Source organism: Streptomyces melanosporofaciens, assembly GCF_900105695.1.
GTDB lineage: Bacteria > Actinomycetota > Actinomycetes > Streptomycetales > Streptomycetaceae > Streptomyces > Streptomyces antimycoticus.
This window is the reverse complement of sequence record NZ_FNST01000002.1, coordinates 2,747,665-2,804,074: the sequence shown is the minus strand read 5'-3', so window position 1 is coordinate 2,804,074 and position 56,410 is coordinate 2,747,665. Positions and strand designations below refer to the sequence as shown.

Genomic DNA, 56,410 nt, shown 5'->3' with positions numbered 1-56,410 from the left:
CAAGGAGCGGGCGATACGGGAGCGGCTGGGCATCTCCCCGACCCGCTACTACCAGCTGCTGAACGCGCTGTTGGACGACCCCAGGGCCCTGGAGCACGACCCGGTGACCGTCAACCGGCTGCGGCGGGTCAGGGACGAGCGCCGCGAACGGCGCTGAGGCGATACCTCCCCGGGCCGGTCACCGGTGGGACGCCCGAGCCGTTCACCGGTGGGGCGCGCCCGAGCCGTTCACCGGTGGGACGCCCGGGGGAGGCCCGTGGTGCCGCCGGGGCCGGTAGGGTCACCGCCATGGGCAGCGCTATGGGCAGTCACCCCCTCCCCGTACCTACCACCGCCGCCGGTCGCGAGGGCCTCGCCGCCCTCCTCGAACGGCCCGGCCGCGCCGTTGTCGGACTGGACTTCGACGGCACCCTCGCCGAGATCGTCCCCGACCCCGACCAGGCCCGCGCCCACCCCGGCGCCGTCCCCGCGCTCTCCCGGCTGGCCCCGCGGCTGCGCTCCGTCGCGGTGGTCACCGGCCGTCCGGCCGAGGTCGCCGTCCGGTACGGCGGCTTCGCCGGGGCCGAGGGGCTGGACGGGCTCGTCGTCCTCGGCCTCTACGGCGCCGAGCGCTGGGACGCGGTGAGCGGCGCCGTCCAGGCACCCGAACCGCACCCCGGCGTCGCCGCCGTCCAGGCCGATCTCCCCGCCGTCCTCGAGGAGTACGGCGCCGCGCAGGGCACCTGGATCGAGGACAAGGGCCGCGCCGTCGCCGTCCACACCCGCCGTGCCGAGGACCCGCAGGCCACGTTCGAGCTGCTGCGCGCGCCGCTGCACGCCCTGGCCGAGCGCCAGGGGCTGATCGTCGAGCCGGGCCGGCTGGTGCTGGAGCTGCGGCCGCCGGGCATGGACAAGGGTGTCGCGCTCACGGAGTACGCACGGCGCACGGGCGCGGAAGCCGTGCTCTACGCGGGCGACGACCTGGGCGACCTGGCCGCGTTCGCGGCGGTGGAGCGGCTGCGCGAGGAGGGGGTGCCGGGGGTACTGGTGTGCAGCGGCAGCACGGAGGTGACCGAACTCGCCCAGCGGGCCGACCTGGTGGTCGACGGTCCGGCGGGGGTGGTGGGGCTGCTGTCGTCCCTGGCCGACGCGGTCGGCGGCGCCCACGCCTCGTAGCGCCCTACAGCGCCCGCAACTGCGCCAGGAACCATGCCTGGGGCGGCAGCGCGGTCGCGGCGGCGGCGAGTCGCTTCGTACGGTCCGCGCGCTCGCCGTCGCTCATGCGCAGCGCCTCGTCCAGCGCCCGGGCCGTGGCCTCCACGTCGTACGGGTTCACCACCAGCGCGTCGTCGCCCAGCTCGGCGTGGGCCCCCGCCTCCCGCGACAGCACCAGCGCACATCCCCGCTCGGAGACCACCGGGACCTCCTTGGCCACCAGGTTCATCCCGTCCCGGATGGGGTTGACCAGCGCCACGTCCGCCAGTCGGTAGGCCGCGAGCGACCGTGCGAAGTCGTCCTTCACATGCAGGGCGACCGGGGTCCAGCCCTCCGTGCCGTATTCGGCGTTGATCTCGTCCGCGATCCGCCGCACCCGCTCGGTGTAGTCGCGGTAGACCGCGAGGTCCTGGCGCGAGGGGTAGGCGAAGGCCACGTGCACCACGCGCTCCCGCCACTCGGGGTGGGTCTCCAGCAGCCGCCGGTAGGCCAGCAGCCCGCGCACGATGTTCTTGGACAGCTCGGTGCGGTCCACCCGGACGATCGACTTCCGGTCCGGCCCGATCTGGGCCCGCAGACTGGTCAGCCGTTCGTCCACATCCGCCTGCCGCGACCGCTGCCGCAGGAAGTCCGCGTCCGCGCCCAGGCCATGGACGCCCAGCCGGGTCTCCCGCCCCTCGAAGCGCACGGCCGTGGCCGCGCCGTCGCCGTCCCGGACGATCTCCGCGCCCAGCACGGCCGCGCAGCAGTCGGCGAAGGCCCCGGCCCAGCGCTCGGTGAGGAACGCGGCGCGGTCGCCGCCGAGGATGCCGCGCAGCACACCCGCCGCCACGTCGTCCGGAAGCAGCCGGTAGTAGTCCGGCGGGGCCCAGGGGGTGTGCGAGAAGTGACCGATCCGCAGATCGGGGCGGCGCTCGCGGAGCATCGCGGGCACCAGCGCCAGGTGGTAGTCCTGCACCAGGACGACGGCCTCGTCCACCGCCTCCTCGGCGAGCGCGTCCGCGAAGGCCGCGTTATAGGCCTCGTAGGCCGCCCACTGGTCGGCGAACTCCGCGTCGAAGACCGGCTCGACCGGGGTCTGGTAGAGCAGATGGTGGATGAACCACAGCACCGAATTGGCGATGCCGTTGTACGCGGCGGCGAAGACATCCGGTGCGATGTCGAGCATCCGCACCTGCTGGCCGCCGGTGTCACCGGGGTTCAGATGGCTGTCCCCGGCGCGCCGGGCGGCCTCGCGGTCACCCTCCCCGAGCGCCGCGCAAACCCACACCGCGTTGGCGTCGGGGCCGATGGCGCTGAGGCCGGAGACCAGCCCGCCACCGCCGCGCCGGGCGGTGAGCGAGCCGTCCTCGCCCAGGGTGTACGAGACCGGACCGCGGTTGGACGCGACCAGGATCGGAGCGGTGCGCGGAACTGCCATGTCGCGAGCCTAGCCAGCCGGGACCCCGCGCAAACGTACGTACGGTTTCTTGCCCCGTAGGCGGTATGGGGCGGCCTGTTTCCGCCCGTAGGGGCTATCGCGTGCTACCCCCGGGTGTCACGCCGCGCGCCGCTCCGCGTACTCCGGTATCTCGATCATCGGCGGCCGCTCCTCGGTGTCCACGTCCGTGGTGCGCGGCTCGAAGCCGGTCTCGCCCCGGTCGAACTGGGTCAGCCGCGGCCGCACCAAATGGCCCCGGGCCAGCCGCAGCTGCGCGGTGCGGTAGATCGCGGCCGCCATCCGGCCGAGCGCCAGCCCGTCCTGGTGACGGTGTTTGCGCACCCCGATGTCCACCTGGCCGAGCGCGTCGAGGCCCACCGTGTGCAGCGCGTCGACCAGCAGCCCCAGCTCGACCCCGTAGCCGACCGGGAAGGGCAGCCGCTCCAGCAGCGTGCGGCGGGCCGCGTACTCACCGCCCAGCGGCTGGACGAATCCGGCCAGCTGGGGCCAGTGCAGATTCAGCAGCGGGCGGGCGACCAGCTCGGTGACCCGGCCGCCCTGGCCCGCCACGTCACCGAGCGGGCGGTCGTACATGCCCTTCACCAGCTGCAGCGCGGGGTCGGTCAGCAGCGGACCGACGATCCCCGAGACAAAGCGCGGATCGAATTCCCGCAGGTCGGCGTCGATGAAGCAGATGATGTCGCCGCGCGTGGCCAGCAGGGACCGCCACAGCACCTCGCCCTTGCCGGGCAGCGCGGGCAGCCGGGGCAGCAGTGAGTCGCGGGGGACGACGGTGGCGCCCGCCGCCGCGGCGACCTCGGCGGTGCGGTCCGTCGAGCCGGAGTCCAGCACCACCAGCTCGTCCACCAGCGGCGCCGCCTCGCTCATCAGCTCCCGGCGGATCGTCGCGGCGATCTCGCCGACCGTGGCCTCCTCGTTCAGGGCGGGCAGGACCACGCTCAGGGTCGTCGCCGCGCCCCGCTTCGCGTCCAGCAGGCGGTCCAGCGGCCGGTCGTCGGCCGACCAGGAGCGGTGCTTCAGCCAGCGCTCCACCTCTTCCAGCACCTGTGTCTCTCCCTGCCGTGGTCGCTGTGATCCATCTCGCGCTTCGGACGGCTAGCTCAACCGTCCGGGCCTTCGGTTACAGTCTTGAACAACGCACGTGACCGTCGTATGTCGGGGTCGACCTCGGTGTTTACCGAGGAGGCCCGCGATGATGCCGTGCTGACAAACGCCCGGGTCCGCCCGGCGCCATACCGCTCATCCAGAGGGGCAGAGGGAACGGCCCGTTGAAGCCCCGGCAACCCTCCAGCTGATCTCGCATTCCGCAGCGAGGCTCCCAGCTCGGGAAGGTGCCAATTCCGTCTCGTGGCGAAATGCGTCGCGAGGAAGATGAGGAGAAAGGGCCTCGCCATCCATGGCTGTGCAGTCAGTAGAAAGCTCAACCACCTCCTCCGCCCCCGACGCCTCCGGTGCCTTCGGTCCCGCCATCGCATTGTCCTGCCGGGAGTGCGGTGAGCGGTTCGATCTGGGCCCGGTCTTCGCGTGTGAGGTCTGTTTCGGGCCGCTCGAGGTCGCGTACGAGCTGCCGGCCGGCGACCCGGAGGAGCTGCGCCGGCGGATCGAGTCCGGTCCGAACAGCATCTGGCGCTATGCCCCGCTGCTGCCCGTCCCCGCGGACGTGGCGGACCTGCCCAGCCTGCACCCGGGTTTCACCCAGCTGGTCAAGGCCGACAACCTCGCCCGTGAGCTCGGCGTCACCGGTGAGCTGCACATCAAGGACGACTCCGGCAACCCCACCCACTCCTTCAAGGACCGGGTCGTCGCCATCGCCGTCCAGGCCGCCCGCACCTTCGGCTTCACCACCCTCTCCTGCTCCTCCACCGGCAACCTCGCCGGCGCGGTCGGCGCCGCGGCCGCCCGTGCGGGCTTCCGCTCCTGCGTCTTCATCCCGCACGACCTGGAGGCCGGCAAGGTCGTCATGGCCGCGGTCTACGGCGGTGAGCTGGTCGGCATCGAGGGCACCTACGACGACGTCAACCGCTTCTGCAGCGAGCTGATCGGCGACCCGGTCGGCGAGGGCTGGGGCTTCGTCAACGTCAATCTGCGGCCGTACTACGGCGAGGGCTCCAAGACCCTGGCCTACGAGATCTGCGAGCAGCTCGGCTGGCGGCTGCCGGACCAGATCGTCATCCCGATCGCCTCCGGCTCCCAGCTCACCAAGATCGACAAGGGGCTGAAGGAGCTGATCGCGATCGGTCTGGTCGAGGACAAGCCCTACAAGATCTTCGGCGCCCAGGCCGAGGGCTGCTCCCCGGTCTCCGCCGCCTTCAAGGCCGGCCATGACGTCGTCCGGCCGCAGAAGCCGCAGACCATCGCCAAGTCGCTGGCCATCGGCAACCCCGCGGACGGCCCGTACGTCCTGGACATCGCCCGCCGTACGGGCGGCGCGGTGGAGGACGTGAACGACGAGCAGATCGTCGACGCGATCAAGCTGCTCGCCCGCACCGAGGGGATCTTCGCGGAGACCGCGGGCGGGGTGACCGTCGGCGTGACCAAGAAGCTGATCGAGGACGGTCTGCTCGACCCGTCCCTGACGACCGTCGTGCTCAACACCGGCGACGGCCTCAAGACCCTCGACGCGGTGGCCCCCACCACGGGTCCCTCCGCCATCATCCGCCCCACCCTTGACTCGTTCCGAGAGGCTGGTCTCGCATGAGCGTCAACGTCCGAATCCCGACCATCCTGCGCACATACACCGCCGGGCAGGCCGAGGTCCCCGCCGAGGGCGCGACCCTCGCCGAGGTCCTGGCGGACCTGGAGAAGAACCACCAGGGCATCGCGGCCCGCGTCCTGGACGACACCGGCAAGCTCCGCCGCTTCGTCAACGTCTACGTCAACGACGACGACGTCCGCTTCGCCGACGGCCTGGCCACGGCGACCCCGGACGGTGCCGGGATCTCGATCATCCCGGCGGTCGCGGGCGGCTGCTGACCCCGCGTCCACCCTCCTCACCTTTGGCATCGCCCCGTCCGGGGACAACCGGACGGGGCGATTCCGTGTGTGGAATCGCGATACAGTTGCCCGGATTCCCCGATGGCCCCCGGGCCGGAACCACATATGAGAACTCGTCAAGTTGTGCGTAAAGTGTGAGCACGAATTGTCGGGTTGGTTCCCTATGTCCCGCCCGGCTTGCCCGAACTTCACATAATTTCTCACTTTTAACCGTTCGGTCGTGCCCAGAATTCTCGTCCGATTGACCTGTTGCAGAGGGCGTTGGGACGGATACATTCAGCGGCGGTCGACGCGTTCCGGCGCACACCCCCCACATCCGGGGGGTGAGGTCTGACCCGGGTCCGCGGAGTGCGGTCCTGCGCAAGGGCCAGCAATAGGGGAGTTAGGAATGGCTCAGGGCACCGTCAAGTGGTTCAACGCGGAGAAGGGGTACGGCTTCATCGCGGTCGACGGTGGTGCGGACGTGTTCGTCCACTACAGCGCGATCCAGATGGACGGGTACCGCACCCTCGAGGAAGGCCAGCGGGTCGAGTTCGAGATCTCGCAGGGTCAGAAGGGCCCGCAGGCCGACATGGTCCGCGTGGCCGTAGGCTGACGCGCCGACGCGACGCAGCTGAACAGTACAGTCCGAAGGGTCCGTGTCCCGGCCAGGGTGCGGACCCTTCGGCGTGTCCGCGCTGATCATTACGGGGGCTGGTGCAGGGGTGGATGCCCTTCGGGCGCTTGCGCCCACCCGTCACCCGGCCGCCACCCCTCGAGGATGCCCTTCGGGCGCTTGCGCCCACCCGTCACCCGGCCGCCACCCCTCGAGGATGCCCTTCGGGCGCTTGCGCCCACCCGTCACCCGGCCGCCACCCCTCGAGGATGCCCTTCGGGCGCTTGCGCCCACCCGTCACCCGGCCGCCACCCCTCAAGGATGCCCTTCGGGCGCTTGCACTCTATAGGCCCGAGTGCTAATCATTGGCGTTAGCACTCTGACGTTGAGAGTGACAGAAGGACCGGGTCGGTGAGGCCCGCCAGGCCATGCGGGGCAAGGAACCGTACGGCAGGCAGGCCGTCCGTCGCGGGCGCCAGCGCGGTCCGGAGCAATCCACCCCGTCTTGGGAGGACCACTTCACATGGCCAAGATCATCGCGTTCGACGAGGAGGCGCGGCGCGGCCTCGAGCGCGGGATGAACCAGCTCGCCGACGCCGTCAAGGTCACCCTCGGCCCCAAGGGCCGCAACGTCGTCCTCGAGAAGAAGTGGGGCGCCCCCACGATCACCAACGATGGTGTTTCCATCGCCAAGGAGATCGAGCTCGAGGACGCGTACGAGAAGATCGGCGCCGAGCTGGTCAAGGAGGTCGCGAAGAAGACGGACGACGTCGCCGGTGACGGCACGACGACCGCGACCGTCCTCGCCCAGGCGCTGGTCAAGGAGGGCCTGCGCAACGTCGCCGCCGGTGCCAACCCGATGGCGCTCAAGCGGGGTATCGAGAAGGCCGTCGAGGCCGTCTCCGCCCAGCTCCTCGAGCAGGCCAAGGACGTGGAGACCAAGGAGCAGATCGCCTCCACCGCCTCCATCTCCGCCGCCGACACCCAGATCGGTGAGCTCATCGCCGAGGCGATGGACAAGGTCGGCAAGGAAGGTGTCATCACCGTCGAGGAGTCGCAGACCTTCGGGCTCGAGCTCGAGCTCACCGAGGGCATGCGCTTCGACAAGGGTTACATCTCCCCGTACTTCGCGACGGACATGGAGCGTATGGAGTCGTCGCTCGACGACCCGTACATCCTGATCGTCAACTCCAAGATCAGCAGCGTGAAGGACCTCCTCCCGCTGCTCGAGAAGGTCATGCAGTCGGGCAAGCCGCTGCTGATCATCGCCGAGGACGTCGAGGGCGAGGCCCTGGCCACCCTGGTCGTCAACAAGATCCGTGGCACCTTCAAGTCCGTCGCCGTCAAGGCCCCGGGCTTCGGTGACCGCCGTAAGGCCATGCTCGGTGACATCGCCATCCTTACCGGTGGCACCGTCATCTCCGAGGAGGTCGGCCTCAAGCTCGAGAACGCCGGTCTCGATCTGCTCGGCCGCGCCCGCAAGGTCACCGTCACCAAGGACGAGACCACCATCGTGGACGGCGCCGGCGACACCGACCAGGTGCAGGGCCGCGTCAACCAGATCCGCGCCGAGATCGAGTCCTCGGACTCGGACTACGACCGCGAGAAGCTGCAGGAGCGCCTGGCGAAGCTGGCCGGCGGCGTGGCCGTCATCAAGGCCGGTGCCGCCACCGAGGTCGAGCTCAAGGAGCGCAAGCACCGCATCGAGGACGCGGTGCGCAACGCCAAGGCGGCCGTCGAGGAGGGCATCGTCGCCGGTGGTGGCGTGGCCCTGCTGCAGACCGTCTCGGTCTTCGAGAAGCTGGAGCTCGAGGGCGACGAGGCCACCGGTGCCCAGGCCGTGCGCCTGGCCCTGGAGGCCCCGCTGAAGCAGATCGCGGTCAACGCCGGTCTCGAGGGCGGCGTCGTGGTCGAGAAGGTGCGCAACCTGACCCCGGGCCACGGCCTCAACGCCGCGACCGGTGAGTACGTCGACCTGATCGCCGAGGGCATCATCGACCCGGCCAAGGTCACGCGCTCCGCGCTGCAGAACGCCGCGTCGATCGCCGCGCTGTTCCTCACCACCGAGGCCGTCATCGCCGACAAGCCGGAGAAGGCCGCCCCGGCGGGCGCTCCGGGCGGCATGCCGGGCGGTGACATGGACTTCTGATCGACTCGGCGCTTCGTTCGCCGGTCGGTCGTACCGTCCAGGACGTCGGGGCGGCACCCTCTCCCAGGGGTGCCGCCCCGACGGCGTTTTGGGGGCCGGGCCCCGGCTGCGGGAGCAGGCGTATCCGGGGCTTACCGCTTGGCCGCATCGAGGGCGGCGCGCAGATGGCCGTGTGCCTCGGCGAGCAGCTTCTCGGCGGTCGTGGCGTCCACCTCGCCCAGGATGGTGAGGATCGCGTTCTTCACCTCGCCGTCCGTGGCCGCCAGCGCGCTTTCGATCCGCTGGTCGGAGGCGCCGGTCGCCAGGAAGACGATCCTCCGCGAGCGGGCGCGCAGCTTGTCGTTGGAGGCGCGCACATCGACCATCAGATTTCCGAAGGTCTTGCCCAGCCGGATCATGGTGATGGTCGAGATCATGTTGAGCACCAGCTTCTGGGCCGTGCCCGCCTTCAGCCGGGTCGAGCCGGTGAGCAGCTCCGGCCCCACGACGATCTCGATGCCGTGGTCGGCCGCGGCGGCGAGCGCCGAGTCGGCGTTGCAGGACAGTCCGACGGTGAGCGCGCCGAGCCGTCGGCCGTGTTCGACCGCGCCCACGGCGTACGGGGTGCGGCCGGAGGCCGAGACGCCGACCACCGTGTCCTCGGGGCCGACCCCGAGCAGGTCGAGGTCCCGGGCGGCCAGCTCCGCGCTGTCCTCCGCACCCTCGACCGAGGTCACCACGGCGTCCGGGCCGCCCGCGATCACCCCGACGACCTGCTCGGGCCGGGTGTTGAAGGTGGGCGGGCATTCGCTCGCGTCGAGCACCCCGAGCCGTCCGGCGGTGCCCGCACCCGTATAGAGGAGACGGCCGCCACGGGACATCCGCACGGCGATGGCGTCGATGGCGGCGGCGATGCGGGGGAGCTGGAGGGCGACGGCGGCGGGCACGCCGGCGTCCTCCGCGTTCATGATCCGGGCGATCTCGAGGGTGTCGAGCCGGTCGATCTCGGCGAGTTCGGGGCGGAACGCCTCGGTAGTCAGGGTGTCGAGCTGGGCGCGGAGCCGTGTGGAGTCCTGGTCGGCCGCGGAGTCGGTGGGGTCGGCTGCGAAGTCGGCGGAAGTCATGGTGAAGCGGCTCTTTCCGGTACGTCAGGGCGAGGGTGGGGGTGACGGTGACGGGTGGGCGGTCACCGGGCGAAGCGCTGATCGGTGCCCGGCTCAGCGATGCCCGGGGCGCGGGTCGTGGCGGTGCGCGAGGGCCTCGTACGACGCGGAGAGGGCGGGCGCGGCCGATTCGTAGGTCCGCTGGGCGACCCCTATGAACAGGCAGTCCACCACCAGAAGCTGGCTGGTGCGGCTGGACATGGCCGCCGGGCGCAGCTCGCTCTCCCGGGCGGTGGAGGTGGTGAGCACCAGGTCCGCGTACTGCGCGACCTCGCCGTCCGGCCGTCCGGTGATCGCGACGGTGGTGGCGCCGCGCTCGAAGGCCACCCGCAGCGGCTCGATGACGTCCGTCGTACGCCCGGAATGGGTGATCGCGATGGCGACGTCGCCGGAGTGGAGCTGGACCGCGTTGGTGACCGCGAGATGCGGATCGGCGTGAGCATGGGCTATCAGCCCGATACGCAGCAGCTTCTGGACCAGGTCCTGGCCGACGAGGCTGGACGCCCCCACCCCGTACACATCGATCCGGCGGGCCGTGGCCAGCGCCGAGACGGCCGCCTCGACCTGGCTGGTGTCCAGGACGGCCGCGGTGTCGGCCAGACACTGCTGCTCCTCCCGCGCCAGCTTGGTGACCACATCGGCGATCGGATCGTCGACCGCGATGTCCGCGGTGACGGCCGGGGCCCGCCCGGCGGCCTGGTGTGCGGCGAGCGCGGCGAGCGCGATGCGCAGATCGCGGTATCCGGGGTAGCCGAGCAGTCGGGAGGTGCGGACGACGGTGGCCTCGCTGGTGCCGGTCCGCTCGGCGAGCCCGGTGACGGTGAGCGCCGCGCATCCGGCCGGATCCCCCGCCACGGCCTCGGCCACGCGCTGCATGGAGCGGGTCATGGAGGGGCCTAACGTGCGGACCTTCGCGGCGAGGGCGGCCGGAGCGGGCGGGGTGGGATCGGATTGCGGAGGTGGCATGAAAGTTTCCTTCAGGTCGCTGCTCATCCGCGAAAACTATTTCCGGCCATGGGGTCCGTCAACCCTCCGCGCGGTGGTGCGGCGGTGCGGCGGGGCGAGAAGTCCGAGGATGAAGCAAACAGGCGCCAGGAGGAAGCAAAGGTGACAATGGGACCCATGAAGCTCGAACACGCACTGCACGCGGCCCGTGCTCTCGTCCTGGCCGACCTCGCGGCGGGCGAGGTCGCCCGGGCCGATATCGTCTCGCTGGTCGAAGACGCGATCGCGCACCGTCGGTGGTGGGTCGAGCAGTGGCCGGAAGGCATCGCCTACGTGGCAGGTCTGGTCGCCCAGGACGTCCAGGACGCCCTGCTGGAACGGTACGGCCGATGGCCGCTGTGCCCCGTCTGCACCCAGGGCGGCGACCTCCACGCCCTCGATGTGGAGCCCGAGTTGGGCCCCAACCCGCACTGGGTCTGCGGCAAGACGGCGGTCGCGGTGGCGCCCGTGGGTTCGCTGGGCACCACCCTCTGATGGCCGTACTGATCGACCCGCCCTCGTGGCCGGGCCACGGCCGCCTGTGGTCCCACTTGGTCAGCGATGTCTCCTACGCCGAACTCCACGCCTTCGCCGCCCGCATCGGCGCCCCGCGCCGAGGCTTCGACCGTGACCACTACGACCTGCCGAGCGAGCTGTACGCGAAGGCGGTAGGGGCGGGCGCGGAGGAGGTCGGCAGCAAGGAACTCCTCCGCCGCCTGAAGGCCGCGGGCCTCCGCCGCCCCAAACGAGCCGCGGGGCGCTTGGGACGATCCAGCTCCTAGCTCCTGGCTCCTCGCTCCTACGGTTCGATCAGGCCGACGCGGATGGCGTAACGGGTCAGCTCCAGCCGGTCCTTCAGGCCGAGTTTCTGCAGCAGGTTGGCGCGGTGGCGCTCGACGGTCTTGACGCTGATGACGAGCAGGTCGGCGATCTGCTGTGAGCTGTGTCCCTCGGCGACGAGCTTGAGGATCTCCTCCTCGCGGCTGGTGATGGGCCGTCCGGGGATGCTCTCGCCCTCCTGGAGGCGGCCCAGGTAGTTGCGGATAAGCGCGTTGACGGCGCCGGGATAGAGGAACGGCTCGCCGCGCATGGTGGCGCGGCAGGCTTCGACGAGATCGCGGTCGGCGACGGACTTCAGGACGTATCCGGAGGCGCCGGCCGCCAGCGCCTCGAAGAAGTACTGCTCGTTGTCGTACATGGTCAGGATGAGGATCCGCGTCTCCGGCCGGCTGCGGGCCAGTTCCCGGGCGGCCTGGAGACCGGTCATACGGGGCATGGCGATGTCGAGGATCGCCAGGTCCGGCCGGTGGGCGTGGGCGGCCTCGATGGCCTCGGCACCGTCTCCGGCCTCGGCGACGACGGTGAGATCGGGTTCGCCTTCGAGGATGAGACGGACTCCGCGGCGGACCAGGGCGTGGTCGTCGGCGAGGAGGATGCGGGTTTCGGTCGCCTCGGGCATATGGTCACTGGCTCCGGTGGGAGACGGGGACGGTCAGGCGTACGTCGGTGCCGCCTCCCGGAGCGGACCCGAGGTCGAGTTCGGCGCCGATGAGCAGGGCCCGTTCGCGCATGCCGCGGATGCCCGCGCCCTCGGCGGCGTCGCCGAGGCCCCGGCCGTCGTCGCGGACACGCAGTTCGACGCCCGCGGGGCTACGGGTGAGGGCGAGCTCCGCACGGCGGGCGGCGGCATGGCGCGCGACGTTGGTCAGGCCTTCCTGGGCGACGCGGTAGAGGACGAGCTCGGTCTCCGCCTCCAGCGGCGGCAGATCGGCGGAGATGCGGTGGTGTACGACCAGGGTGGCACCGGTGAACTCGTTGGTGAGGGCCTTCAGGGCGCTGGTCAGCCCCAGCTCCTCGAGAACGCCGGGGCGCAGCCGCCGCGCGATGCGGCGGATCTCGTCCAGGCTGGTCCGGGTGGTCTCCCGGACCTGGTGCAGGTCCTCGCGCAGACTGGGTGGCGCGTGGCCCGCGGCCTGGTTGAGTTCGAGCAGGACGGCCGTAAGGCTCTGGCCGACCTCGTCATGGAGTTCCTGGGCGATCCGGTGACGCTCCGACTCCTGGGCGGACAGGGCGCGTGCGGCGCTGGTGGCGCGCTCGGCCTCCAGCCGGTCGAGCATGGCGTTGAACGTCGTGATCAGCTCGGCGACCTCGCCACGCCCGCCCACGGCGGGCCGCTCCGCGGGGCGCAGCAGATCGATGGTGGTCATGGCGCGGGTGAGCCGCTGGAGCGGGACGAGGCCGATACGCAGCAGCAGCCCGTTGGCGATCAGCATCACGCCCAGCCCTCCGGTGAGGACGGCGGCCTCGGTGAGCAGCACCGGGGTGGAGACCGTGACCGGCCCGAGCAGCAGCGCGGTGGCCATGATGAGCACCACGGCGTTGAGCAGGAAGATCCGCCAGAACAAGGACATCGTGTGCCGTCTGCTCCTTTGGCGGGGTGGGGTGGTGCGGTGGCTGGCCGGCCGCCTCTTCTCTATCACTCGTGGCCGCTGTCCCGGCCGGAGGAAGGGGCGGGGCCGGGGCGGGTGTCGGGATGAGGGCCGTGTCGGAGTGGGGCCGGGACGAGCGAGGGGATGGGCGTCGGCATGGGGGTCGCCCACCGGCGGAGATGGGTGTCGGCCCCGATGGTGGGGCGCGTGGCCGGCGTGTGACCGTGATAGTGACGCCGTGCAGGCCCGCCCGTGGGAGGAGCAGCGATGGCAGCGCCCGGAGACATCCAGCTGCACGAGCTCGAGGAGCGGATGGCGGGGAGTGACCCGCGCTTCGCCCGTGGCCTGGGAGAGGGACGGCCCCGCCGTCCCCGGGAGTACCGGCGTGGACCGGCGTGGGCGCTGCTCGCCGTCTCACTGGCGATGCAGGTGGTCGGCATGCTGCTGCCGCAGGGTCTGCTCCTCGCGGCGGGGCTGGTCGTGGCGGGTATCGCGGCACACCAGTTCGTATCCCCGCCCGGGCGCCGGTCCGGCCGGCCCTGGTGGCGGCTGCCGCTTTCCCGGCACGGCACGAGGGGACCGGGCCGAGGCACGGATGAGCCCGGGCCGTGGCGTGCCCGGGCCCGCGCCGATGGGTGACCGGGCCCACGCCGCACGGCGAATTGCCCTGTGCCGAGGGGCGACGTGTCCGGACGAGGGGCAACGGGCCCTGGACGAAGGAGAAGGAGGACGCATACGCCTCGTACGCCGCGACCGCCGCGGCATCCCGGCCCGTTCCCGCCGATGAATCCAACGAAGCCGACGAACCTGATGAAGCTCACGAAGGTGGTGACCCGTGGGACATGCCGACACTCTGCTCGCTCTGGGCGGCGCCTTTCTGGCCGCCGCAGTCCTTGCCCGCCTCGGCAGCCGGATCGGGCTGCCGACCATCCCGCTGTTCATGCTCGCCGGGATCCTGCTGGGCCCCCACACCCCCGGCCTGGTCCTGGTCGAGGATGCACGCGACTTCGAGATGCTCTCGGCCCTCGGGCTGGTGCTGCTGCTGTTCTACCTGGGTCTGGAGTTCCACCTCGACGACCTCCGGAGCGGCGGCCGGCGGCTGCTGGCCGCGGGCGGGATCTACTTGCTGCTGAATGTCGGCGCGGGCCTCGGGTTCGGGTTCGCCCTTGGCTGGGGCGCCCGGGAGGCCCTGGTGCTCGCGGGCGTCCTGGGCATCTCATCCTCCGCGATCGTCACCAAGATCCTGATCGACCTGGGCCGTATCGCCCGCCCGGAGACGCGTCTGATCCTGGGCGTCATCGTGGTGGAGGACATCTTCCTCGCGCTCTACCTCGCCGCGCTCCAGCCCGTCATCAGCGGTGCCCAGGGCATCCAGGAGACGGTCCTTCAGGCGGGCAAGGCATTCGGGTTCCTGCTGGCGCTGGCGGTCGCGGCCCGCTACGGCACCCGGCTGATCGGGCGTCTGATCTCGGTCAGCGACAATGAACTGCTGGTCATCAGCTTCCTCGGCACCGCGGTCCTGGTGGCCGGAGTCTCCGAAGTCCTCGGGGTCGCCGACGCCATCGGCGCCTTCATGGCCGGGCTGATCCTGGCGGGAACCCGCTCCGGTCCGCGGATCCGCGAACTGGTGCACCCGCTGCGCGACGCCTTCGCGGCCATCTTCTTCTTCGCCTTCGGGCTGGCCATCGACCCCGGCGACATCGCGTCCGTCGCCGCCCCGGTGGCCGCCGCCGCGGCGCTGACCATCGTCATGAACGTGATCGCCGGACTGCTTGTGGCGCGCCTGTACCGCTACGGCCCCGAGCCCGCCGCGGACATCGCCACCACGCTCCTGGCACGCGGGGAGTTCGCCCTGGTCCTGGCCGCCATGGCCACCAGCGCCGGGCTCGACGCCAGGTTGGCGCCGTTCATCGCCGGTTACGTCCTGGTCCTCGCCGTCCTCGGCCCCGTCGTCGCCGGACGCGCACACCTGCTGGCCCGCGCGCTGCGGTCGGCGCGCACGACCTCGCCCGACGGCGGACCGGACCCCGCCACCGCCGCCCCCGCCCCGGCACCGGACGCGCCCGGCGCCGACGGCTCCGAGGCTGCCGGTGCCGGGTCCCGGCCCATGTCATCGGCACCGGTGTCATCCGCACGGGTGTCCTCCGCGGGGTAAGCGGAACGGTGACACCGGACCCCGCCGGGGACGGGGCAGGACGCCCACCGTCGCGTCGAGACGGCGCCACCGAAGAAGGGGCCCAAGCCCAACGACACCCGGGGCTCGGCCGCGCCGCACCGGAGCAGCCACCGGGTCCTGCGCATCCGAGAACCGCGTATCGGGTTCGGCACGCCCGAGCCCAGCACCCGAGCCCAGCACCCGAGCCCAGCACCCGAGCCCAGCACCCGAGTCCAGCACCCGAGCCCGGCGCGGCCGCATCTCGCCCACGCGCATCCCGCGCGGCCGAGCCCTGCACCGGCCCCCTGCGCGACCGAACCCCGTCCCTGACCCCTACGCGTCCGAGCCCAGCACCCGAGCCCGATTCACCCCAACCCAGGCGCACACGACGCCCCGCCCCCCGGCTTCGCTACCGCGGCTGCGAACGTTGCGACGGCCGGGAGTCCGGGGCGTACGAGGCGGCCGGTGCCGAGGACGCGATGACGCGCGAGCCACCGGCCGCCCGGTGCAGGCGCATCGCGGCGACCGTCGTCAGCACGCCCGTACCGGCGAGCGCCGCGCCCGTCCAGGCGACCGCCGGGTAGCCCCAGCCCAAGTCGATGACGAGCCCGCCGAGCCACGGGCCCACCGTGTTGCCGATGTTGAAGGCCGAGGTGTTCGTCGCGCCCGCGAGCGTGGGCGCGGCGTTGGCGAGGTTGAACATCCGGGCGTTGAGTGCGGGCGCGGTGAAGAAGGCGGTGAAGCCGAGCAGCAGCGCCAACGTCACGGCCGCGACCGCGCTGTGCGCGGTCAGCGCCAGCGCGCTCAGCACGACCGTCGAGGCGGTGATGCCCCCGAGCATCGTGCCGAACAGATGCGCGTCCGCGATCCGCCCGCCGAGCACCGTCCCCAGCAGCGCGCCGACCCCGAACAGCGCGAGCACGGTCGGCACCCAGCTCTCGTCCAGCCCCGCCACATCCGTCAGCAGTGGCCCGAGGTAGGAGAACAGGCAGAAGACCGCGCCACCGCTCAGCGCGGTGGCGGCCAGCGCCAGCCACACCTGCCGGTCGCGGTAGATGCGCAACTCGGCCCGCAGCCGCGGCCGGTCGTCCCCGGTCGGCACCTCCGTACGCGGTACGAGCGCGACGACGCCGACCAGCCCGAGCGCCGACAGCCCGGCCACCGCCCAGAAGGCGGCCCGCCACCCCGCGTGCTGCCCGAGCAACGCCCCGGCGGGGACCCCGGCGATGTTCGCGATGCTCAGTCCGCCGACCATCACCGCCATCGCCTTGGCCCGCGCGTTCACCGGCACCAGCGATACGGCCACCGCGGCGCCCACCGCCCAGAACCCGGCACAGGCGAGCGCGCTGACGACCCGCGAGGCGAACAGCACTCCGTACGACGGCGCCAGCGCCCCCGCGATCTGCCCGAGCCCGAACACCGCGAGCAGCGCCATCAGCGTCGTCCGCCGCGGCAACCGCAACGTGGCCGCCGCCAGCACCGGCGCCCCGACCACCATCCCGATCGCGAAGGCCGATATCAGCAACCCGGCCGTGGGGATGGACACGCCCATGTCCCGCGCGACGGGTTGCAGCAGCCCGGACAGCATGAACTCGGAGGTACCGAGGGCGAAGACGGACAGCCCGAGGACATAGACCGCCAGGGGCATGCGGGAGCGAGCGGAGTCCGCTGGGGAGGAGGAGGGCATGCCAGGCTCAACACCATGGCCTGACCTCGGCATTCCTTCAACGGCACAGGTTACGAACCGAGCAGCTCCAGCTCCGTGGCCATGTTGTGGCGCGCGGCCTCCTCCCAGCGGTCGTGCCCCTCCGGGGTGCGGAAGAGGCGGGACAGGCCCAGCAGGTGGCGGAGGACATGCGCGCGGCCCTCGCGGAAGGCGTCGTCGGGGACGAAGCCGTACTCCTCGCGGACCGCCGCCGCGTAGGCGCCGTAGGCCGCCGGGGAGCCCGCCAGTACGGCGAGGTCGGCGTCGCAGAGGACTTCGCCGTTGGTGTCGCCCTCGGCGGGGTCGTGGTCGCGGGTGACGAGGACGAGGCGGACGGTTTCGGCCGTGCGGGGCGCCGGGACGGCCGCCTCGGTGAGGGCGCGTTCGGCGAGGCGGGCGCTGCGTTCCTCGTTGGTGGAGCGGTCGGGGAGGTAGACGGCGTCGTGGAACCAGGCGGCGAGCCGGATGGCGGCGGGGTCGGGGGCCTGGACGTGGGGGAGCAGCTCGTCCACCCGGTCCAGGACCGCGAGCAGGTGATCGGTGGTGTGGTAGCGGCGCTGGGGTTCGGCCCAGCGGGTCAGGAGGTTCTCGCCGTAGGGGAGGGGAGGTGGAGCGGTGGCTTCGCGGGCGCTGGTGAGGAGGTCCGTCCAGCGGGTGAGCAGGGCGTCATGGGCCGGATGGCGGGCGGGCGCGGGTGCGGACATGGGCCAATTGTGGGGTAGCGGTTTGCCCTCTTGCGCGGTGTGGCAAGCTGTGGAGCATGTCTAGACCAATTCTCGAGGTGATCGCCCTGAACCCGGCGGACGCGATCGCCGCACAGGCCGGAGGGGCGGACCGCCTCGAACTGGTCACCGACATGGCCGCCGACGGGCTCACCCCCTCCCGTGAGACCTTCGCCGCCGTCCGTTCTGCCGTGGACCTGCCGGTACGAGTGATGCTCCGCGGGGCCGACGGCTTCGCGGCCGGGGACCCCGCCGCGTTCGACGCGCTGTGCGAGGCCGCCGCCGCGCTGCACTCCGAGGGGGCGGACGAGTTCGTCCTGGGCTTCCTGACCGATGACGGCGGGGTCGATCTGGCCGCCGTGACCGCGCTGGCCGAGGTCGTGCGGGCGGGTGGCGGGGTGGACGAGAGCCGCTGGACCTTCCACCGGGCCATCGACCGCGCCGCGGATCGCGACGGGCTGCGCAAGCGGCTCGCCGACCTCCCCGGCCTCGACACGTATCTCACCGCCGGGTCCGCGCGCGGCGTCGACGACGGTTTGCCGACCTTGGCCGAGGAGGCGGCGCGGACCGGTACGCCGGGCTATGAGCCGCGCATCATGGCCGGTGGCGGGCTGCGCCTCGACCATCTGTCCGCCCTGCGCGCCGCCGGGATCGACGCCTTCCACATCGGCGGCGCGGCCCGTCCGGTGGGATGGGCCGGCCCGGTGGACGCGGCCGCGGTCGGCCGGTGGCGTACGGCCCTGGACGCGCCCGTTCCGGTCGCCTGAGGGCGGTCTGTGCGGCGCTGAGGACGGCCTGTGCGGCGGCTGTGCCGACAAGCTCCTGTGGGGTGCTGGGCCTGCACACTGGGCCGGTTTCCGGCCCGGAAACCGGCCTGGAAACCGGCCCGAAGACCGGTGATCGATACCGGGCGGCTTCTGCCCGGTATCGACCGTACGGTCATTCGCACGGCACACAACACCTCACGGGAGCTTGCCATGCACTTCGCCTCGATCCGCGTCATCACCGAGGACGTCGCCCGGATCACCGACTTCTACGAGCGGGCCACGGGCCTGACCGCGAAGCGGTACACGGACGACTTCGCCGAGTTCATGACATCGCGCGGAACCCTCGCCCTGGCGAGCACCCGCACGGTGCGGGGGCTCGGTGAGCAGGCGCCCCGGCCCGCGGCGAACCAGAGCGTGATCGTGGAGTTCCACGTCGCCGATGTCGACGGTGAGTACGAGCGGCTCAAGGAGTTCGACATCGAGATCGTGAACGAGCCCACCACACACCCCTGGGGCAACCGTTCGCTGCTGTTCAAGGACCCCGACGGCAATCTCGTCAACTTCTTCACGCCCGTCACCCCGGACGCCCTCGAGCGATTCGAGCAGCAGACCGCCGAAGCCGAGGCGTAACGGTCAGCTCAGTTCAGCTCAGCCGCTCCGGCAGCGCCGCTCCGTGGACGACCGTCAGCCCCGAGACCGCACGGGTCAGGGAGACATACAGGCGGCGCAGCCCGGTGCGTTCGTCCGGCTCGCCGTCGACCACCGCGGCCGGTTCGTCCAGCACCACGTAGTCGTACTCCAGACCCTTGGCCAAGGTCGCCGGGACGAGCGTGAGCCGGGCCTCGGCGCTGGTCTCCTCGCCGGGGGAGAGATGGGTCAGACCCGCCGCGTCCAGGGCCTCGGCCAGCGCCGGGACGCGGGCGTCGGCCGCGATGAGACCGACGGAGCCCTCGTGGGTCAGCGCGTCCTGGCACGCGGCGATCACGGCCGCGTCCAGCTCGGCCGGGTCCACGGCCCGTACGGAGAAGTCGCCGGCCGCCTCGCGGATCGAGGTGGCCTCCGACAGGCCGGGGGCGATGGCGGGCAGCAGCCGTGAGGCGTACGCGATCACCTCGCGCGGCACCCGGAAACCCTGGGTCAGCTCCTCGATCGCGGCCCCGTCCTTGCCCAGATGGGTCAGGGCCTCCTCCCAACTGGCCGTCGCCCATGGGGTGGTGCCCTGGGCGATATCGCCGAGCACGGTCGCCGAGCCGGTGCTGCAGCGGCGGCCGACCGCGCGGTACTGCATGGGCGACAGGTCCTGCGCCTCGTCCAGGACCACATGCCCGAGGGACGGGGTGCGCTCGATGAGATCGGCGGCCTCGTCGATCAGCACCAGGTCCGCCGGGGACCACTTCGCGGACTTCACACCGCGCCCCGGCCTCGTCCACAGGACGGTCTTCTGCTCGTCGGTGTCGAGGACGCCCTCCGCGTGCTCGGCCAGGAAGTCGGCGTCGGAGAGCAGCCGCAGCACCAGCTTGGCCGGGTCGACCGGCGGCCAGATCGCCTTGACCGCCGCCTTGACGGCCGCGTTGCGCGCGACCGCGTCCTGGACCCGGTCGTCGGGCGCCTCGCCCGCCTGTTCCATCCGGACGAGCACGGCGTGCGCGATGCGCTGCGGAAGCGCCTCGCGGGCCGCGCCGTAGCGGATGTCGCGGGTGAGCAACTCCTCGACCATCTCCTGCAGTTCATACGCGGGCACCCGCCAGCGGCGTGAACCGCGCACCACCACACAGGGTTCGGTGGGGGCGGTGACATACGAGCGCAGGGCGCGCCGCAGCACCTCGGCCAGCCGCGCATCGCCCTTGATGCGTGCCGCGTCGGCGGAGTCGGTGCCCCGCGCCTCCGCGCCCAGGGCCGGGCGGGTCACCAGGTCCTCGACGGTCGCCTGGGCCACCTGCAACTCGCCGAGGGCGGGCAGGACCTGCTCGATGTAGTGGAGGAAGGAGCGGTTCGGGCCGATGACGAGGGTGCCGGAGCGGGCCAGCCGCTCGCGGTGCGCGTACAGCAGATACGCCACCCGGTGCAGCCCCACGGCCGTCTTACCGGTGCCCGGCGCCCCCTGGACGCAGATGGTGCCGCCGATCCCCTGGCGGACGATCTCGTCCTGCTCCGGCTGGATCGTCGCGACGATGTCCCGCATCGGGCCGACGCGCGGGCGCTCGATCTCGGACTGGAGCAGCTTGCTGGTCTGCTCGGCCTCGTCGGGGTCGGAGAGCCGTTCGTCCTCGTACGCCGTCAACTCGCCGCCCGTGTAGCCGAAGCGGCGGCGCAGCGCGATGTCCATCGGCGCCGTCTTGGACGCCTGGTAGAAGGGCTGGGAGACGGGGGCACGCCAGTCGATGACCATGGGGTCGCCGTCCGCGTCGTGCACATGGCGGCGGCCGATATAGAAGCGCTCGCCCTCCGCGCCCTCGGCCGCCTCCCCGCCCGGTGCGTGCAGATAGTCGAGCCGGCCGAAGAAGAGCGGGGTGTCGGCGAGGTCGGCGAGGGCCTTGATGCGCTCGCTGACCTGGTGGTGCAGCGCCGCGGCGTTGACCCAGTTCGCGGCGACGTCCCGGAGGTCGAGGGCCTCGACATCGGCGCGCATGGCGCGCAGCGCGGCGCGGGAGTCGGTCAGATGGGCGCGCTCCCGTGCGAGAGGATCTGCCGCCTGGGGGGCCGGAAGAGGGTCTGCGCGGGGTCTGAGAGGGGATCTGCGTGGTCAGGGGCGTGCGAGGGCACGGCGTAGCCTCCGGCGAGCGAGTACACACAAGCGAGTGCACAGAGCGAATACACAAAGCGGGTGCGCGGTATGGATGCGCGGTCAGAGATGCCGACCGGTTTCCGTCCGGACGGCGGCTCTCCCGTTCGGAGCGCGGGAGGCGGCAAGACCGGCGATTGTAGCCAGGGCATGTCCGGGAGGCGAATGAATTATGGCGGGCCCTGGGGGAGGGGGCCGGGCGGGCTCGCGGGCGGGCCTCGCGTGGGCCCGTCCGGTCTCAGGCGAGCCGCAGGGCGCGGAAGGTCACGCGCTGGTTGAACCACAGCAGCGTCACCGTCGTCGCGCCCATCAGGACCGCGACGGTCAGATGCCCGGCGACCGAGGTGACCGGGGCGCCGAGGGCGGCGAGGACGAGATGGAGGCCGACGCGGAGCGCGAGCAGCCCGATGGCGATCTTCCGGGTGTGGGCGTTCTTGAGCATCGCCCGCATCAGCCTCACCCGGCGACGCAGCACGGTCGCCCCGACGACGACGTTCACCAAGGCGATCGCGATGAGCACCATCCAGGCGTCGTCCCACGCCTTGGTCAGGTCGTACGCGGCACCCATGACGCCCTCGAAGCCGAAGAACCACAGCGGCAGCGGCTTGATGTCGCTCAGGTCGATGTCGGTGGTCGCGGTCTTGCGTTTACGGATGCTGATGCCCATGTCCCCGCCCCTTCGGCGTCGTGGTGCCGTGTCCTGCTGACACTCACGATCCTTCCGGGCGGGGAACGCCCCGGGCAGAGTCGGCGATCACCGGTCGCCCATGACACATGTCATGGCCATGGGAGCGTGCGCGACGGCCCTGGGTGACCGGCGACCGGGTGACCAGTGGTGGGCCGAACGTCAGACGTCCTCGTCCGCGAGCAGCTCGCTCGCGTCCACGATCCGGTACGCGTACCCCTGCTCGGCCAGGAACCGCTGCCGGTGCGCCGCGAAGTCCTGGTCGATCGTGTCGCGCGCGACCACCGAGTAGAAGACCGCCGGGTGGCCGTCGGCCTTGGGGCGCAGCACCCGGCCGAGCCGCTGGGCCTCCTCCTGGCGGGAGCCGAAGGTGCCGGAGACCTGGATGGCGACCGTGGCCTCCGGGAGGTCGATGGAGAAGTTGGCGACCTTCGAGACGACGAGCACCGACAGCTCGCCCTCCCGGAAGGCGTCGAAGAGCTTCTCCCGCTGGGCGTTGGTGGTCTCGCCCTTGATGACGGGCGCGTCCAGGTGCTCGCCCAGCTCGTCGAGCTGGTCGATGTACTGGCCGATGACCAGGGTCTGCTGCCCCTTGTGCCGGGCGACCAGCGCCTCGGTGACCTTCCGCTTGGAGTCGGTGGTGGCGCAGTAGCGGTACTTCTCGTCGGTCTCGGCGGTCGCGTACGTCAGCCGCTCGGCCTCGGTCAGGTTGACCCGGACCTCGACACAGTCGGCGGGCGCGATATAGCCCTGTGCCTCGATCTCCTTCCAGGGCGCGTCGAAGCGCTTGGGCCCGATGAGCGAGAAGACATCGGACTCCCGGCCGTCCTCCCGGACGAGCGTCGCGGTGAGCCCGAGCCGCCGCCGGGCCTGCAGATCGGCGGTGAACTTGAAGACGGGCGCCGGCAGCAGATGCACCTCGTCGTAGACGATCAGGCCCCAGTCGCGGGAGTCGAACAGCTCCAGATGCGGGTAGATGCCCTTCCGCTTGGTGGTGAGCACCTGATACGTGGCGATGGTGATCGGGCGGATCTCCTTCCGCGTCCCGCTGTACTCACCGATCTCCTCCTCGGTGAGCGAGGTGCGGCGCACCAGCTCGTGCTTCCACTGCCGGGCGGAGACGGTGTTGGTGACCAGGATCAGCGTGGTCGACTTGGCGGTGGCCATCGCACCCGCCCCGACCAGCGTCTTTCCGGCGCCACAGGGCAGTACGACGACACCGGAGCCGCCGTGCCAGAAGCCCTCCACGGCCTGCGTCTGATACGGCCGCAGCGCCCAGCCGTCCTCGTGCAGCTCGATGGGGTGGGCCTCGCCGTCCACATACCCGGCCAGGTCCTCGGCGGGCCAGCCCAGCTTCAGCAGCGTCTGCTTGATCTGTCCGCGCTCGGAGGGGTGGACGACCACGGTCTCCGGGTCGATCCGGGCGCCGACCAGCGGCTGGATCTTCTTCGACCGCAGGATCTCCTCGAGGATCGGGCGGTCGCTGGTCTCCAGGACCAGACCGTGGGTGGGGTGCTTGAGCAGCCGCAGCCGCCCGTAGCGGGCCATGGTCTCCGCGACGTCGACGAGGAGGGCGTGCGGGACGGGGTAGCGGGAGTACGCGACGAGGGCGTCGACCACCTGCTCGGCGTCGTGCCCGGCGGCGCGGGCGTTCCACAGCCCCAGCGGGGTCACCCGGTAGGTGTGGATGTGCTCGGGCGCCCGCTCCAGCTCGGCGAAGGGCGCGATGGCGCGGCGGCAGGCGCCGGCCTGCTCGTGGTCCACCTCGAGCAGGAGCGTCTTGTCGCTTTGGACGATGAGGGGTCCATTCACGCGCCTGGGTCCTTTCGTGCTGCCGGCCAAAGAACCAGTGTCCCCCATCGGGAAGGCGTGGCGGGAAGCCGCAGGGATACAACCGGCGGCTACGGGCAAGCGGCGAAGACGGATACGGGCGGATACGGACCGACGGAACCGCGACAACAGAGCCATGGGCGGGAGGGAGTCCCTGTGATCAGCATCGCTGGATGGGAGATCCGGCGGACGGCGGACAAGAGGACGACGGTAAGGCGGACGGCGGAGAAGCGGGCGGGGGAGAAGAAGCCGGGGGAGAAGAAGCCGCGGGAGGGTTCCCGGACGGCGAGCGGCGAGAAGCGGGCGAGCGGCGAGAAGAAGGGGCCGCGGGCGGGTGGGGCTCTGACGAAGGGGTCCCGGACGACAAAGCCGCAGCCCAGGAAGTCGCGGACCGCGAAGCCTCAGTCCACGAAGGCGCAGACCGCTAAGGCCCAGGCCGCGAAGCCTGAGTCCGCGAAGGCTTCGTCAACGAAGGCCCGGACCGCGAAGCCCGCCAAGCCCGTGGAGCCCGAGGGCACGCAGGAGACGGCGCTGCTGCAGCGCAAGTCGTTCGGCGCGCGCGCCGCACGGTTGCTGGTGCTCCTCGTGGCGTTCGTCTGCATGGTCGGCTTCGCGGCGGCGCTCGCCAAGGCCACGCTCGTGCCCCAGCCCGGCTCCGTCGACCTCGTCCACACCAATCTGCATCCGGGGCGGTCGCTGCGCGCGTACATCGACCAGCCCGCCTTCCGGGACACGGTGAAGCAGATCGGCGGCAATGTGCTGCTCGGTGCCCCCTTCGGGGTGCTGCTCCCGATGCTGCTGCCCAAGGCGCGGGGCGCGGTGCGGGTGGTCGTCGTGACGGCCTTGGTGATGGTGGCCGTCGAGACCGTCCAGGGGCTCATCGTCGAGGGCCGGGCCTTCGACATCGACGACGTCATCCTCAACACCACGGGCGCGCTGCTCGGCTACGTCGTGGTCGGCCGCTGGCTCGGCCACGCCCTGCACCCCCGGCGCCGCCACTGGTGGCACCGCTGGACCCGGCGACCGCCCGCCGCGTGAGCTGTCGCCATAGGGACTACCAGGGCCTACGTCGCGTCCTCGGCCAGTTCGGCGGCGCCCGTGATGCGGTGCAGAGGGTACGTACGGACCTCGTCCGCCGTGTGGTCGTACGCCGTGACGAAGCCGCCCTCGACCCGGACCGGTGCGATCACGCGCTGGGTGGCCGCGCCGTTCGCGTTGACATAGCCGATCCAGACGTTGGAGCCGGTCAGGGCCGCGGCCTGCATGGTGGCGAGGGTGTCGGCGGAGGTGGTGCGGGGCAGCCGATCGCCGGTGGCGGCGGCCCCGGAACGAGCCCCGGAACCGGGCCGAGAACCAGCCCCGGAGCCGGACCCTGCGTCCGGCGGCGCCCCGGCTCCGGACACGACAGCCGGTTTGTGGGGCGCGGTCGCAGCGAGGTCTCCGGCGCGGATGGCGCGCACCGCCGCGCCCAGCAGGGTGGCGTCGGCCACCGGCGGGCCCTCCGGCACCGGGACGGGCGGCGTACGGGGCGGGGTGCGCTGGGCTTCGGGGCGGCTGACCAGCACATCGCCCTCGGCGGACTCGGCGGCCGGGGCGTACCCCATCGCCCGCAGCCCCTCCAGCAGCGTGTCCGGCGGCGCCTGGGCGGCCAGGACGGTGGGGGCGAGGCGGCGCAGCCGCAGCCCCGCCGAGCGGCGGTCGGCGAGGATCTCGGCGAGCAGCGCGTCGTCGTCGCAGCGCAGATACGCGGAGGCGGCGCCGATGCGCAGCCGGCCGTGCTTACGGGCCACATCGTTGACGAGGTAGCTGAGCGGCTGGGGCACCGGGGTGCGGGAGTGCGCGGCGAGGAAGGTGTGCACATCGTCGGCGGTCCGCCCGGCGTCCAGCGCACGGCGTACGGACTCGGGCGTGAAGCGGTACACGGTCGCACCGCCCTTGGACTCCACGTCGGCGAGGATGCCCAGCGTCTCGGCGAGCGGCCGTTCCAGCGGGCCGGGCGCGACGGCGGTCAGGTCCGCCTGGAGCAGGACGTGGTCGAGGGGTTCGGGGAGCAGCGGCGCGAGCAGCCGCGCGGCGTGCGCGGACGCGGTGTCGATCCTGGCGGCCGGCGGCTCGTCCGGGTGGGGCTCCAGCAGGGCGCGGCCGTGGGAGGAGAGCGCGCCCCGGCCGGTGATCCCGAGCATTTCGGCCTCGGCCACGGCCCAGCGAGCCAGCCGCGAGCGCAGGTCCTCCCTGGTGGGTGAGGTGGCACTGGGGGCGGCACCGGTGGCAGCCGCGGCGGGGACCCCGCGGTGGCTGGTCGGCCGCTCCCACCGCAGCCGATTCAGCAGGACGTCGGGGGCGGCCGCGGCGCCGGGCGGGAGGGTGGCCAGGAGTTCGAGGACCCGGCGGCGGACCTCGGGAGCCGGGGAGCGGTCCAGGTCCGGGCCGAGCGCGGCGAGGGTGCGGCCCCGGTTGTCCCGGCCGCCGACCAGCCCCGCCGTACGGGTCGCGGGCAGCCAGGCGGCGGCGAGCCGCGCCCAGCGCTCCTCGGCGGGCAGCCGCAGCCAGTCGTCGTAGGCGGGGGTGGGGGCGTAGCGCTCGTCGGTCTCGCCGTCGGAGGCCAGCAGCCCGGCCGCGTAGGCCAGCTCGATCCAGAAGGCGGCCACCGGTTCGGACACGTCGAGTGCCACGGCGGCCCGCTTGAGGTCGCGGACGCTCAGCCCGCCCGCGCGCAACACGGGAGGTCCGGCGCTCTCCCACTGCCCCAGCAGCTCCTCGACGGTGGTCAGGGCGGTGAAGGTCTGGCCCGCGGCGGTGTTATCCACAGCCTGTGGATCGTGTTCGGCGGTGGGCGGGAGCGGCGGGGCCAGCGGCTCGGGGGCGCGGTGCGCCCGGCCGTGGCGCAGATGCAGGGCCACCTCGCGGGGCAGCACGACGTTGCGCGGCCCGGACGGGAGCAGCAGTCCGCGGTCCAGCAGCCAGCCGACCGGTGGGGTGGGCGAGGCGACGGACGCCTCCCCGTACGGCGGTCCCCAGGTCAGCTTGGCCAGCACGGCCGCCGCGCCCGCCGGAGCCCCGTCCAGCAGCGCCGCCATCCGGGCGCGGTCCTGGAACAGCTCGGCCAGGGCCGCCACCGCCGTGACCGGGTCGTGGGTGGGCGGCAGCCCGGCACTCGCCAGCAGCTCCTGCAGTCGGCCCGGCGACATCCCGGACGTGGCCTCCTGGACGGTCGGGCCGAGACCGGTCGGGGAGGGGGAGGTGGGGGAGGGCGCGAGCAGTTCGCGGGCGGTGCGGACGAGGCGGAGCCGGTCGTCACCGCCCCAGACCAGGGCCTGGTCGCGCAGGGTGGCCACGGCACGCGGCAGCTCGGCCGCGATCGCCGCACGTTCCTGGCCGCCCAGGGCGGCGTCGGCGCCGGACGCGGGGCCGGCGGGTGAGGCGGGGCTGAGGGGTGCCGCGGGCCCGGCGGGCCGGGCGTTCGCGGGACCCTGAGCAGCCCCAGCACCGTCGGTTCCCTCCGCGCCCCGGGCGTCCCCCTGGCCCCCGGCCTCCTCGCCCTCATCGCCCGTCAGCAGATCCCGCAGGAGTTCGTACGGGCACGGGTCGGGCGCGACCGCCAGCGCCTCGGCGGTCTGCAGCGCGAACCGGTCGAGCCGCTCCACGGCCCGTACCACCGAGGCGCGGGTGCCGGCCCGGGTGGCGAGCTGGGTGAGGTCGTTCGGGACCGGGGAGAGCAGATCGGGGCGGGCGCGCAGCAGGGCGGCGAGGGCGTCGTCGGGCCGGGTCCGCAGCTCCTCGGCGAGTGTGCGCGGCGCCGCGCGGCCGCGGGTGCCGTGGCCGCCGTCCCATGGGCCGGTGTCCCGTGGGCCGCCGTCCCCGTGGCCGGTGTCCTCACGGCCGGTGTCTGCGGGCAACTCATGCCTCCCGGTTGCGCGAGCTGGTCTCTTCGGGCATTTCAGCCGTCCCGATTCCATGAACTGCTCATTCGATCCACAGTACCCGCGGGGTGCGGGACGCAGGGGATGCGGCGGGACTCCGCTTCCGCGCGGTACGGTCGGAGCCGACTGATACGCCGACCGTGCGCATTCTCAGGGGTCTTGGTGGGGATCGAGAGCGAAAAGCTCGTCTACGACTATCTGAGCCGTGTCGGTGACCTGGCTCAGCAGCAGGGTCTGTCGTCCGGTGAACGCATGCGACTGGTCTCCGGGCTGCGTGCCGATATCGACCATCGCCGGACCACCGGAGGGGCGGACAGCCCGGCCGGGGTGAAGCGGATCCTGTCCAAGCTGGGTTCACCGGCCGACGTGGTGGCCGCCGCGGGCGGCCGGCCCCCGGACCCGGGCTCGGGAACGGGCACTGAGCCGGGCGCGGCGGGCAGTGGCACGGTCGGCGGCGCGGGCGGCGGTGCGTCGTCGCGGGGAGCTGCCGGGGCGGCGCGGGCGGCCCGCGACAAGCTGGCCGGGCTCGCCAAGAGCAGCGGTCTCACCGGTAAGGTCCCCACCCCGCGCGAGGAGGACGCCCCGGGGGTGCCCGGCGGCCGGAACGGCGGCGGCCCGGGCGACGGTTCCCCCTCCCTGATCAAGCCGAGGCCCGCCACCCCCGCCACGCCCCCGTCCAACGCCGCCTCGCCGCCGCATCTCGCGGGGGAGGACGAACTGAGCCCGCGCGAGTCCAACATGGACTGGTGGCACGTGGAGGCGGGCCCGTTCGCCCAGTCCGAGCGGCGCGACGCGCAGTACGGCTCGGTCGAGGGGTTCACCGGCGGAATCGAGATCCCCGAACTGCTCGGCAAGGGCAAGACGGCCGAGCAGGAACGACAAGAGCGGCGGGAGGCCGAGGAGAAGGAGGCGGAGGAGGAAGCGGCCGCCGCCGAGGCCCGGGCCGCCGAGGAGGCGGAGGCCAAGGCCGCGGCCGGGGGCAAGCAGCGCGGTGCGCTGCGCCGGGTGCTCCTCGGGCCCGGCAAGGCGGCCGATCAGCCCGCGGGCGGGGGCGGGGTCGGCGTCGCCACATGGCTGGCCGGGCTCGGCCCGATACTGCTGGTGGCGGTCGGACTCCTCGTGGCGGGCGCCGTCATGGGCAACATCATCCCGATCGCCTTCGGCTGGGTGATCGCGTACTACGGCACCTACCGCCACTCCCCGGCCGGGGCGAAGTGGGCCTCGATGGGGATACCCGGTCTGGTCGCGGCCGGGGCCGGGGTCTGGCTGTGGGGCCGGGCCGCCCGCAAATGGGGTCAGCCGATCCCCGAGGACGGGTGGAAGGACGCGCTGACCGGCACCTGGCCGTTCGTCGTCCGGGGCGCGGCCATCGCCTCGGTGCTCTTCTTGCTGTGGCGCGCGAGGCGACGCAAGGGCTGACGCCGACAAGGGCTGACTCCGGAGGGCGGGGCACCCGGCGGCTGACTCCGGAGGGCGGGACACCCGGCCCTCCGCTCAGTTCAGCTCGGCCTGCGCCGCTCAGTCCTGCTCGGCCTGCCAAGGCGTGCCCGGGACGACGAGGGGGCTGCCGGTGACCGGGTCGGGGACGACCACCGAGTGCAGGCCGAAGACCTCGTGCACCAGGTCCGCCGTGACGATCTCCGCCGGGCGGCCGCGTGCCACGATCCGGCCAGCCTTCATCGCGATCAGATGATCGGCGTAGCGGGCGGCCTGGTTGAGGTCGTGCAGGACGGCGACGACCGTACGGCCGCGTTCGTGGTTGAGCTGGCGCACCAGGTCCAGCACCTCCACCTGGTGGGAGATGTCCAGATACGTCGTCGGCTCGTCCAGCAGCAGCAGATCGGTCTCCTGCGCGAGCGCCATCGCGATCCATACGCGCTGCCGCTGTCCGCCGGACAGCTCGTCCACCGGGCGGTCGGCGAGCGCCGTCACGTCCGTACGCTCCATGGCGTCCGTGACGGCTCGTTCGTCCTCCTCCGACCACTGCTGCCACCAGTGCTGATGCGGTTGGCGGCCGCGGGAGACGAGATCGGCGACGGTGATCGCCTCGGGCGCGACCGGGGTCTGCGGGAGCAGCCCCACGGCCCGGGCGATCTTCTTGGTGGGGATACGGGCGAGATCCGTGCCGTCGAGGAGTACCGCGCCGCCGCGCGGCCGCAGCAGCCGCCCGAGGGCGCGCAGCAGGGTGGACTTGCCGCAGGCGTTGGGGCCGACGATGACCGTGACCTCGCCGTCGGGTATCGCCAGGTCCAGCCCGTCCACGACGGTCCGGTCCTCGTAGGCGAGGGTCAGCTCACGCGCGGTGAGCCGGTTCGGGGCGGCGGGTGTCACCAGATCCGGTCCCGTCGTACCCGTTGTGGACGCCGAAGCGGTCATGCGGCGGTGCCTCCCTTACGGCCGCGTCCCCGGAAGACAGCAGCAGGTGGATCAGATACGGGGCGCCGACCGCGGCGGTCAGCACGCCCACCGGCAGTTCGGTCGGCGCGAACAGCTTGCGGGCCAGCAGATCGGCGGTGACGACGATGAACGCGCCGGCCAGGGCCGAGCACAGCAGCGGGATCTGGGCGGTCCTGGTCATCCGGCGGGCGATCTGCGGGGCGAGCAGCGCCACGAAGTCCACCGGGCCGGCCGCGCCCGTCGCCATCGACGCGAGTACGACGCCGAGGGAGACCAGGCCCAGCCGCACCCGCCCGAGCCGTACGCCCAGCGCGGTCGCCGTGTCGTCGTCCAGGGACACCGTGCGCTGCGCCCGCGCCGCCCACAGCACACCGGGCAGCAGCACCAGCAGCGCCCAGCCGAGCGGACCGGCCTCGTCCCAGCCGCGTCCGTTGAGCGAACCGGTCATCCACACCTTCGCCTGCTGGGCCACCAGATAGTCGCCCTTGGTCAGGAAGAGCTGGGTGATCGAGCGCAGCGCGACGGCGAAGCCGATGCCGATGAGCACGAAGCGGGTCGCCTGCAGTCCGCCGCGCCAGGCGAAGACGTACACCAGCGCGGCGGCGGCGAGACCGCCCGCGACGGAGAGATAGGGCAGGACGGCGAAGGAGGTGACCCCGTAGGTCATCGCGCCCACGGTCACCGCGCTCGCGCCCTGGCTGACACCGATGATGTCGGGGCTCGCGAGGGGGTTGCGGGCCACCGTCTGGATCAGCGCGCCCGCGATGCCGAAGGCGGCGCCGACCATCAGACCGAGTGTCATCCGGGGAAGCCGCAGCGTGCCGACGACGAGGTCGTTCGAGGTGGCCTGCCCGAGGCCCCACTGGGTGTGCAGGACGGCCTTCACGGCGTCGGCGGGGGCGATGAAGCTCTCGCCGACGCACAGATACGCCACACAGACGGCGACGGTGGCCAGGGCCAGCCCGAGCGCGACGAGGGCCGAGCGGCGATGCAGCAGGAACGATCCGCCACGGCGATCACGCGCGTCATGGCCGCTTCGTCCGCCGGGTCCGCCACGGCCGCCGCCCTTGATGCGGATGAGGCCGTACCCGGCGGGGCGGACCCCCGGACGGACGGCCGGACGGTCGGTGCGGCTGTCGGTGGCGGTCATGCGGCCACCGTCTTCCGGCGCACCAGCGTGACCAGGAAGGGCACCCCGATCAGCGCGGTCATCACGCCCGCCGGGACCTCGCTCGGCGGGAAGAGGATCCGGCCCACCACATCCGAGACCAGCAGCATCACCGGGCCGATCAGGGCGGCCATCGGAAGGACCCAGCGGTGGTCGGTGCCGACGGTCGCGCGGGCGATATGGGGGACCGCGAGGCCGACGAAGGCGAGCGGCCCCGCGGCGGCGACCCCGACCCCGGTGAGGATCGTGGCGCCGAGGGCGGCGACGACCCGTACGACCGCCACGTTCTGGCCGAGCCCCTTCGCGACGTCCTCGCCGAGCGCCAGCGCGTCAAGACCGCGTGCCACCGCGATCACCAGCACCGTGCCGACCAGCAGGAACGGCCAGATCTGGCCGACGATCTCGGTGTCCCGCCCGGCGAGCGAGCCGATCTGCCAGAAGCGGAACTCATCCAGGGCCGCCGCCTTCGTCGTCAGCACGCCCGTCGTCACGGACACCAGCAGCGCGTTGATCGCGGCGCCGGAGAGGGCGAGTTTGACCGGGGTCGCGCCGCCCCGCCCGCTGCCGGCGATGGCGTAGACGGCGACCGAGGCCAGCCCCGCGCCCGCGAAGGCGAACCAGACATAGCCATTGAGCGTATGCACTCCGGCGAAGGCGATCGCGAGCACCACGCCCACCGAGGCCCCCTGGCTGACGCCGAGGATGCCCGGGTCGGCGATCGGGTTGCGGGTGACGCCCTGCATCACCGTGCCCGCCATGGCCAGCGCCGCGCCGACCATCAGCCCGATGACGGTGCGCGGCAGCCGCAGGGACCGCACGATGTCGGCGGCGTCGCTCGAACCGCCGTGCAGCAGCGCGTCCAGCACCGCGCTCGGCGCGATCTGGCGGCTGCCCACGGCCAGGCTCAGCAGGATGGCGAGCAGCAGGGCGACGACGGCGGTGGCCGTCCAGCCGAGGCGGCGGCGGACCAGTGAGGCTCTGGGAGGGCGGCTGCTGGTCCGGTCGGCGGTCATCGCTTCCGTTCGTTCTTCTCGCTCGTCGGCTACGAAGTTAGGCGAGGCTAAGTGTATGGGGTGGGTCGAGGCACAATGGCGGGCATGTCTTCGTACTCCGCTCCGTCCCCCGTCCCCACCACCGACCCGGGCCTCGCCGCGGAGGCCGGGTCACACACGGTGACCGTCGGCTTCGACCTCGACATGACCCTCATCGACTCCCGGCCGGGCATCAAGGCGGCGTACGAGGCGCTCGCGGCCCGGACCGGCACCTACATCGACTCCGATCTCGCCATCACCCGGCTCGGTCCGCCGCTGGAGCAGGAGCTGGTCCACTGGTTCCCCGACGAGCGCGTCGAGGAGATGGGCGAGCTCTACCGCGAGCTCTACCCGGAGTACGCGATCGGACCGACCCCGGCCATGACCGGGGCCCGTGAGGCGATCGAGGCCGTGCGGCGGGCCGGGGGCCGGGCCATCGTCGTCACCGCGAAGCACGAGCCCAACGCCAAGCTGCACCTGAGCCACCTGGACATCGAGGCGGACGCGGTCATCGGCTGGCTGTGGGCCGAGGCCAAGGCGGAGGCGCTGCGGGAGTACGGGGCGACGGTGTACGTGGGGGACCACACGGGTGACGTACGGGGCGCCCGTACGGCCGGTGCGCTGTCCGTGGCGGTCGCCACCGGGCCCTGCCCGGCGGATGAGCTGCTGGCGGCCGGCGCCGATGTCGTCCTGGACGACCTGACGGCGTTCCCGGCCTGGCTGGCGGGGCACATAGGCGGTCGCGCCTAGGAGGTCACCCCAGCAGGCTGATCGGCTCGGTGACGCGGATCCCGGGGTGAAACAGACCCCGGGCTGATCCAAGCTGATTCACCCGTTCGGCGGTACGGCCGTCCGTGGCGCCCGGGTGGCCGCGGCCTGCCGCCGCTGTGCCGCGATGGAGCGCAGCAGCCCGGCGCCGGCGAGGGCGAAGCCGACGCCCATCAGCATGCACATGAAGTACGCGACCGAGGGGAGCGGATCCGCGCCGAGGAAGAGCGGTGCGACGGTGACGAGCGTGGCCACCGCTCCGATGGCGAAGACGATGACGCCGGACCGGATGAGCCGGTCGCCGGGAAGGGGTGCCTCCCGGGGGAGCGGGGGGAGCCGCCACGGTGCGGGGTTTCATTACTCACCGCACCAGGGTAGATCCGTGCCAGAGCGCGCATAGGAACCACCCGGGTACGTCTTGTCACCAGGCTCGGGACCATTAGCCTTGGTGGTGGCGGGTCTTACGACCCGCTGTAGTGCTATCGAGAGCTGTTTTTCCGTGTTTTCCGACGAGCGACGAGGACGAGACAGACGTGCCTACCGGCAAGGTCAAGTGGTTCAACAGTGAGAAGGGCTTTGGCTTTCTCTCCCGCGATGACGGTGGCGACGTCTTCGTTCACTCGTCGGTGCTTCCGGAAGGCGTCGACGCGCTAAAGCCGGGCCAGCGCGTGGAATTCGGCGTGGTGGCCGGAAACCGCGGAGACCAGGCATTGTCCGTCACCGTTCTCGACCCGACCCCTTCCGTGGCGGCCGCCCAGCGGCGCAAGCCGGATGAGCTGGCGTCGATCGTCCAGGATCTGACCACCCTGCTGGAAAACGTGACGCAGCAGCTGGAGCGCGGCCGCTACCCGGACAAGGCACACGGCCACAAGATCGCGGGCATGCTGCGGGCGGTGGCCGACCAGCTCGACGTATGACCTGACCGCCGATCCGATCGGCCGACCTGATCGGCCCCGCACCTACGACATCCCGTCAGGCGGAATTCCCCAGCCGCATTCCAGGGGAGCGCCGGAATTCCGCCGGAACGTCAGACCGCGTCCAGCGCGCCGGGGCCGAGGGGCGGCACCAGCCCCTCGGCCGCCGCGCGGGTCAGCAGCCCGCGCACCGCGGCGTAGCCGTTCTCGCCCAGGTCGGCGGTGAACTCGTTCACGTACAGCCCGATGTGCTGATCGGCGACGGCCGGGTCCATCTCCTGGGCGTGCTCCAGGACATACGTCCGCGACGCCTCCGGGTCGTCCCAGGCCATCCGCACCGACGTCCGGGCGGCGTCGGCGAGTTCCCGCAGCCGCTGCTCGCCCAGTGAGCGCTTGGCGATGATCGCGCCGAGCGGGATCGGCAGGCCGGTGGTCTGCTCCCAGTGCTCACCCATGTCAGCCAGGCAGTGCAGCCCGTAATTCTGATAGGTGAACCGGGCTTCGTGGATGACGAGCCCGGCGTCGACCTCGCCGTCCCGCACCGCGGGCATGATCGCGTGGAACGGCAGCACCTTGATCTCGCCGACCCCGCCCGGCACCTCCGCGGCGGCCCACAGCCGGAAGAGCAGATACGCGGTCGAACGCTCGCTCGGCACCGCGACGGTCTTCCCGGCCAGGTCCTTGCCGGTGAACTGCTGCCCCTCGCCGGGTTGCCGCGTGAGCACCAGCGGACCGCAGCCGCGCCCGAGCGCGCCGCCGCAGGGCAGCAGCGCGTAGTCGTCCAGCACCCACGGCAGTACGGCGTAGGACACCTTCAGCACATCGAACTCACCGCGCTCCGCCATCCCGTTGGTGATGTCGATGTCGGCGAAGGTGACATCGAGCGCGGGCGCGCCGGGGACGCGGCCGTGGGCCCAGGCGTGGAAGACGAAGGTGTCGTTGGGGCACGGGGAGTAGGCGATCTTCAGGGGCTCAGTCACTGCCGGGTTCCTTCCGGGTCCAAGGTCCAAGTGCCGAGGAGGGGGGCGATGGTTCCGAAGGTGCTGGTGAGCGCCTCGAGCGCCGCCCCGATCCGCCAGGCGGCGCGGTCGCGCGGCCCGACGGCGTTGGAGATCGCCCGTACCTCCAGGGCGGGTACGGACTGGGCCGCGGCGGCCTCCGCCACGCCGAAGCCCTCCATGGCCTCGGCGGCGGCGTGCGGATGGCGGCGCAGCAGCTCGGCGGCCCGTTCGGCGCTCCCGGTCACGGTCGACACGGTGAGCACGGTGCCGCGCACGGCGTCCGTCGCCTCGGCGACGGCGGCGACGAGCGGGGCGGGCGGGAGGTGCTCGACGGTTCCGAAGCCCAGGTCGGTGACGGCGGCGAAGCCGTCGGGGGTCTCGGCGCCCAGGTCGGCGGCGACGATCGCGTCGGCGACGACGATGGAGCCGAGGCGCGCGGCGGCAGGCTGCGCGGGGGCAGGCTGCTCGGTGGTGGGGCGTGCGGCGGCGTCGGGGAGCGCGGCGGCGTTGGGGCGCGCGCTGGTGAATCCGCCGCCGATACCGGCCGATACCGCGAGGTCGTAGGGGGTACGGGCGACCGCGGCCGCGGTCAGGGCGGCGGCGGTTCCGGCCGCCGCGGCCGCCGGGCCGACCCCGGCGGCCAGGACGTCCACGGTGAGCGGCGGCCCGGTGGGCGGCACCGGGCTCAGCCGGTGGATCATCCCGCCGGGGACGGGGAGTTCGGCCACCTCGGGGGCCGTGGCACCGACGCCCCGCACCACGGCGTCCCGCTCGGCGGGCACGGCCGTGACGATCAGTACGCGCATGGACGATTCCCCCTTGTCACGGCGTGGCTGGTGCTCCTGGTGCGTCGGGCTCTCTCGACGTGCCCAGTCTTCCCCGTGCGGCCGGGCCCCGTCAGGGCGGCGCTTCGTCCTGCAAAGTCCCGTACCTCAGGAATCCTGTCAGGAGTCCCGTTCCAGCGTGAAGCGCCAGATGCCCTTGACACCCTGGCTGCTCTTGCCGAGCTCGGCGATCGTGATCGTGACCTTCTTCTCGAGCGTGGTCTGGCCCGTCTGCGGGTTCTGCTGGGCGAAGAGCGTGTCGCTGTCGAAGCTGCGGTACGTCTCCTTGCTCGCCTCGGCCATGACCGGGTTGTTGGCGATCAGGCCCCAGCTCGACTTGGCGATCTCGGGGTCCACCCCGATCCGCACCTTGTCCCCGGGGGTCACCTTGATCGTCTCTTCGGGCTTGGCCGACAGGCACGCCTTGAACTTCGCCGAGCTCAGGTCCTTGCCGTCGCCGTAGCAGCCGTCGCTCGCCTCGGCCGTCACGGTCTCCGAACCGACCGTCACCGTTGCCAGCGGGGTCGGCTTGTCGCATGCGGAGAGGGCGACGAGCCCGAGGGACACAGCACAGGCGGCGGTGGCGGCGCGGCGGCCCTTGCCCCTGGAAAACAGCGCAGCGGTCATGCGGGCAGGCTATCGGGCCGTCCCGATCACTTCGCGCGCGGGTCGGGCGAGCCGCGGAGGCGGGTCGGGCCGGCCGCCGTGCAGGCAAATCAAGCCGGCCCTCGCCCACGTGCCTCAGGCCACCCGTGGATACGGCGCCCCCTGCCGGGAGGCGCTCAGCAGCCCACGGACGCTCAGCGCCACGCCCAGCGCGAGCACCGCCGCCGCGACCGCCATCCCCAGCACCCCATGGAGCGGCAGCACGATGCCGATGGCGCCGCCGAGGACCCACGCCATCTGGAGCGTCGTCTCGGAGCGGGAGAACGCGGAGGTGCGGACCTCCTCCGGGACGTCGCGCTGGATCAGCGCGTCCAGCGACAGCTTGCCCAGCGCCTGGGAGATTCCGGCCGTGGCGGCCACGGCGGCCACCGTTACCGCGCCGTAGAAGGTCGCCGACACGATGATCACGGCCAGGGCCGAGCTCAGCACCACCGCGATGATCCGCTCCGGGCCGCGCGCCCGCAGCCAGGCGCCGATCGCGGTGCCCAGCGCGTTGCCGCCGCCCGCGCAGACGGCGGCCAGGCCGAGCGAGACCTCGGGGCCGAGCCCGCCCACGGGCTGGTCGCGGAGGAGGAAGGCGAGGAAGAGGGTGAGAAACCCGGACAGGGTCTTCAGCGCGGCGCACGCCTGCAGGGCGTGCAGTACGGAGGGGCCGACCGTACGGAGGCCGAGCCGCCCGGAACCGCTCCTGCGAATGGAGCTCCAAAAGAGGGCCCAGAAGGCTGTCCTGGACCCGCCGACCCTGGCCTTGGGTCTACGCACCGTCACCGTCACCGGCAGATGCAGATGGCGCTGTCCCGAGGTCAGCTGCACCCTCGCCTCACCCTTCGCGGAGTCCACCTTGGGCGGGAGGGTGAACGACAGGAATCCGCCCAGCAGGAAGATCACGGATGCCCCGTACAGCGGCCAGCTCGGACCGATCTGATGCAGCACGGCCCCCAGCGGGGCCGCCACGCCGGTCGCGAGCAGCCCGGCAAGCGTGACCCGTGAGTTGGCCTTGACCAGGGAGAAGTGGGGTGGCAGCAGCCGTGGCACGACGGCGGAACGGACGACTCCGTACGCCTTGGACGCCACCAGCACGCCCAGCGCCGCCGGATACAGCTCGAGGCCGCCGCCCGCCACCGCCCCCGCCATCGTCAGCGCGAGCACCGCGCGGGTCAGCATCGCGCCCGCCATGGCCGCGCGGCGGCCGTGCGGAAGGCGGTCCAGGAGCGGGCCGATGACGGGCGCGAGGAGCGCGAACGGCGCCATGGTGATGACCAGGTAGAGCGCGACCCGCCCGCGGGCCTCGTCGGTCGGGACCGAGAAGAAGATCGTGGACGCGAGCGCGACGGTGATCATCATGTCGCCCGCGGAGTTCACCGCATGCAGCTCGATCAGCTTGCCGAGCCCCGACTCCCCGGCCCCATGGGCGTGGGTGGCCCGGCGGATGCCCCGTCCGGCCGCGGTGAAGGGGAGACGGAGCGCGAAGGGCAGACGGAGCGCATGAACGACCCAGCGGCCCGACCGCTTGGTCGAACCGCCGCTGTACCACCGCGTGCCTGCCACCTGACCATGGTGCAGCCAACGCGGCCCCGGCGTCAGACCTTCGACGGCTTTCCGGATGGCGGCGCCGTCGGCGGGGATCGGCAACACCCCGCTGTCCAGCGGAAATGTGGTTTCCCCGGAGCGGGCGGGCAGGGGGTGGGCGGTGCGGCGGCCGGGGACGGGCATGGGACGGGGGTAGGGGCTGCGCGGCCGGACAAGGTAGCGTGCGTAACCGCGCCACCGAGGGTCGTTCCTGGCCGTGTGCCGAGTAGCCATCCCGCAGAATGGGACGTACAAGGTGCGCCCGAAGGCCGGATGGGCGCGGACGTCGAGGCGGCCCCATGGTCCGCTCCGTCCGCGGTCCCGCGTTCCGGCCGTACGGCTGGCGCACCAGGTCAGACGGCTGCGACGGCGTGGAAGAGAGAATCGATCCTGTGAGTGCGATGCGAAGCCGTACCCCCGACCGCCTGTGCGCCGAGGCGGTCGAACTCGCCCGCGAGGCGGCCATGGAAGCCGCCTTTCCGGGGAAGGTCGGCGACTATCTTGGCGCTGTCGCCGAGGGCGACCGCGTGGTCACGCATCTCTTCGAGAGCCCCGATCCGGGCTATCGCGGCTGGCGCTGGGCGGTCACCGTGACCCGCGCCTCCCGCGCGAAGGCCGTCACCCTGGACGAGACGGTACTGCTCCCCGGCCCCGACGCGCTGCTCGCGCCGGAGTGGGTGCCCTGGAGCGAGCGGCTGCGCCCCGGCGACATGGGGCCGGGCGATCTGCTCCCCACCGAGGCCGAGGACCTGCGCCTGGAGCCCGGCTACACGGGCGAGGACATCCCGCCGCCCAACTCCGTGGTCTCGGAGGAGATGCAGCAGCTCGCGGCGGTGGAGGAGGCCGATGTGACGGCCGGCGCCCCCGTCGCCCAGACCGCCGCGCCCAAGACCGGCTCGATCGCGGCCGTCGCCGAGGAGCTGGGCATGCGCCGCGCCCGGGTGCTGTCGCGCTACGGCCTCCACGTCGCGGCCGACCGCTGGGACGAGGCGTACGGCTCCCAGACCCCCATGGCCCAGGCGGCCCCCGGCACGTGCGCGACCTGTGGCTTCCTGATGCCCCTCGGCGGCTCGCTGGGACAGGCGTTCGGGGTGTGCGCGAATGAGTTCAGCCCGGCGGACGGCCGCGTCGTCTCCCTCTCCTACGGCTGCGGCGCCCACTCCGAGGCGGCCGTCATGCCCAAGCCCCCGCGCCCGTCCGCGCCCGTGGTCGACGAGACCGTCGTCGAACCGCTCCCCCTCCACCCGGACCGCGCGAGCGGCTCCGTCGAGGCGGACACCCCGCCGGAGGAACTGGGCCACAGCTGAGGCGGTCTGTGGGGGCCACGGCTGGGGCGGCCTGCGGGGGCCACGGCTGGGGCGGCCTGCGGGGCGCCCTGGCGGGCGCGCCGTCGCCCATCGCTGAGACGCGCCTCAGGCCCGGCCAGGTGGTCCGCTCCGGCGGTGCGCCGGTCGCCGTGATGGCTTTGCGGACCCCCGCTGCTGCCGTTCCGTGGGGTGGCGGTGACGGCTGCTGTTCGGCCGCTGCCCGGTCGGGGCACGTGCCGCCGCGGCTGGTCGTCGCGTTGGTGGCCCCGCGCCCTCGCCAATGCCCCGGCCACGCGCCTCCGGATTGGTCCGGCGACGTGTGGGCAGGTGCGGCCGGGAGCCCCGCGGCGCCTGGGGCGGGCGGCCCTGCGCAGGACGGCGCGGCTCGAGGCGGTCGGTGAGCCGCGGCTCCGTGTGAGGCGGGCCTGTGTGACGCGCGGCCGGTGGGTGGTCCTGTGTGACGCGCGCTCGCGGCGCCTTCGGTGCGCCCAGCCGTCTGCTCCGCGGCGGCCCGGCGCGGCTGCCGGGCTGCCGTCCGCAGACGGCCGCGGGCAGCCTGGAGCGGCGCGCACGGCGTTCGGCGGGCAGCCCTGTGCGACGCGCGCCCGGCGGGCGGTCCCGTGCGACACGGCCCGGCCGTGCCCGGCCCGGTTCACGCGTCCGACCGGTTCACGCGTCCGATCTGCCCCGACCGCCCGTCGTCAGGCCCAACGGCGAGCCCGGCCGCCCCGGTTTCCGTCCCTGCGGGGCGGTCTGCCGGTGGAGGCCCCGCCGAGTTGGGCGGAGGCGCTGGGCGGCCGGGGCCGGGTGTCCCCGGGGGCCGATGGGCTCGGGGCGAGGCGGGGAAGACCTGGCGCTGAGGCGGGGGAGGACTCGGGGCTGAGGCGGGGAATCCGGTTGTCTGGAGCCCGAGGCGTCGTTTGGGCGCGGATAGCGGTACGTTCGCGGCTAGCAAGGGCGACACGCGAGGGAACGACGAGCGCGGTGGGGCGAGCCGCACCGCGGGGGACTCGGCGGTGTGGAGCCGCGGCGCAGGACGGAACCCCGACCAGGAACTCCGGAGGCGAGACGTGAGCAGCACGGCGATGGTGCGAGGCGCGACCGAGGACGCGGACCCGTTCGGGACCGCGCGGCTGCGGCGCGGCGTGCTGGACGCCTGGGCCGCGTCGCCCGCGCGGTTCCGGGAGGACGCCAACGCCGAGGAGGACCTGGCGCTGGGCGGCCACCGCGACCGGCTGGTCGTCGAGATGGCCCAGAACGCGGCGGACGCCGCCGCCCGCGCCGGGGTGCCCGGACGGCTCCGGCTGACCCTGCGGCCGGCCACCGACGGCGAGCCCGCCGTGCTGGCCGCCGCCAACACCGGGGCGCCGCTGGACGCGGTCGGGGTCGAATCGCTGTCCACCCTGCGGGCGTCGGCCAAACGGGACGAGCCGGAGAGCGCGGTCGGGCGGTTCGGCGTCGGCTTCGCGGCGGTGCTCGCGGTGAGCGACGAGCCCGCGGTCGTGGGCCGCACCGGCGGGGTGCGCTGGTCGCTGGCCGAGGCGCGGGAGCTGACCCAGCACGCCACCGCCACCAGCCCCGGCCTCGCCGAGGAGCTGCGCCGCCGCGACGGGCACGTACCGCTGCTGCGGCTGCCGCTGCCCGCCGAGGGGATCGCCCCGGACGGCTACGACACCGTCGTGGTGCTGCCGCTGCGCGACGGCGCCGCCCTGGACGTGGCGGAGCGGCTGCTGGCCGGGATCGACGACGCGCTGCTGCTCACCCTCCCCGGTCTGGCCGAGGTCGTGGTCGAGACCGTCGAGGGCACCCGGACGCTGCGCCGCCGCCAGGAGGGCCCGTACACCGTCATCGAGGACAGCCGCGAGGGCAGCGGCGAGGGCAGCCACGAGGCCGGCGGCGCACGCGGGACGACGCGCTGGCGCACCGAGAGCACCGGCGGGCGGCTGGAGCCGGAGCTGCTCGCCGACCGTCCGGTGGAGGAGCGGCTGCGCCCGGTGTGGTCGGTGACCTGGGCGGTGCCGGTGGACGCGGAGGGCGCGCCGGTGCGGTCCGCGACCGCCCCGGTCGTCCACGCCCCGACGCCGACCGATGAGCCGCTGGGCATGCCGGCGCTGCTGATCGCGTCCTTCCCGCTGGAGCCCACCCGCCGCCACACCGCCCCCGGCCCGCTCACGGACTTCCTGCTGGACCGCGCGGCCGAGTCGTACGCGACGCTGCTGCGCGACTGGCATCCGGTCTCGGTCGGCACGATCGACCTGGTCCCGGGCCAGCTGGGCAAGGGCGAGCTGGACGGGGAGCTGCGCCGGAGGGTGCTGGAGCGGCTGCCGAGGGTGCCGTTCCTGCCCAGCGCCGCCGCCCCGGCGGTGGGCGCGGGCACCGAGGCCGTGGAGGGCTGGCTCGGGTCGCCGGACGCGCTCGGGCCGGACGCCGCCCAGGGCGGCCCCGCGGCGGGCGATGCGGCCGTGTCCGCCCCGCCGGTCGCCGCGGCCGACTCCCCGGCCGACTGGGACGACGACGTGCTGGCGCGCGGCGGTTTCGAGGGCGAGCCGCACGCCCTGCGGCCCCGGGACGCCGAGGTCGTCGAGGGCGCGGGCGCGGAGACGGTGGAGGTGCTGGCCGAGCTGTTCCCGACGCTGCTGCCCGCGGGGCTGGAGCGCCGTTCGGAGCTGCGGGTGCTGGGCGTGGCCCGGGTGCCGCTGGGCGAGCTCATCGACCGGCTCGCGGGTGTGGAGCGCGCCCCGGCCTGGTGGCGGCGGCTGTACGACTCGCTGGGCGGCATCGACCCGGACCGGCTCAGCGGGCTGCCGGTGCCGCTGGCGGACGGCCGCACGACGATCGGGCCCCGGCAGGTGCTGCTGCCGCTGCCGGGCGAGGCCGACGGCGACCTGGACAGCATCGGAACCGCCGAGGCCGCACCGTCCGCCTGGGCCGCGGAGACCGCCGAGCCCGCCGGGATGGCCGGAACCGCCGAGTCCGCCGGACTCGCCGGGACCACGGAGGCCCCCGAGCGCGGCGGCGCGGTCAGCGCTACGCATCGCACCCTCGCCCGCCTCGGTCTGAAAGTTGCACATCCGGACGCCGCCCATCCACTCCTGGAGAAGCTCGGCGCGACCCCCGCGACCCCCCGCGCCGTGCTGACGACCCCGCAGGTGCGGGCCGCCGTCGCGCATTCGCTGGAGGCGGAGGACGAGTACGACCCGTTCGCGGAGGAGGGCGAGGCCCTCGGCGCGGCGTTGGACGCCGACACGCTGGCCGACACCGTCCTCGGCCTGGTCCAGCAGGCCCGGCTGGCGCCCGGCGACGAGCCGTGGCTCGCCGCGCTCGCGCTGCCGGACGAGGACGGGGAGCTGGCCCCGGCCGGTGAACTGGTCCTTCCCGGCAGCGCCTTCGAGCAGGTGATGCGGGAGGGCGAACTGGCCGCGTGCGACGCCGAACTGGCCGAGCGCTGGGGCGAGCAGCCGCTGGCCGCGGTCGGTGTGCTGGCGGGCTTCACGCTGGTCAGGGCCACCGATGTGGTGCTGGACCCGGATGAACTGGAGCCGCGCGAGGGCGACTTCACCGAGCCGGACGACGTCGGCGTGCTGGACGCCGTCGACGTGTGGTGCGAGGACGTGCTGGACCGGCTGCCGCAGACGCCGGTGCCGCCGGTGGCCACCGAGATCGTGGCCGTACGGGACCTGGACCTGGTCGACGACGACGCCTGGCCGCGGGCGCTCGCCATGCTCGCCCAGCCGCCGCTGCGCGACGCGCTCACCGCGCCGGTGCGGGTGCTGCTGCCGGACGGCACGACGGAGACCGTGCGCTCGTACACCGCGTGGTGGCTGCGCGGCCATCCGGTGCTGGACGGCCGCCGCCCCGCCGGGCTGCGCGCGGCCGGAGGCGATCCGCTGCTGGCGGGGCTGTACGAGGCGGTGGACGCGGCCGGGTTCGAGGACGAGCAGGTGCTGCGGGCGCTGGGGGTACGGACCTCCGTCGCCGCGCTGCTGGACGAACCGGGAGGCGCCGCCGAGCTGCTGGCCCGCCTCGCCGACCCGGACCGCGAGGTGACCCCCGCCCAGCTCCATGCCATCTACGGGCAGTTGGCCGACCTGGAACCCGAGCAGGTGACCCTGCCGGACGACGTACGCGCCATCGTGGACGGCGAGCCGACGGTGGTCGAGGCGGGCGAGGCACTGGTCGCGGACGCCCCGGACCTGATGCCGCTGGCCGAGACGGACGGCCGGGCGCTGCTGCCCGTACGGCCCACCCGGGCGGCGGAGCTGGCCGAGCTGTTCCAGGTGCGGCGGCTGAGCGAGGCGTACCCGGCGCGGGTGACCTCACAGGGCGATCCGCACGAGGTGCCCGAGGCGGTCCGCGAACTCCTCCCGGGCGCCCCGCTGTCGTACATCGAGCACGAAGAGCTGCTGATCGAGGGCGAGGACGAGCTGGACTGGCGGTACGTGGACGGCACCCTGCACGCCTCGACGGTCGAGGGTGTGGCGGCCGGTCTGGCATGGGCCGCAGGCCACTGGTCGCGCCGGTTCGAGGTGGCGGCCCTGCTGGAGGATCTGACCCGTACGGAGGAGCTGGCGCGGGCCCGCTGGTTCGACTGACGGACGCCCGGGGGCTGTTCGGCTGACGGACGCCCGGGGGCTGCCCGGGGTGGGGCCTGCGCCCCGGGCCAGGTCTTGCCCGGGGCCGGGCTTGCGCCCCGGGCAGCGTCTCGCGCCCGGGTCAGGGCCTCCGCGCCCCGGGTCAGGGCCTCCGCGCCCCCGGTCAGGGCTTGCGCGCCCCGGTCAGGGCTTGCGCGCCACGCCCGCGTAGATCCACAGGTCCTTGGCCTCCGCCTCCGCCTTGGCCTGTTCGTCCTCGGGCTTCCAGCGGTGGGGCATCACCACGCCCGGGTCGACCAGTTCCAGCCCGTCGAAGAACTGAAGGACCTCCTCCTGGGTGCGGCCCTGCACATGGATGCCGCTGCTGCGGTAGAGGTTGGTCACCGCGTCCGAGACCCCGCCCCGGGGGTCGAGCCCACCGTGCGAGAGCACGAGGTAGCTGCCCGAGGCCAGGGGCTCGACCAGCTGTCGCACGATCTCGTAGGGCTTCTGCTCGTTCGCGATGAAGTGCATGATCGCGTTGAGCGACAGGGCGATGGGCTGGGACAGATCGAGGGTGTCGGCCAGGTCCTCGGCGGCCAGGATGGCCTCCGGTTCGGTGACGTCCGCGTGGATGTAGGCGGTGCGGCCCTCGGGCGTGGAGAGCAACAGGGCCTGGGCGTAGGCCAGCACGATGGGGTCGTTGTCCGCGTAGACGATCCGGGAGTCCGGGGCTGTCTCCTGGGCCACCTGGTGGAGGTTGGGCTCGGTCGGGATACCGGTACCGATGTCCAGGAACTGCCGGATGCCCGCCTCGCGCGCGAGCCAGCGGGTCGCGCGGTGCATGAATGACCGGTTGGCACGGGTCCACGGCTTGACGTCGGGCCAGACGGCCTCGACCTGTTCGGCGGCGTGGGTGTCGACCGCGTAGTGGGTCTTACCGCCCAGGAAGTAGTCGTACATGCGGGCCGAGTGCGGCTTGCTGGTGTCGATCTCATCGGCACGAAAGCGGTTACCGGTCATATCCCTCACATTACTGGTGAGTTGGCCGCCACAAGACGGTAGTTCCCGAACAAAGTGTGCGCCGTGAGGCTTCCGCAACATTGTGAACGGCCCGTGAAGATCGTACAGTTGTCGCATCCGGCTCCGCCCGCGCGTCTTCGCGGCGGGGCCCTCATCTTTGCGTGTGCGCCACAGACGGGTGAGCGGGTGCGTCGCGAGGAGGGGAGCGCGCCCGCGCACCAGGCCAGGGCGCCGGATCGCCGCCGGAAACGGCGACGGTCCGGCGCCGCGCCGTCGCGGGTGCGCCACCGTCGCGGGTGCGCCGCCATCGCGGGCGCGCGCCGTCGTTGGTGCGTGGTGTGCGGGCGCTCGGGCGGGCGCGTCAGCCGTTCTGCGCGTCGCCGTTCCGCGAGCCGTTGATCGCCGTATCCCGGGCCCGTACGTACCAGACGCCGAGCAGTCCGAGGGCGCCGCCGGCCAGGCAGGTCCACAGCCACCACAGATGTCCGTGCTCGTCGAACCAGCGGTAGAAGGGCAGCTGGACGAGGAAGAGGACGAACCACACGATCGTGCCGCCGGTGATCGTGGCCACGACATTGCCCTCGAGCGGCTCCGGCGCCTCGTGCTTGGGGGTCCACTTCGTCATGGCCACAGCTTAAGGGGGCCGGTCACGGGCCCGGCCGGGGCCGTACCGGGACCGGTTTGGCGATCGGGCCTTAATAGTTTCATACTGAATCCTTTCGGGTCTGGCTGGAATGTCTTGTTCGATCGTCCAAGAGACCCACTGTTGATGTTCACGCAAGACTGAGGTCATCCATGTCCCCCTCGGCCCCCGCGCCGGTCGACGCCAGCGAACAGGCTCCGATTCCCCCTATGAACGGCATCGACAAGTTCTTCAAGATCCGTGAGCGCGGCTCCTCGGTCTCCCGGGAGATCCGTGGCGGCCTGGCCACGTTCTTTGCGATGGCCTACATCGTCGTACTGAACCCGATCATCCTCGGGGCCGGTACGGACAAGTTCGGTCATCAGCTCAACAACGGTCAGCTCGTCACCGCCACCGCCCTGATCGCGGGCCTGACCACACTGCTCATGGGGATCATCGGCAACGTCCCCATCGCGCTCGCCGCGGGCCTGGGCATCAACGCCGTGGTCTCGCTGCAGCTCGCACCCAAGATGAGCTGGCCGGACGCGATGGGCATGGTGGTGCTCGCGGGTCTGGTGCTGATGATCCTTGTCGCCTCGGGGCTGCGGCAGCGGGTGATGGACGCGATCCCGGCCGGGCTGCGGCGGGCGATCGCGATCGGCATCGGGCTGTTCATCGCCCTGATCGGCCTGGTCGACTCCGGCTTCGTCACCCGTAACCCCGACTCCGCGCACACCACCGTCCCCCTGGGGCTGGGCGTGGCCGGGCGGCTGCAGGGCTGGCCGGTGCTGGTGTTCGTGGTCGGTCTCGCGCTCACCTTCATCCTGATCGTCCGCAAGACGCGCGGCGCGATCCTGATCGGCATCGTGACCATGACCGTGGTCGCGATCGTGATCAACTCCCTGGCTCATATCCCGGACGCCGAGTGGGGGCTGACCATCCCCAAGGTGCCGGAGAAGGTGGTCGACACCCCGGACTTCGGCCTGGTCGGCCATGTCAGCCTCTTCGGCGGCTTCCATGAGGTCGGCCTGCTCACCGGCTGTCTCTTCGTCTTCACCGTGCTGCTGTCCGGCTTCTTCGACGCGATGGGCACGATCATCGGCGTCGGCGAGGAGGCCGGGCTGACCGATGAGCGCGGGCAGCTCCCGGGCATGGGCCGGATCCTGATGGTGGACGGCGTCGCGGTCGCGGGCGGCGGCTTCGGCTCGGCCTCGGCCAACACCTGCTTCGTCGAGTCCACGGCGGGCGTCGGGGAAGGGGCGCGCACCGGCCTCGCGAACGTGGTGACCGGCGGTCTCTTCCTGCTCGCGCTGGTCTTCACCCCGCTGGCCAAGGTGGTGCCCTCGCAGGCCGCGACCCCCGCGCTGGTGGTCGTCGGCTTCCTGATCATGGCGGCGAACGTCAAGGAGATCGACTGGAGCGATTTCACGATCGCGATCCCGGCCTTCCTGACCATGATCTCGATGCCGTTCACCTACAGCATCACCAACGGGATCGGGCTGGGCGTGCTCTCGTTCCTGCTGCTGCGCATCGCCACCCGGCGGACCCGGGAGATCCCGTGGCTGCTGGGCGCGGTGGGGCTGTGCTTCCTGGTGTACTTCCTGCTCAACCCGATCGAGCAGGCGCTCGGCGTCTCCTGAGTCACCTCACACGCCGCGTCATCCGCGCATAAGCGCCCAGAACCTCCGAGGGTTCTGGGCGCTCTCGCGTCTCCCTGCGCGTCACTACCCGGAGTCAACTCACTCGTTCGGGTGAAATAGAAATAGGGATGTCACCAGGGTTTTCATTAGACGAGGTAATGAGTTATGCTAAAGACCATGCCGGATCTGTCCCGCTCCCAGCACAACGCGGAGGCGCCCCCCGATGACGCGGCCGCCGTGAGCGCCCTGCGGTCGGCCGTGATGCGCCTCTCGCGGCGGCTCAAGCACCAGCGGGTGGACGAGTCGCTGAGCCCGACCGAGATGGCGGTCCTGGGCACGTTGGCCCAGTGCGGCTCCGCCACCCCCGGTGAGCTGGCCCGCAAGGAGCACGTCCAGCCGCCGTCGATGACCCGCATCGTGGCGCTGCTGGAAGCCAAGGGACTGGTCAGGCTCGAGCCGCATCCCGAGGACCGGCGGCAGAAGGTCGTCTCGCCGACCGAGCGAGCTGAGGCCATGCTCGAGGAGAGCCGACGCAAGCGCAACGCCTGGCTGGCCGAGCTGGTCGGGGAGCTGACCGAGGACGAGTGGGACGTGCTGCGCGCCGCCGCGCCCGTGCTGGAGAAGCTCGCGCATTTGTAAGAACGACCGAGGCAGCCAGGAGGCGAACACACTTGAGTACGGGACCCGGAGCAGACTCCGCACCCGCACCGAAGCACCCCACAAACCCCGCGCCCGACCCCGCATCCCCCGTCACCACGGGACGCACCCGGGGCGGGACCTTCCGTTCGCTGAAGATCCGTAACTACCGGCTGTTCGCCACCGGTGCCGTGATCTCCAACACCGGCACCTGGATGTCGCGGATCGCCCAGGACTGGCTGGTCCTCAGCATCACCGGCTCCTCCACCGCCGTCGGCATCACCACCGCGCTGCAGTTCCTGCCCATGCTGCTCTTCGGGCTGTACGGCGGGGTCATCGCGGACCGATGTCCCCGACGGCGGCTGCTGCTGTTCACCCAGACCGCGCTGGGGCTGTGCGGGCTCGCCCTCGCCGCCCTCACCCTCAGTGGCCATGTGCAGGTCTGGCATGTCTACCTGATCGCGTTCCTGCTCGGCATGGTCACCGTCGTCGACAACCCGACCCGCCAGGTCTTCGTCAACGAGATGGTCGGCCCCAAGGACCTGCGGAACGCGGTGAGTCTCAACTCCGCGAACTTCCAGTCCGCCCGGCTGGTCGGCCCGGCGGTCGCCGGTGTGCTGATCACCGCCGTGGGCAGCGGCTGGGCCTTCCTGATCAACGGACTCTCCTTCGCCGCCCCGATCATCGGGCTGCTGCTGATGCGCACCAGTGAGCTGCACAAGGTCGAGCGGGCGCCGCGCGGCAAGGGGCAGCTCCGGGAGGGGCTGCGCTATGTCGCCGGGAACCCCGATCTGATCTGGCCGATCGTGCTCGTCGGCTTCATCGGCACCTTCGGCTTCAACTTCCCGATCTGGCTGAGCGCCTTCGCCGACGATGTCTTCCACGCCGGACCCGGTACGTACGGCCTGCTCAACACGTTGATCGCGATCGGTTCGGTGACCGGTGCGCTGCTGGCCGCCCGGCGCGTGGTGGCCCGACGGCGGCTGCTGGTCGGGGCCGCGCTGATGTTCGGCCTGCTGGAGATGGTCGCGGCGGCGACCCCGTACTTCTGGCTCTTCGCGGCGCTCATGGTGCCGATCGGGATCTTCAGCCTGACGTTCAACGTGACCGCGAACTCCAGCGTCCAGCTCGCGACCGATCCCGCGATGCGGGGCCGGGTGATGAGCCTGTTCATGATGGTCTTCGTGGGCGGTACGCCGATCGGCGGCCCGCTGGTGGGCTGGCTGACCGACACCTGCGGCGCGCGTATCGGCTTCGCCGCGGGCGGTCTGATCTCGGCCGCCGCCGCGGGCACGGTGGGGCTGCTCCTGGTCCGGGCCGGCGGTCTGCGGGTGAAGCTGGACCTCCGGCGTGGCCACCCGCGTGTGGTCTTCGTCCCCCGCACACCGGAGGACAAGCAGCTCGCGGCCACGGCCTGAGCCCGGCGGCCGTCGCGGGACGGGCGCTGTCACAGCCTGAGCCCGGCGGCCGTCGCGGGGCAGGGGCCACTCGACGGCTGTCCCCGTGGGGGAGACTGGGCGGATGAGACTCTTCGCCGCCGTCTTGCCGCCGGACGCGGTCGTCGCCGAGCTGGCCGCGCGGGTCAAGACGCTCCAGACGCTGCCGGGGGCGGACGGGCTGCGCTGGACCGAGCGGGAGGGCTGGCACTTCACGCTCGCCTTCTACGGCGAGGTGGCCGAGGAGGTGCTGCCCGAGCTGCACACCCGACTGGCCCGCGCCGCCCATCGGCACCGCGCCCACGAGCTGCGGCTGGCGGGCGGGGGCCGGTTCGACGACCGGGTGGTGTGGGTGGGCGTCGACGGCGACAGCGAGGCCCTGCGGCGGCTGGCCGACTCCGCCGAGGCGGGGGGCCGACGGGTCGGGGTCCCGATGGACCGGCACCGTCCGTACCATCCGCATCTGACCATCGCCCGCGCCCGTTCCTCCCGCCACCGCTCCGTCACCAGCCTCGTGCCGTACGTGGACGGGCTCATCGACTTCGCGGGCCGGGAGTGGACCGTGGGCGAGCTCTGCCTGGTGCGCAGCCATCCACCGGCCCCGGGCGTCCCCGGGCGGCAGCCGCGCTACGAGGTGGTGGCGGCCTGGCCGCTGGGGCAGTGAGCGGCCTGGTCGCTGGGGCACTGAGCGGTCCGGCTAATCTCAAGCCTGTGGACCCCAAGACCAGAAACATGATCATGAGCGGCGCGCTGGTGCTGATTCTCGTCGTCGTCGCCGCCGCGGCCGCACTGGGCGGCTGAAGCCGCCACAGAGGCCAACAGAGAGCAGGGGGCGCGGGCCGCACGGCCCACGCCCCTCAGCGCCTTCGCCTACCGCCTCAACGCCTACCTACCGCCTCAGCGGCAACCGCTCAGCGGCGGCTCGGCTACCAGGCGAACGCCTCCGGCGACGGCCCCGGACCCGGGAAGATCTCGTCCAGCTCCGTCAGCACTTCCTCGCTCAGCTTCAGCTCCGCGGCGCGCACCGCCGACGCGAGCTGCTCGGCCGTGCGCGGGCCCACGATCGGACCGGTCACCCCGGGCCGGGTGAGCAGCCAGGCCAGGGCCGCCTCGCCGGGCTCGATGCCGTGCTCGGCCAGCAGGTCCTCGTACCGCTGGACCTGATCGCGCACCGCCGTGTTCTTCAGCGCGTCGGCGCTGCGCCCGGAGGTGCTGCGCGAACCGCCGCCCTCGCGCTCCTTGCGGAGCGCGCCGCCGAGCAGCCCGCCGTGCAGCGGCGACCACGGGATGATGCCCACGCCGTAGCCCTGCGCGGCCGGGATGACCTCCATCTCGGCGCGGCGCTCGGCCAGGTTGTACAGGCACTGCTCGCTGACCAACCCGAACGAGCCACGGCGGGCCGCGGTCTCATTGGCCTGGGCGATGTGCCAGCCGGCGTGGTTGGAGGAACCCGCGTAGATGATCTTGCCCTGCTGGACGAGGACGTCGATCGCCTGCCAGATCTCGTCCCACGGGGTGGAGCGGTCCACGTGGTGGAACTGGTAGAGGTCGATGTAGTCCGTGCCGAGCCGCTTGAGGCTGGCGTCCACGGCCCGGCGGATGTTGACGGCCGAGAGCTTGTCGGTATTGGGCCACGGCTCACCCTCGGCGGCCATGTTTCCGTACACCTTGGTCGCGAGGACGGTCTTCTCGCGCCGCCCGCCGCCCTTGGCGAACCAGCTCCCGATGATTTCCTCGGTGCGGCCCTTGTTCTCGCCCCAGCCGTACACATTGGCGGTGTCGAAGAAGTTGATGCCCGCGTCGAGCGCGGCGTCCATGATCGAGTGGCTGTCGGCTTCCCCGGTCTGCGGACCGAAGTTCATGGTGCCGAGGACGATCCGGCTGACCTTGAGACCTGTGCGTCCGAGCTGCGTGTACTCCATGGGATCAGCCAAGCCGTTGGAGTGCGCTCTAATCAAGGGGGCGGGCCGGAGCATCGGTGACCCGGCGACTATCTACGGCCTCGAATTCTCGCGGAAAACCCGAAGGCCCGCTTTTTGGCCCCCCGTGCGGTCAAAAAGCGGGCGTCCTGGGTTTTCTTGAGGCCGACCTTTTCCGGTTAGCGCGCAGCGCGAGCCTTCATAAAGCCGAGAGCGCCGAGGGCCAGGGCCATCAGTGCGCCGATCAGGACCATGTAGAGCCCCGGTCCAGCGGTCATTTCGTACAGCTTCGCGGCCTGCTCAGCGGCCTTTTCCGCGACCTTCTGCGACACTCCCTCGTCGTCCTTCAGCTTCTGGGTGACCAGCCGCTCGGGGTCCGCCATGTTGATGGCCGCGACGATCGCCATGGCCAACCCCAGAACCCCGCCGACCAGGTAGAGCGCCGCCTTCTTGGTGGCCATGGCGGCGATGAACAGGATCGCCGCGACCAGGGCGATGATCAGCGTGATGATGCCGTCGCCGTCGATGCCCTTGATGCCCCCGGTGGCGCCCTCGGCGTCGGAGACCACCCAGTTCACCATGGAGCCGACCAGCGCGATGACCGAGCCGACGATCGCGAAGATCGCGATCTTCTTGGACGGCGCGGCCGGTGCGGGTGACGCATGTGCGGCACCGCCGCTCGGGGCCCCTGCGGAATGCAGGGGCGGCGCGCTTTGCGCATAAGAGGACTGGCTGTATTCGCTCATGAGCCCAGACCGTAAGCGGGGCCTTTCTGCATTGCAATGCCGCCGCCCGCTATGCCGCCAATGACCGATAAATTTCTCGCCGAAATAATCCCCGGATGAGGTCAAATAATCTGCGGGTTATTTCGGACTGTCCGCCCGCACAAATAATTGACAGACGTTATCTGCCCGTGATCGCCGAAGTCATGCACGGGGGAGTCACCGGTGACCAGGGGAGCCCTCTCCACGCCTGGCCGGAGGGAGTCCCCCGGCGTGGTTCCGGCGCCGGACGCCCCCGGTGGGATGGCAGGCTTGGGCGCATGCGTCCGCTTCCGTTCGTACTCGGTGCCGCCGCGCTGCTGACCGTGTCCGCAGCCGCCCCGGCCTTCGCCGACGACTCGTCGTCGCCGTCTCCCTTCACAATCGAGGATCCACGGATCACCGAGTCCAGCGGCCTGGCCGCGAGCCGCCTCCACCCCGGCGTCTACTGGACGCACAACGACAGCTCGGACGGGCCGTACGTCTACGCCGTCGACGGCAAGACCGGGAAGACGGTCGCGCGGGTCGCCCTGCGGGGCATAGGGGATCCCCGCGATGTGGAAGCGATCTCGATAGGGGCGGACGGCAATGTCTACGTCGGCGATATCGGCGACAACCTGGGCGGTCAGTGGTCCCATGTGTGGATCTACCGCTTCCCCGAGCCGAAGCAGCTCAAGGACACCACCGTCACCGCGACCCAGTTCACCGTCAGGTACCAGGGCGGGCCGCGCAATGCCGAGGCGATGATGGTCCATCCCAAGACGGGCCGCGTCTATATCGCCAGCAAGAGCGACGAGGACGCCGGGCTGTACGCCGGACCGGCCACGCTCAGCCCCTCGGGGGTGAATGTCTTCCGGCGGGTCTCCGACCTCGACATGGAGGTCACGGACGGGGCGTTCGCCCCGGACGGCACCCGGCTGGTGCTCCGCGGCTACTTCTCGGCCGCCGAGTACCGCTGGCGGGACGGAAAGCCGACGCGGCTCGAGGAAGAGCCGGGGCTGCCCCTGCAGCGGCAGGGCGAGTCGGTCACCTTCACCCCGGACGGCGGCACCCTCATGTACGGCACCGAGGGCGCGGGCTCCAAGGTGACGCCGGTGGACCTCGGCGGGGAACTGCTGCCGGACGCCACCGCGAAGGAGCAGAAGAAGAACGGGGAGTACTCCGACCGCGTCGACGGCAAGCTCACCGAGGACGAGAAGAACGGCAACCTGGTCAAGGCCGGGGTCACCTTCGCCGGTGCGCTGGTCGTGTTCCTCGGCCTGCGCAGGCTCTTCCGCCGGGGCCGATCCTGATCGTCGGCGCAAACGAGATCGTCAGCGCGTACGCAAGGGGCCCGCGGCCGACCACCGGCCGCGGGCCCCTTCGCATGGGCGTAAAAGCGCTCGTCAGAGGTGCTCGATGACGTAGTCCACGCACGCCGTCAGCGCCTGGACGTCCGCCGGGTCGACGGCCGGGAACATCGCCACCCGCAGCTGGTTGCGGCCCAGCTTGCGGTACGGCTCGGTGTCCACGACGCCGTTGGCCCGCAGCGCCTTGGCGACCGCGGCGGCGTCGATCTCCTCGGTGAAGTCGATCGTGCCGACGACCTGCGACCGCTTGGCCGGGTCGGCCACGAACGGGGTGGCGAACTTGGATTCCTCGGCCCAGCCGTACAGCGTGCGCGAGGAGGTCGCGGTGCGCCGCACCGCCCAGTCAAGACCGCCCTGGCCGTTGATCCACTTGAGCTGGTCGTCGAGCAGGAAGAGCGTCGCCAGCGCCGGGGTGTTGTACGTCTGGTTCTTCAGCGAGTTGTCGATCGCGGTCGGCAGCGAGAAGAACTCCGGGACGTGCCGGCCCGAGGCGTGGATCCGGGCGGCGCGCTCCAGCGCGGCGGGCGAGAACACGCCGATCCACAGACCGCCGTCGGCCGCGAAGGACTTCTGCGGCGCGAAGTAGTAGACGTCCGTCTCGGCGATGTCGACCGGCAGACCGCCCGCCCCGGAGGTCGCGTCCACCAGCACCAGCGCGCCCTCGTCGGCGCCGGCCACCCGCTGGATGGGCATGGCGACACCGGTGGACGTCTCGTTGTGGGTGAAGGCGTAGACGTCCGTGCCGCTCTCGGCGCGCGGCTCCGGGTGGGTGCCGGGGTCGGAGGAGATCACCGTGGGCTCCTCGAGCCACGGCGCCAGCTTCGCCGCCTTGGCGAACTTCGAGGAGAACTCGCCGAAGGACAGATGCTGGGACTTGGAGTCGATCAGCCCGTGGGTCGCGATGTCCCAGAAGGCGGTGGAGCCGCCGTTGCCCAGGATGACCTCGTACCCCTCGGGGAGTTGGAAGAGCTCGCGCACCCCTTCGCGCACCGCGCCGACCAGGTTCTTGACCGGGGCCTGGCGGTGGGAGGTGCCGAGCAGGGAGCTTCCGGTGGCGGCCAGGGCGCTCAGCGCCTCGGTGCGCACCTTGGACGGGCCCGAGCCGAAGCGTCCGTCGGCGGGCTTGATGTCATCGGGAATCCGGATGTCAGCCACGACCGAAGCCTAATCCGTCGGCCCCCGCGGTCCGACCGTGCGTCCAGCGGGTGAGACGGTATGTCCACATCCTGTTGACGCGGGAGGTGAGGGCGGTGTAGGGGCGATCGCGGAACGCGGCGGCCATGAATCGGAATTGGACATTCTCAACGGCCCTCCCGGCGTGGACCATGGAGGCATGGCTGATCACCAGGCAGACGAGCTGGAGCAGGCGCTGCGACGGGCCGTCCGCGGGGACGTCTCCTTCGATACGGCGAGCCGGGCCCTGATGACCATGGACGCGTCGAACTACCGACGGGTGCCGGACGGTGTGGTCGCGCCCCGGGACGCGGACGATGTGGCGGCGGCGCTGGCCGTCTGCCGGGAGCGCGGGGTGCCGGTGGTCGCGCGCGGCGCCGGGACCTCGATCGCGGGACAGGCCACCGGGCTCGGCGTCGTCCTCGACTTCACCCGCCATATGCGCGGCATCGTCTCGCTCGACCCGGAGCGGCGGACCGCCGTCGTCCAGCCCGGCGTGATCCTCGACGACCTCCGTACGGCGGCCGGCGCCCATGGGCTGACCTTCGGCCCCGACCCGTCCACCCACAGCCGCTGCACCCTCGGCGGCATGATCGGCAACAACTCCTGCGGCTCCCACTCGGTGGCCTGGGGCACCACCGCCGACAACGTCCACGAGCTGGACGTCCTCACCTACGGCGGGGAGCGGGTGCGAGCCGCCCAGGGCCTCCACGACCTGCCCGCCCGGCTCCGCGACGGCATACGGTCCCTGGCCGGCCACCACCTGGCCCTGCTGCGCACCGGCTTCCCCGAGCTGCCCCGCCGGATCTCCGGCTACGCCCTGGACGAGCTGCTGCCCGAGAAGAACGCCGACCTCGCCCGCGCCCTCACCGGCAGTGAGGGCACCCTCGGGGTGGTCACGGAGGCGACCGTAAGGCTGGTGGAGGCGCCCGGCGCCCGCGCCCTGGCCGTACTCGGCTACCCCGACGAGAGCGCGGCGGCCGAGGCCGCGCACACCCTGCTGCCGTACGGTCCGCTGACCGTCGAGGGCATGGCCGCCGACCTGGTCGCCGGGACGACCGGGCTGCCCAAGGGCGGCGCCTGGCTGTTCGTGGAGGTCGGCGGCGCCACCCGCGAGGAGGCGCTCTCCCGCGCCCAGGAGGTGGCCCGCGCCGCCGCCGAGGCCACCACCGGCCACACCGTCGTCGCCGACCCGGCCGGGCAGCGCGCCCTGTGGCGGGTCCGCGAGGACGCCTCCGGGACCGCCACCCGGATGCCTGACGGCAGCGAGGCATGGCCCGGCTGGGAGGACTGCGCGGTGCCGCCGCCCCGGCTCGGCGCGTATCTGCGCGACTTCCGCGCCCTGATGGCCCAGCACGGGCTGCGCGGCACGCCGTACGGCCACTTCGGGGACGGCTGTATCCACGTCCGCATCGACTTCGACCTGCTGACCGAGCCCGGGATCCGGATCTTCCGCGCCTTCTCCTCCGACCTCGCCGATCTCGTCGTCGCCCACGGCGGCTCGCTCTCCGGTGAACACGGCGACGGGCTGGCCCGCGCGGAGCTGCTGCCGCGCGTGTACGGGGACGAGATGGTCGGCCTCTTCTCCCGCTTCAAGGACCTGTGGGACCCGGAAGGCGGCCTCAACCCCGGCGTCCTGGCCCGCCCGCAGCGCCTGGACCAGAACCTGCGCTTCGATCCCCTGCCGAGGCGCCCGGTGGACGTCGAATTCGGCTACCCCCACGACAAGGGGGACTTCTCGGCGGCCGTCCGGCGCTGTGTGGGCGTCGCCAAGTGCCGTAACGAGTCGGTGTCCGGCTCCGGGGTGATGTGCCCGTCGTACCGCGTGACCGGCGAGGAGAAGCACTCCACGCGCGGCCGCGCCCGGCTGCTGCACGAGATGCTCGCGGGCGAGGTCGTCCAGGACGGCTGGCGCTCGGAGGAGGTACGGGACGCGCTCGACCTCTGCCTGTCCTGCAAGGGCTGCCGCAGCGACTGCCCGGTCGAGGTCGACATGGCCACGTACAAGGCGGAGTTCCTGCACCACCACTACGAGGGACGGGTGCGGCCCGCCGCGCACTACTCGATGGGCTGGCTGCCAGTATGGCTCCGGGCCGCCTCCCTCCTGAGGGCCGCGCCCGCCGCCAACGCCCTGGCGGGCG

At 72.4% G+C, this 56,410-nt stretch carries 48 protein-coding genes, 1 pseudogene and 1 riboswitch (2 of these 50 running past the window's edge); of the genes and pseudogenes, 24 read left to right on the top strand and 25 right to left on the bottom strand.

The window, feature by feature from the left end; translation table 11 throughout:
* Window positions 1-157, top strand: the 3' portion of a protein-coding gene (locus BLV72_RS14510; protein WP_244320765.1) for a DUF3263 domain-containing protein. The gene continues 140 nt to the left of window position 1, outside the view; the window shows 157 of its 297 coding nt (coding positions 141-297); its start codon lies off the left edge, out of view; it ends in the stop codon at window positions 155-157.
* Window positions 158-300: 143 nt separating this feature from the next.
* On the top strand, window positions 301-1,155 hold the full coding sequence (gene otsB, locus BLV72_RS14505; RefSeq protein WP_093462703.1) for a trehalose-phosphatase: 855 nt from the start codon (window positions 301-303) through the stop codon (window positions 1,153-1,155).
* A gap of 4 nt (window positions 1,156-1,159) precedes the next feature.
* Here the strand turns inward: otsB and BLV72_RS14500 are convergent, their stop codons facing one another.
* Together BLV72_RS14500 and BLV72_RS14495 are read right to left on the bottom strand one after the other, a co-directional pair.
* Entirely contained in the window at window positions 1,160-2,614 is a 1,455-nt protein-coding gene (locus tag BLV72_RS14500) for an alpha,alpha-trehalose-phosphate synthase (UDP-forming) (protein WP_093462701.1), read from the bottom strand.
* Window positions 2,615-2,731: 117 nt separating this feature from the next.
* Entirely contained in the window at window positions 2,732-3,679 is a 948-nt protein-coding gene (locus tag BLV72_RS14495; protein WP_093462700.1) for a glucosyl-3-phosphoglycerate synthase, read from the bottom strand.
* 192 nt (window positions 3,680-3,871) lie between these two features.
* A riboswitch (SAM riboswitch) is annotated at window positions 3,872-4,013 on the top strand.
* A gap of 18 nt (window positions 4,014-4,031) precedes the next feature.
* On the opposite strand from BLV72_RS14495, the gene thrC reads away from it, so the two are divergent.
* From thrC to groL, 4 genes are all read left to right on the top strand, one after another.
* Window positions 4,032-5,333, top strand: coding sequence for a threonine synthase (thrC, locus tag BLV72_RS14490; protein ID WP_093462698.1), 1,302 nt, complete (start codon window positions 4,032-4,034; stop codon window positions 5,331-5,333).
* On the top strand, window positions 5,330-5,608 hold the full coding sequence (locus BLV72_RS14485) for a MoaD/ThiS family protein (protein WP_059142722.1): 279 nt from the start codon (window positions 5,330-5,332) through the stop codon (window positions 5,606-5,608). Before thrC ends, BLV72_RS14485 begins: the two co-directional genes overlap by 4 nt.
* Window positions 5,609-6,017: 409 nt before the next feature.
* Window positions 6,018-6,224: a cold-shock protein gene (locus tag BLV72_RS14480; protein WP_009716982.1), complete on the top strand. Its 207-nt coding sequence runs from the start codon at window positions 6,018-6,020 to the stop codon at window positions 6,222-6,224.
* Window positions 6,225-6,747: 523 nt separating this feature from the next.
* Window positions 6,748-8,373 carry a chaperonin GroEL gene (groL, locus tag BLV72_RS14475; RefSeq protein WP_059142721.1) on the top strand — a complete coding sequence of 542 codons (1,626 nt, stop codon included), beginning with the start codon at window positions 6,748-6,750 and terminating at the stop codon, window positions 8,371-8,373.
* 131 nt (window positions 8,374-8,504) lie between these two features.
* Here groL and murQ read toward each other — a convergent pair whose 3' ends face one another.
* Window positions 8,505-9,476, bottom strand: a complete 972-nt coding sequence (murQ, locus tag BLV72_RS14470; protein WP_093462697.1) for an N-acetylmuramic acid 6-phosphate etherase — start codon at window positions 9,474-9,476, stop codon at window positions 8,505-8,507.
* A 93-nt stretch (window positions 9,477-9,569) separates the two neighbouring features.
* Entirely contained in the window at window positions 9,570-10,508 is a 939-nt protein-coding gene (locus tag BLV72_RS14465; protein ID WP_093462695.1) for a MurR/RpiR family transcriptional regulator, read from the bottom strand.
* Between the two features lie 129 nt (window positions 10,509-10,637).
* On the opposite strand from BLV72_RS14465, the gene BLV72_RS14460 reads away from it, so the two are divergent.
* Together BLV72_RS14460 and BLV72_RS14455 are read left to right on the top strand one after the other, a co-directional pair.
* Window positions 10,638-10,994, top strand: a complete 357-nt coding sequence (locus tag BLV72_RS14460; protein ID WP_086711159.1) for a hypothetical protein — start codon at window positions 10,638-10,640, stop codon at window positions 10,992-10,994.
* On the top strand, window positions 10,994-11,281 hold the full coding sequence (locus BLV72_RS14455) for a DUF4031 domain-containing protein (protein WP_093462694.1): 288 nt from the start codon (window positions 10,994-10,996) through the stop codon (window positions 11,279-11,281). Before BLV72_RS14460 ends, BLV72_RS14455 begins: the two co-directional genes overlap by 1 nt.
* A gap of 17 nt (window positions 11,282-11,298) precedes the next feature.
* Here the strand turns inward: BLV72_RS14455 and BLV72_RS14450 are convergent, their stop codons facing one another.
* Together BLV72_RS14450 and BLV72_RS14445 are read right to left on the bottom strand one after the other, a co-directional pair.
* Entirely contained in the window at window positions 11,299-11,958 is a 660-nt protein-coding gene (locus BLV72_RS14450) for a response regulator (protein ID WP_093462692.1), read from the bottom strand.
* 4 nt (window positions 11,959-11,962) lie between these two features.
* A complete protein-coding gene (locus tag BLV72_RS14445) occupies window positions 11,963-12,910 on the bottom strand; it encodes a HAMP domain-containing sensor histidine kinase (RefSeq protein ID WP_093462691.1) in 948 nt (315 codons plus the stop codon).
* A 285-nt stretch (window positions 12,911-13,195) separates the two neighbouring features.
* Between BLV72_RS14445 and BLV72_RS51525 the strand changes: the two genes are divergently transcribed.
* Together BLV72_RS51525 and BLV72_RS14435 are read left to right on the top strand one after the other, a co-directional pair.
* Window positions 13,196-13,567 (top strand): DUF3040 domain-containing protein, encoded by a 372-nt coding sequence (locus BLV72_RS51525; RefSeq protein WP_093462689.1) that lies wholly within the window; start codon window positions 13,196-13,198, stop codon window positions 13,565-13,567.
* Window positions 13,568-13,763: 196 nt separating this feature from the next.
* Window positions 13,764-15,083 (top strand): cation:proton antiporter, encoded by a 1,320-nt coding sequence (locus tag BLV72_RS14435; RefSeq protein WP_093462688.1) that lies wholly within the window; start codon window positions 13,764-13,766, stop codon window positions 15,081-15,083.
* Between the two features lie 409 nt (window positions 15,084-15,492).
* Here BLV72_RS14435 and BLV72_RS14430 read toward each other — a convergent pair whose 3' ends face one another.
* Complete coding sequence (locus BLV72_RS14430; RefSeq protein WP_093462686.1) at window positions 15,493-16,731, bottom strand: Cmx/CmrA family chloramphenicol efflux MFS transporter; 1,239 nt, start codon at window positions 16,729-16,731, stop codon at window positions 15,493-15,495.
* 89 nt (window positions 16,732-16,820) lie between these two features.
* On the bottom strand, window positions 16,821-17,492 hold the full coding sequence (locus BLV72_RS14425; RefSeq protein WP_093462685.1) for an HD domain-containing protein: 672 nt from the start codon (window positions 17,490-17,492) through the stop codon (window positions 16,821-16,823).
* 56 nt (window positions 17,493-17,548) lie between these two features.
* Here BLV72_RS14425 and BLV72_RS14420 point away from each other — a divergent pair, with 56 nt between their 5' ends.
* Together BLV72_RS14420 and BLV72_RS14415 are read left to right on the top strand one after the other, a co-directional pair.
* Window positions 17,549-18,277, top strand: coding sequence for a copper homeostasis protein CutC (locus BLV72_RS14420; protein ID WP_093462683.1), 729 nt, complete (start codon window positions 17,549-17,551; stop codon window positions 18,275-18,277).
* 210 nt (window positions 18,278-18,487) lie between these two features.
* Window positions 18,488-18,907 carry a VOC family protein gene (locus BLV72_RS14415; protein ID WP_093470343.1) on the top strand — a complete coding sequence of 140 codons (420 nt, stop codon included), beginning with the start codon at window positions 18,488-18,490 and terminating at the stop codon, window positions 18,905-18,907.
* Between the two features lie 13 nt (window positions 18,908-18,920).
* On the opposite strand, the gene BLV72_RS14410 is transcribed toward BLV72_RS14415, so the two are convergent.
* The 3 genes from BLV72_RS14410 to BLV72_RS14400 all read right to left on the bottom strand — a co-directional run bounded on the left by BLV72_RS14410 (window position 18,921) and on the right by BLV72_RS14400 (window position 23,556).
* Window positions 18,921-20,906 (bottom strand): HelD family protein, encoded by a 1,986-nt coding sequence (locus tag BLV72_RS14410; RefSeq protein ID WP_107417412.1) that lies wholly within the window; start codon window positions 20,904-20,906, stop codon window positions 18,921-18,923.
* Between the two features lie 391 nt (window positions 20,907-21,297).
* The gene (locus BLV72_RS14405; RefSeq protein WP_093462680.1) at window positions 21,298-21,726 is read right to left on the bottom strand and encodes a hypothetical protein; all 429 of its coding nucleotides are present in this window, start codon (window positions 21,724-21,726) and stop codon (window positions 21,298-21,300) included.
* Between the two features lie 180 nt (window positions 21,727-21,906).
* The gene (locus BLV72_RS14400; RefSeq protein ID WP_093462679.1) at window positions 21,907-23,556 is read right to left on the bottom strand and encodes a DNA repair helicase XPB; all 1,650 of its coding nucleotides are present in this window, start codon (window positions 23,554-23,556) and stop codon (window positions 21,907-21,909) included.
* A gap of 174 nt (window positions 23,557-23,730) precedes the next feature.
* On the opposite strand from BLV72_RS14400, the gene BLV72_RS51520 reads away from it, so the two are divergent.
* The gene (locus BLV72_RS51520; RefSeq protein ID WP_342030662.1) at window positions 23,731-24,612 is read left to right on the top strand and encodes a VanZ family protein; all 882 of its coding nucleotides are present in this window, start codon (window positions 23,731-23,733) and stop codon (window positions 24,610-24,612) included.
* Window positions 24,613-24,638: 26 nt separating this feature from the next.
* On the opposite strand, the gene BLV72_RS14390 is transcribed toward BLV72_RS51520, so the two are convergent.
* The gene (locus BLV72_RS14390) at window positions 24,639-27,470 is read right to left on the bottom strand and encodes a helicase C-terminal domain-containing protein (protein WP_093462677.1); all 2,832 of its coding nucleotides are present in this window, start codon (window positions 27,468-27,470) and stop codon (window positions 24,639-24,641) included.
* 186 nt (window positions 27,471-27,656) lie between these two features.
* Between BLV72_RS14390 and BLV72_RS14385 the strand changes: the two genes are divergently transcribed.
* Window positions 27,657-28,913: a hypothetical protein gene (locus BLV72_RS14385; protein ID WP_093462676.1), complete on the top strand. Its 1,257-nt coding sequence runs from the start codon at window positions 27,657-27,659 to the stop codon at window positions 28,911-28,913.
* A gap of 99 nt (window positions 28,914-29,012) precedes the next feature.
* Here the strand turns inward: BLV72_RS14385 and BLV72_RS14380 are convergent, their stop codons facing one another.
* From BLV72_RS14380 to BLV72_RS14370, 3 genes and pseudogenes are all read right to left on the bottom strand, one after another.
* Window positions 29,013-29,870, bottom strand: a complete 858-nt coding sequence (locus BLV72_RS14380) for an ABC transporter ATP-binding protein (protein ID WP_425288374.1) — start codon at window positions 29,868-29,870, stop codon at window positions 29,013-29,015.
* Window positions 29,867-31,041: pseudogene (locus tag BLV72_RS14375) on the bottom strand (FecCD family ABC transporter permease). Before BLV72_RS14375 ends, BLV72_RS14380 begins: the two are co-directional and overlap by 4 nt.
* A complete protein-coding gene (locus tag BLV72_RS14370) occupies window positions 31,038-32,072 on the bottom strand; it encodes a FecCD family ABC transporter permease (protein ID WP_093462674.1) in 1,035 nt (344 codons plus the stop codon). The pseudogene BLV72_RS14375 and the gene BLV72_RS14370 overlap by 4 nt, the downstream one beginning before the upstream one ends.
* A 75-nt stretch (window positions 32,073-32,147) precedes the next feature.
* Here BLV72_RS14370 and BLV72_RS14365 point away from each other — a divergent pair, with 75 nt between their 5' ends.
* Window positions 32,148-32,840: an HAD family hydrolase gene (locus tag BLV72_RS14365; protein ID WP_093462673.1), complete on the top strand. Its 693-nt coding sequence runs from the start codon at window positions 32,148-32,150 to the stop codon at window positions 32,838-32,840.
* 78 nt (window positions 32,841-32,918) lie between these two features.
* Here BLV72_RS14365 and BLV72_RS14360 read toward each other — a convergent pair whose 3' ends face one another.
* Window positions 32,919-33,149 (bottom strand): hypothetical protein, encoded by a 231-nt coding sequence (locus BLV72_RS14360; protein ID WP_093462671.1) that lies wholly within the window; start codon window positions 33,147-33,149, stop codon window positions 32,919-32,921.
* Between the two features lie 242 nt (window positions 33,150-33,391).
* Between BLV72_RS14360 and BLV72_RS51050 the strand changes: the two genes are divergently transcribed.
* Window positions 33,392-33,775, top strand: coding sequence for a cold-shock protein (locus BLV72_RS51050; protein WP_014061494.1), 384 nt, complete (start codon window positions 33,392-33,394; stop codon window positions 33,773-33,775).
* 110 nt (window positions 33,776-33,885) lie between these two features.
* Here the strand turns inward: BLV72_RS51050 and BLV72_RS14350 are convergent, their stop codons facing one another.
* The 4 genes from BLV72_RS14350 to BLV72_RS14335 form a co-directional block, all read right to left on the bottom strand.
* The gene (locus BLV72_RS14350) at window positions 33,886-34,752 is read right to left on the bottom strand and encodes a 1,4-dihydroxy-6-naphtoate synthase (protein ID WP_093462669.1); all 867 of its coding nucleotides are present in this window, start codon (window positions 34,750-34,752) and stop codon (window positions 33,886-33,888) included.
* Entirely contained in the window at window positions 34,749-35,579 is an 831-nt protein-coding gene (gene mqnB, locus BLV72_RS14345) for a futalosine hydrolase (protein WP_093462667.1), read from the bottom strand. Before mqnB ends, BLV72_RS14350 begins: the two co-directional genes overlap by 4 nt.
* A 138-nt stretch (window positions 35,580-35,717) precedes the next feature.
* Window positions 35,718-36,224 carry a hypothetical protein gene (locus BLV72_RS14340; protein WP_093462665.1) on the bottom strand — a complete coding sequence of 169 codons (507 nt, stop codon included), beginning with the start codon at window positions 36,222-36,224 and terminating at the stop codon, window positions 35,718-35,720.
* A gap of 114 nt (window positions 36,225-36,338) precedes the next feature.
* On the bottom strand, window positions 36,339-37,811 hold the full coding sequence (locus BLV72_RS14335; RefSeq protein ID WP_425288517.1) for an MFS transporter: 1,473 nt from the start codon (window positions 37,809-37,811) through the stop codon (window positions 36,339-36,341).
* Between the two features lie 422 nt (window positions 37,812-38,233).
* Here BLV72_RS14335 and BLV72_RS14330 point away from each other — a divergent pair, with 422 nt between their 5' ends.
* Together BLV72_RS14330 and BLV72_RS14325 are read left to right on the top strand one after the other, a co-directional pair.
* Entirely contained in the window at window positions 38,234-39,139 is a 906-nt protein-coding gene (locus BLV72_RS14330; RefSeq protein ID WP_093462661.1) for a DUF3027 domain-containing protein, read from the top strand.
* A 1,085-nt stretch (window positions 39,140-40,224) separates the two neighbouring features.
* Window positions 40,225-43,731 carry a sacsin N-terminal ATP-binding-like domain-containing protein gene (locus BLV72_RS14325; protein WP_093462659.1) on the top strand — a complete coding sequence of 1,169 codons (3,507 nt, stop codon included), beginning with the start codon at window positions 40,225-40,227 and terminating at the stop codon, window positions 43,729-43,731.
* A 183-nt stretch (window positions 43,732-43,914) separates the two neighbouring features.
* Here BLV72_RS14325 and BLV72_RS14320 read toward each other — a convergent pair whose 3' ends face one another.
* Both BLV72_RS14320 and BLV72_RS14315 read right to left on the bottom strand, forming a co-directional pair.
* Window positions 43,915-44,733, bottom strand: coding sequence for an SAM-dependent methyltransferase (locus BLV72_RS14320; protein ID WP_093462658.1), 819 nt, complete (start codon window positions 44,731-44,733; stop codon window positions 43,915-43,917).
* Between the two features lie 361 nt (window positions 44,734-45,094).
* Complete coding sequence (locus BLV72_RS14315) at window positions 45,095-45,358, bottom strand: DUF2530 domain-containing protein (protein WP_093462657.1); 264 nt, start codon at window positions 45,356-45,358, stop codon at window positions 45,095-45,097.
* 170 nt (window positions 45,359-45,528) lie between these two features.
* Between BLV72_RS14315 and BLV72_RS14310 the strand changes: the two genes are divergently transcribed.
* From BLV72_RS14310 to thpR, 4 genes are all read left to right on the top strand, one after another.
* The gene (locus BLV72_RS14310; RefSeq protein ID WP_093462655.1) at window positions 45,529-46,995 is read left to right on the top strand and encodes an NCS2 family permease; all 1,467 of its coding nucleotides are present in this window, start codon (window positions 45,529-45,531) and stop codon (window positions 46,993-46,995) included.
* A gap of 177 nt (window positions 46,996-47,172) precedes the next feature.
* Window positions 47,173-47,634 (top strand): MarR family winged helix-turn-helix transcriptional regulator, encoded by a 462-nt coding sequence (locus tag BLV72_RS14305; RefSeq protein WP_078642072.1) that lies wholly within the window; start codon window positions 47,173-47,175, stop codon window positions 47,632-47,634.
* Window positions 47,635-47,666: 32 nt separating this feature from the next.
* Window positions 47,667-49,049: an MFS transporter gene (locus BLV72_RS14300; RefSeq protein ID WP_093462653.1), complete on the top strand. Its 1,383-nt coding sequence runs from the start codon at window positions 47,667-47,669 to the stop codon at window positions 49,047-49,049.
* 103 nt (window positions 49,050-49,152) lie between these two features.
* Complete coding sequence (thpR, locus tag BLV72_RS14295; RefSeq protein ID WP_093462652.1) at window positions 49,153-49,731, top strand: RNA 2',3'-cyclic phosphodiesterase; 579 nt, start codon at window positions 49,153-49,155, stop codon at window positions 49,729-49,731.
* A gap of 262 nt (window positions 49,732-49,993) precedes the next feature.
* On the opposite strand, the gene BLV72_RS14290 is transcribed toward thpR, so the two are convergent.
* Window positions 49,994-50,989 (bottom strand): aldo/keto reductase, encoded by a 996-nt coding sequence (locus BLV72_RS14290; RefSeq protein WP_093462651.1) that lies wholly within the window; start codon window positions 50,987-50,989, stop codon window positions 49,994-49,996.
* Between the two features lie 176 nt (window positions 50,990-51,165).
* Window positions 51,166-51,732, bottom strand: a complete 567-nt coding sequence (locus BLV72_RS14285) for a hypothetical protein (protein ID WP_244320763.1) — start codon at window positions 51,730-51,732, stop codon at window positions 51,166-51,168.
* Between the two features lie 296 nt (window positions 51,733-52,028).
* Here BLV72_RS14285 and BLV72_RS14280 point away from each other — a divergent pair, with 296 nt between their 5' ends.
* Window positions 52,029-53,039, top strand: a complete 1,011-nt coding sequence (locus BLV72_RS14280; protein ID WP_093462650.1) for a hypothetical protein — start codon at window positions 52,029-52,031, stop codon at window positions 53,037-53,039.
* Between the two features lie 93 nt (window positions 53,040-53,132).
* On the opposite strand, the gene serC is transcribed toward BLV72_RS14280, so the two are convergent.
* Window positions 53,133-54,251, bottom strand: a complete 1,119-nt coding sequence (gene serC / locus BLV72_RS14275) for a phosphoserine transaminase (protein WP_093462648.1) — start codon at window positions 54,249-54,251, stop codon at window positions 53,133-53,135.
* A 178-nt stretch (window positions 54,252-54,429) separates the two neighbouring features.
* Here serC and BLV72_RS14270 point away from each other — a divergent pair, with 178 nt between their 5' ends.
* Window positions 54,430-56,410: the 5' portion of an FAD-binding and (Fe-S)-binding domain-containing protein gene (locus BLV72_RS14270; protein WP_093462647.1), read on the top strand. The gene runs 842 nt beyond the window's last position; the window shows 1,981 of its 2,823 coding nt (coding positions 1-1,981); its start codon is at window positions 54,430-54,432; its stop codon lies off the right edge, out of view.

Coding starts and splice junctions, on each gene's coding strand:
- BLV72_RS14365 (WP_093462673.1), top strand. CDS start 32,148: ATGGCGGGCATGTCTTCGTACTCCGCTCCGTCCCCCGTCCCCACCACC.
- BLV72_RS14500 (WP_093462701.1), bottom strand. CDS start 2,614: ATGGCAGTTCCGCGCACCGCTCCGATCCTGGTCGCGTCCAACCGCGGT.
- BLV72_RS14290 (WP_093462651.1), bottom strand. CDS start 50,989: ATGGAGTACACGCAGCTCGGACGCACAGGTCTCAAGGTCAGCCGGATC.
- BLV72_RS14465 (WP_093462695.1), bottom strand. CDS start 10,508: ATGAGCAGCGACCTGAAGGAAACTTTCATGCCACCTCCGCAATCCGAT.
- BLV72_RS14425 (WP_093462685.1), bottom strand. CDS start 17,492: ATGTCCGCACCCGCGCCCGCCCGCCATCCGGCCCATGACGCCCTGCTC.
- BLV72_RS14380 (WP_425288374.1), bottom strand. CDS start 29,870: ATGACCGCTTCGGCGTCCACAACGGGTACGACGGGACCGGATCTGGTG.
- BLV72_RS14280 (WP_093462650.1), top strand. CDS start 52,029: ATGCGTCCGCTTCCGTTCGTACTCGGTGCCGCCGCGCTGCTGACCGTG.
- groL (WP_059142721.1), top strand. CDS start 6,748: ATGGCCAAGATCATCGCGTTCGACGAGGAGGCGCGGCGCGGCCTCGAG.
- BLV72_RS14445 (WP_093462691.1), bottom strand. CDS start 12,910: ATGTCCTTGTTCTGGCGGATCTTCCTGCTCAACGCCGTGGTGCTCATC.
- BLV72_RS14485 (WP_059142722.1), top strand. CDS start 5,330: ATGAGCGTCAACGTCCGAATCCCGACCATCCTGCGCACATACACCGCC.
- BLV72_RS51525 (WP_093462689.1), top strand. CDS start 13,196: ATGGCAGCGCCCGGAGACATCCAGCTGCACGAGCTCGAGGAGCGGATG.
- BLV72_RS14450 (WP_093462692.1), bottom strand. CDS start 11,958: ATGCCCGAGGCGACCGAAACCCGCATCCTCCTCGCCGACGACCACGCC.
- thpR (WP_093462652.1), top strand. CDS start 49,153: ATGAGACTCTTCGCCGCCGTCTTGCCGCCGGACGCGGTCGTCGCCGAG.
- BLV72_RS14310 (WP_093462655.1), top strand. CDS start 45,529: ATGTCCCCCTCGGCCCCCGCGCCGGTCGACGCCAGCGAACAGGCTCCG.
- BLV72_RS14340 (WP_093462665.1), bottom strand. CDS start 36,224: ATGACCGCTGCGCTGTTTTCCAGGGGCAAGGGCCGCCGCGCCGCCACC.
- BLV72_RS14325 (WP_093462659.1), top strand. CDS start 40,225: ATGGTGCGAGGCGCGACCGAGGACGCGGACCCGTTCGGGACCGCGCGG.
- BLV72_RS14420 (WP_093462683.1), top strand. CDS start 17,549: ATGTCTAGACCAATTCTCGAGGTGATCGCCCTGAACCCGGCGGACGCG.
- otsB (WP_093462703.1), top strand. CDS start 301: ATGGGCAGTCACCCCCTCCCCGTACCTACCACCGCCGCCGGTCGCGAG.
- mqnB (WP_093462667.1), bottom strand. CDS start 35,579: ATGCGCGTACTGATCGTCACGGCCGTGCCCGCCGAGCGGGACGCCGTG.
- BLV72_RS14405 (WP_093462680.1), bottom strand. CDS start 21,726: ATGGGCATCAGCATCCGTAAACGCAAGACCGCGACCACCGACATCGAC.
- murQ (WP_093462697.1), bottom strand. CDS start 9,476: ATGACTTCCGCCGACTTCGCAGCCGACCCCACCGACTCCGCGGCCGAC.
- BLV72_RS14460 (WP_086711159.1), top strand. CDS start 10,638: ATGAAGCTCGAACACGCACTGCACGCGGCCCGTGCTCTCGTCCTGGCC.
- BLV72_RS14480 (WP_009716982.1), top strand. CDS start 6,018: ATGGCTCAGGGCACCGTCAAGTGGTTCAACGCGGAGAAGGGGTACGGC.
- BLV72_RS14415 (WP_093470343.1), top strand. CDS start 18,488: ATGCACTTCGCCTCGATCCGCGTCATCACCGAGGACGTCGCCCGGATC.
- BLV72_RS14455 (WP_093462694.1), top strand. CDS start 10,994: ATGGCCGTACTGATCGACCCGCCCTCGTGGCCGGGCCACGGCCGCCTG.
- BLV72_RS14320 (WP_093462658.1), bottom strand. CDS start 44,733: ATGACCGGTAACCGCTTTCGTGCCGATGAGATCGACACCAGCAAGCCG.
- BLV72_RS14370 (WP_093462674.1), bottom strand. CDS start 32,072: ATGACCGCCGACCGGACCAGCAGCCGCCCTCCCAGAGCCTCACTGGTC.
- BLV72_RS14430 (WP_093462686.1), bottom strand. CDS start 16,731: ATGCCCCTGGCGGTCTATGTCCTCGGGCTGTCCGTCTTCGCCCTCGGT.
- thrC (WP_093462698.1), top strand. CDS start 4,032: ATGGCTGTGCAGTCAGTAGAAAGCTCAACCACCTCCTCCGCCCCCGAC.
- BLV72_RS14315 (WP_093462657.1), bottom strand. CDS start 45,358: ATGACGAAGTGGACCCCCAAGCACGAGGCGCCGGAGCCGCTCGAGGGC.
- BLV72_RS14285 (WP_244320763.1), bottom strand. CDS start 51,732: ATGAGCGAATACAGCCAGTCCTCTTATGCGCAAAGCGCGCCGCCCCTG.
- BLV72_RS14410 (WP_107417412.1), bottom strand. CDS start 20,906: ATGCGCGCCGATGTCGAGGCCCTCGACCTCCGGGACGTCGCCGCGAAC.
- BLV72_RS14305 (WP_078642072.1), top strand. CDS start 47,173: ATGCCGGATCTGTCCCGCTCCCAGCACAACGCGGAGGCGCCCCCCGAT.
- BLV72_RS14330 (WP_093462661.1), top strand. CDS start 38,234: ATGCGAAGCCGTACCCCCGACCGCCTGTGCGCCGAGGCGGTCGAACTC.